The sequence below is a fragment of the Kitasatospora sp. NPDC048715 genome, from assembly GCF_043198905.1.
In the GTDB taxonomy this organism is placed as follows: domain Bacteria; phylum Actinomycetota; class Actinomycetes; order Streptomycetales; family Streptomycetaceae; genus Kitasatospora; species Kitasatospora lactacystinica.
Genome location: NZ_JBICVH010000027.1, coordinates 1 through 56,673, shown reverse-complemented (window position 1 = coordinate 56,673; position 56,673 = coordinate 1). Strand labels below are relative to the sequence as shown.

Annotated in this window: 50 protein-coding genes (1 of these 50 only partly in view); 34 read left to right on the top strand and 16 right to left on the bottom strand. The window is 73.1% G+C overall.

What is annotated here, in order from left to right; translation table 11 throughout:
- The 7 genes from ACGFSC_RS38875 to ACGFSC_RS38845 form a co-directional block, all read left to right on the top strand.
- A protein-coding gene (locus tag ACGFSC_RS38875; RefSeq protein ID WP_359912725.1) for an NUDIX domain-containing protein crosses the window boundary here: on the top strand, positions 1–200 show its end. 559 nt of this gene lie to the left of the window's left edge; the window shows 200 of its 759 coding nt (coding positions 560–759); its start codon lies off the left edge, out of view; the stop codon is at positions 198–200.
- Between the two features lie 193 nt (positions 201–393).
- Positions 394–672 (top strand): hypothetical protein, encoded by a 279-nt coding sequence (locus tag ACGFSC_RS38870; RefSeq protein ID WP_359912728.1) that lies wholly within the window; start codon positions 394–396, stop codon positions 670–672.
- Between the two features lie 354 nt (positions 673–1,026).
- Positions 1,027–2,730, top strand: coding sequence for an ATP-binding cassette domain-containing protein (locus tag ACGFSC_RS38865; protein WP_359912731.1), 1,704 nt, complete (start codon positions 1,027–1,029; stop codon positions 2,728–2,730).
- A gap of 3 nt (positions 2,731–2,733) precedes the next feature.
- Complete coding sequence (locus tag ACGFSC_RS38860; protein WP_359912734.1) at positions 2,734–3,639, top strand: hypothetical protein; 906 nt, start codon at positions 2,734–2,736, stop codon at positions 3,637–3,639.
- Positions 3,640–3,792: 153 nt separating this feature from the next.
- On the top strand, positions 3,793–4,725 hold the full coding sequence (locus ACGFSC_RS38855; RefSeq protein WP_359912737.1) for an FCD domain-containing protein: 933 nt from the start codon (positions 3,793–3,795) through the stop codon (positions 4,723–4,725).
- A 571-nt stretch (positions 4,726–5,296) separates the two neighbouring features.
- Positions 5,297–6,937 carry an RNA polymerase sigma factor gene (locus tag ACGFSC_RS38850; protein ID WP_359912740.1) on the top strand — a complete coding sequence of 547 codons (1,641 nt, stop codon included), beginning with the start codon at positions 5,297–5,299 and terminating at the stop codon, positions 6,935–6,937.
- A gap of 310 nt (positions 6,938–7,247) precedes the next feature.
- Positions 7,248–8,048: a S1 family peptidase gene (locus tag ACGFSC_RS38845; RefSeq protein WP_392864972.1), complete on the top strand. Its 801-nt coding sequence runs from the start codon at positions 7,248–7,250 to the stop codon at positions 8,046–8,048.
- Between the two features lie 251 nt (positions 8,049–8,299).
- Here ACGFSC_RS38845 and ACGFSC_RS38840 read toward each other — a convergent pair whose 3' ends face one another.
- Positions 8,300–8,530, bottom strand: coding sequence for a hypothetical protein (locus ACGFSC_RS38840; protein ID WP_359912625.1), 231 nt, complete (start codon positions 8,528–8,530; stop codon positions 8,300–8,302).
- A 538-nt stretch (positions 8,531–9,068) separates the two neighbouring features.
- Here ACGFSC_RS38840 and ACGFSC_RS38835 point away from each other — a divergent pair.
- The 6 genes from ACGFSC_RS38835 to ACGFSC_RS38810 all read left to right on the top strand — a co-directional run bounded on the left by ACGFSC_RS38835 (position 9,069) and on the right by ACGFSC_RS38810 (position 16,298).
- Complete coding sequence (locus ACGFSC_RS38835) at positions 9,069–11,180, top strand: DNA topoisomerase IV subunit B (protein WP_359912622.1); 2,112 nt, start codon at positions 9,069–9,071, stop codon at positions 11,178–11,180.
- 154 nt (positions 11,181–11,334) lie between these two features.
- Complete coding sequence (locus ACGFSC_RS38830; protein WP_359912619.1) at positions 11,335–11,820, top strand: DUF1453 domain-containing protein; 486 nt, start codon at positions 11,335–11,337, stop codon at positions 11,818–11,820.
- A 29-nt stretch (positions 11,821–11,849) separates the two neighbouring features.
- Complete coding sequence (locus ACGFSC_RS38825) at positions 11,850–13,025, top strand: histidine kinase (protein WP_359912616.1); 1,176 nt, start codon at positions 11,850–11,852, stop codon at positions 13,023–13,025.
- Positions 13,022–13,729 carry a response regulator transcription factor gene (locus tag ACGFSC_RS38820; RefSeq protein WP_359912613.1) on the top strand — a complete coding sequence of 236 codons (708 nt, stop codon included), beginning with the start codon at positions 13,022–13,024 and terminating at the stop codon, positions 13,727–13,729. Before ACGFSC_RS38825 ends, ACGFSC_RS38820 begins: the two co-directional genes overlap by 4 nt.
- 320 nt (positions 13,730–14,049) lie before the next feature.
- Positions 14,050–14,481 carry a DUF485 domain-containing protein gene (locus ACGFSC_RS38815; RefSeq protein ID WP_359912610.1) on the top strand — a complete coding sequence of 144 codons (432 nt, stop codon included), beginning with the start codon at positions 14,050–14,052 and terminating at the stop codon, positions 14,479–14,481.
- A complete protein-coding gene (locus ACGFSC_RS38810; RefSeq protein ID WP_359912607.1) occupies positions 14,478–16,298 on the top strand; it encodes a cation acetate symporter in 1,821 nt (606 codons plus the stop codon). Before ACGFSC_RS38815 ends, ACGFSC_RS38810 begins: the two co-directional genes overlap by 4 nt.
- A gap of 104 nt (positions 16,299–16,402) precedes the next feature.
- Here the strand turns inward: ACGFSC_RS38810 and ACGFSC_RS38805 are convergent, their stop codons facing one another.
- Together ACGFSC_RS38805 and ACGFSC_RS38800 are read right to left on the bottom strand one after the other, a co-directional pair.
- Positions 16,403–17,089: a response regulator gene (locus tag ACGFSC_RS38805; RefSeq protein ID WP_359912604.1), complete on the bottom strand. Its 687-nt coding sequence runs from the start codon at positions 17,087–17,089 to the stop codon at positions 16,403–16,405.
- Positions 17,089–18,684, bottom strand: a complete 1,596-nt coding sequence (locus ACGFSC_RS38800) for a sensor histidine kinase (RefSeq protein ID WP_359912601.1) — start codon at positions 18,682–18,684, stop codon at positions 17,089–17,091. The genes ACGFSC_RS38805 and ACGFSC_RS38800 overlap by 1 nt, the downstream gene beginning before the upstream one ends.
- A gap of 250 nt (positions 18,685–18,934) precedes the next feature.
- Here ACGFSC_RS38800 and ACGFSC_RS38795 point away from each other — a divergent pair, with 250 nt between their 5' ends.
- Genes ACGFSC_RS38795 through ACGFSC_RS38785 form a run of 3 tightly spaced genes read left to right on the top strand, consistent with a single transcriptional unit; the run spans position 18,935 to position 21,784 of the window.
- On the top strand, positions 18,935–19,759 hold the full coding sequence (locus tag ACGFSC_RS38795; RefSeq protein WP_359912598.1) for an ABC transporter ATP-binding protein: 825 nt from the start codon (positions 18,935–18,937) through the stop codon (positions 19,757–19,759).
- On the top strand, positions 19,749–20,684 hold the full coding sequence (locus ACGFSC_RS38790) for an ABC transporter permease (RefSeq protein ID WP_380350878.1): 936 nt from the start codon (positions 19,749–19,751) through the stop codon (positions 20,682–20,684). Before ACGFSC_RS38795 ends, ACGFSC_RS38790 begins: the two co-directional genes overlap by 11 nt.
- A 38-nt stretch (positions 20,685–20,722) precedes the next feature.
- Positions 20,723–21,784 (top strand): ABC transporter substrate-binding protein, encoded by a 1,062-nt coding sequence (locus ACGFSC_RS38785; protein WP_359912595.1) that lies wholly within the window; start codon positions 20,723–20,725, stop codon positions 21,782–21,784.
- A 54-nt stretch (positions 21,785–21,838) separates the two neighbouring features.
- On the opposite strand, the gene ACGFSC_RS38780 is transcribed toward ACGFSC_RS38785, so the two are convergent.
- The 6 genes from ACGFSC_RS38780 to ACGFSC_RS38755 all read right to left on the bottom strand — a co-directional run bounded on the left by ACGFSC_RS38780 (position 21,839) and on the right by ACGFSC_RS38755 (position 28,801).
- Complete coding sequence (locus ACGFSC_RS38780; protein ID WP_359912592.1) at positions 21,839–22,741, bottom strand: sucrase ferredoxin; 903 nt, start codon at positions 22,739–22,741, stop codon at positions 21,839–21,841.
- 39 nt (positions 22,742–22,780) lie between these two features.
- On the bottom strand, positions 22,781–23,503 hold the full coding sequence (locus ACGFSC_RS38775; RefSeq protein ID WP_359912589.1) for a hypothetical protein: 723 nt from the start codon (positions 23,501–23,503) through the stop codon (positions 22,781–22,783).
- A gap of 17 nt (positions 23,504–23,520) precedes the next feature.
- The gene (locus ACGFSC_RS38770) at positions 23,521–24,558 is read right to left on the bottom strand and encodes a hypothetical protein (protein ID WP_359912586.1); all 1,038 of its coding nucleotides are present in this window, start codon (positions 24,556–24,558) and stop codon (positions 23,521–23,523) included.
- Positions 24,559–24,570: 12 nt separating this feature from the next.
- Complete coding sequence (locus tag ACGFSC_RS38765; RefSeq protein WP_359912583.1) at positions 24,571–25,839, bottom strand: hypothetical protein; 1,269 nt, start codon at positions 25,837–25,839, stop codon at positions 24,571–24,573.
- A gap of 28 nt (positions 25,840–25,867) precedes the next feature.
- Complete coding sequence (locus tag ACGFSC_RS38760) at positions 25,868–26,161, bottom strand: hypothetical protein (RefSeq protein WP_359912580.1); 294 nt, start codon at positions 26,159–26,161, stop codon at positions 25,868–25,870.
- A 189-nt stretch (positions 26,162–26,350) separates the two neighbouring features.
- Entirely contained in the window at positions 26,351–28,801 is a 2,451-nt protein-coding gene (locus ACGFSC_RS38755) for a DNA topoisomerase IV subunit A (protein ID WP_359912578.1), read from the bottom strand.
- A gap of 307 nt (positions 28,802–29,108) precedes the next feature.
- Here ACGFSC_RS38755 and ACGFSC_RS38750 point away from each other — a divergent pair, with 307 nt between their 5' ends.
- The 3 genes from ACGFSC_RS38750 to ACGFSC_RS38740 all read left to right on the top strand — a co-directional run bounded on the left by ACGFSC_RS38750 (position 29,109) and on the right by ACGFSC_RS38740 (position 33,359).
- The gene (locus ACGFSC_RS38750) at positions 29,109–30,458 is read left to right on the top strand and encodes a pitrilysin family protein (protein WP_359912575.1); all 1,350 of its coding nucleotides are present in this window, start codon (positions 29,109–29,111) and stop codon (positions 30,456–30,458) included.
- A gap of 20 nt (positions 30,459–30,478) precedes the next feature.
- Positions 30,479–31,843, top strand: a complete 1,365-nt coding sequence (locus ACGFSC_RS38745; protein WP_359912630.1) for a pitrilysin family protein — start codon at positions 30,479–30,481, stop codon at positions 31,841–31,843.
- Between the two features lie 322 nt (positions 31,844–32,165).
- The gene (locus tag ACGFSC_RS38740) at positions 32,166–33,359 is read left to right on the top strand and encodes an RtcB family protein (RefSeq protein ID WP_359912572.1); all 1,194 of its coding nucleotides are present in this window, start codon (positions 32,166–32,168) and stop codon (positions 33,357–33,359) included.
- Positions 33,360–33,402: 43 nt separating this feature from the next.
- Here the strand turns inward: ACGFSC_RS38740 and ACGFSC_RS38735 are convergent, their stop codons facing one another.
- The gene (locus ACGFSC_RS38735; RefSeq protein WP_049653316.1) at positions 33,403–33,684 is read right to left on the bottom strand and encodes an HPr family phosphocarrier protein; all 282 of its coding nucleotides are present in this window, start codon (positions 33,682–33,684) and stop codon (positions 33,403–33,405) included.
- A 228-nt stretch (positions 33,685–33,912) separates the two neighbouring features.
- On the opposite strand from ACGFSC_RS38735, the gene ACGFSC_RS38730 reads away from it, so the two are divergent.
- The 4 genes from ACGFSC_RS38730 (at position 33,913) to ACGFSC_RS38715 (ending at position 39,379) form a co-directional block, all read left to right on the top strand.
- Entirely contained in the window at positions 33,913–36,729 is a 2,817-nt protein-coding gene (locus tag ACGFSC_RS38730; RefSeq protein ID WP_359913257.1) for a GNAT family N-acetyltransferase, read from the top strand.
- A gap of 91 nt (positions 36,730–36,820) precedes the next feature.
- Positions 36,821–37,420 (top strand): DUF5998 family protein, encoded by a 600-nt coding sequence (locus ACGFSC_RS38725; protein WP_359913254.1) that lies wholly within the window; start codon positions 36,821–36,823, stop codon positions 37,418–37,420.
- A 44-nt stretch (positions 37,421–37,464) separates the two neighbouring features.
- Entirely contained in the window at positions 37,465–38,652 is a 1,188-nt protein-coding gene (locus tag ACGFSC_RS38720) for a nucleotide pyrophosphatase/phosphodiesterase family protein (protein ID WP_359913253.1), read from the top strand.
- Between the two features lie 70 nt (positions 38,653–38,722).
- Positions 38,723–39,379: a thymidine kinase gene (locus ACGFSC_RS38715; protein WP_359913251.1), complete on the top strand. Its 657-nt coding sequence runs from the start codon at positions 38,723–38,725 to the stop codon at positions 39,377–39,379.
- Between the two features lie 103 nt (positions 39,380–39,482).
- Here ACGFSC_RS38715 and ACGFSC_RS38710 read toward each other — a convergent pair whose 3' ends face one another.
- Positions 39,483–40,226 carry a VOC family protein gene (locus tag ACGFSC_RS38710; protein ID WP_359913263.1) on the bottom strand — a complete coding sequence of 248 codons (744 nt, stop codon included), beginning with the start codon at positions 40,224–40,226 and terminating at the stop codon, positions 39,483–39,485.
- Between the two features lie 239 nt (positions 40,227–40,465).
- Here ACGFSC_RS38710 and ACGFSC_RS38705 point away from each other — a divergent pair, with 239 nt between their 5' ends.
- Positions 40,466–41,344 carry a sulfurtransferase gene (locus ACGFSC_RS38705; protein WP_359913248.1) on the top strand — a complete coding sequence of 293 codons (879 nt, stop codon included), beginning with the start codon at positions 40,466–40,468 and terminating at the stop codon, positions 41,342–41,344.
- Between the two features lie 97 nt (positions 41,345–41,441).
- Here ACGFSC_RS38705 and sepH read toward each other — a convergent pair whose 3' ends face one another.
- Complete coding sequence (sepH, locus tag ACGFSC_RS38700; RefSeq protein ID WP_359913245.1) at positions 41,442–42,521, bottom strand: septation protein SepH; 1,080 nt, start codon at positions 42,519–42,521, stop codon at positions 41,442–41,444.
- A gap of 517 nt (positions 42,522–43,038) precedes the next feature.
- Between sepH and ACGFSC_RS38695 the strand changes: the two genes are divergently transcribed.
- Complete coding sequence (locus ACGFSC_RS38695; RefSeq protein WP_359913242.1) at positions 43,039–43,932, top strand: hypothetical protein; 894 nt, start codon at positions 43,039–43,041, stop codon at positions 43,930–43,932.
- Positions 43,933–43,940: 8 nt separating this feature from the next.
- Here ACGFSC_RS38695 and ACGFSC_RS38690 read toward each other — a convergent pair whose 3' ends face one another.
- Entirely contained in the window at positions 43,941–45,263 is a 1,323-nt protein-coding gene (locus ACGFSC_RS38690; protein WP_359913239.1) for a D-arabinono-1,4-lactone oxidase, read from the bottom strand.
- A 105-nt stretch (positions 45,264–45,368) separates the two neighbouring features.
- Complete coding sequence (locus ACGFSC_RS38685; RefSeq protein WP_359913237.1) at positions 45,369–46,637, bottom strand: MFS transporter; 1,269 nt, start codon at positions 46,635–46,637, stop codon at positions 45,369–45,371.
- 132 nt (positions 46,638–46,769) lie between these two features.
- Here ACGFSC_RS38685 and ACGFSC_RS38680 point away from each other — a divergent pair, with 132 nt between their 5' ends.
- Both ACGFSC_RS38680 and ACGFSC_RS38675 read left to right on the top strand, forming a co-directional pair.
- Entirely contained in the window at positions 46,770–47,912 is a 1,143-nt protein-coding gene (locus tag ACGFSC_RS38680; protein ID WP_359913235.1) for a ferrochelatase, read from the top strand.
- A 103-nt stretch (positions 47,913–48,015) separates the two neighbouring features.
- Entirely contained in the window at positions 48,016–48,834 is an 819-nt protein-coding gene (locus tag ACGFSC_RS38675; protein ID WP_359913233.1) for an inositol monophosphatase family protein, read from the top strand.
- A gap of 164 nt (positions 48,835–48,998) precedes the next feature.
- Here ACGFSC_RS38675 and ACGFSC_RS38670 read toward each other — a convergent pair whose 3' ends face one another.
- Positions 48,999–49,184: a hypothetical protein gene (locus ACGFSC_RS38670; protein WP_030057688.1), complete on the bottom strand. Its 186-nt coding sequence runs from the start codon at positions 49,182–49,184 to the stop codon at positions 48,999–49,001.
- A gap of 444 nt (positions 49,185–49,628) precedes the next feature.
- Between ACGFSC_RS38670 and ACGFSC_RS38665 the strand changes: the two genes are divergently transcribed.
- The 4 genes from ACGFSC_RS38665 (at position 49,629) to ACGFSC_RS38650 (ending at position 53,645) form a co-directional block, all read left to right on the top strand.
- Positions 49,629–50,282: a response regulator transcription factor gene (locus ACGFSC_RS38665; protein WP_359913230.1), complete on the top strand. Its 654-nt coding sequence runs from the start codon at positions 49,629–49,631 to the stop codon at positions 50,280–50,282.
- Between the two features lie 73 nt (positions 50,283–50,355).
- The gene (locus ACGFSC_RS38660; protein WP_359913228.1) at positions 50,356–51,654 is read left to right on the top strand and encodes a HAMP domain-containing sensor histidine kinase; all 1,299 of its coding nucleotides are present in this window, start codon (positions 50,356–50,358) and stop codon (positions 51,652–51,654) included.
- 232 nt (positions 51,655–51,886) lie between these two features.
- On the top strand, positions 51,887–52,873 hold the full coding sequence (locus ACGFSC_RS38655; RefSeq protein WP_359913225.1) for an acyl-ACP desaturase: 987 nt from the start codon (positions 51,887–51,889) through the stop codon (positions 52,871–52,873).
- Positions 52,874–53,345: 472 nt separating this feature from the next.
- Positions 53,346–53,645 carry a DUF4193 domain-containing protein gene (locus ACGFSC_RS38650; protein ID WP_329924615.1) on the top strand — a complete coding sequence of 100 codons (300 nt, stop codon included), beginning with the start codon at positions 53,346–53,348 and terminating at the stop codon, positions 53,643–53,645.
- Between the two features lie 290 nt (positions 53,646–53,935).
- On the opposite strand, the gene ACGFSC_RS38645 is transcribed toward ACGFSC_RS38650, so the two are convergent.
- Positions 53,936–54,385, bottom strand: a complete 450-nt coding sequence (locus ACGFSC_RS38645) for a DUF3093 domain-containing protein (protein ID WP_380350893.1) — start codon at positions 54,383–54,385, stop codon at positions 53,936–53,938.
- A 135-nt stretch (positions 54,386–54,520) separates the two neighbouring features.
- Here ACGFSC_RS38645 and ACGFSC_RS38640 point away from each other — a divergent pair, with 135 nt between their 5' ends.
- From ACGFSC_RS38640 to ACGFSC_RS38630, 3 genes are all read left to right on the top strand, one after another.
- Complete coding sequence (locus ACGFSC_RS38640; RefSeq protein WP_359913260.1) at positions 54,521–55,099, top strand: PaaI family thioesterase; 579 nt, start codon at positions 54,521–54,523, stop codon at positions 55,097–55,099.
- Positions 55,096–55,563, top strand: a complete 468-nt coding sequence (dut, locus tag ACGFSC_RS38635) for a dUTP diphosphatase (RefSeq protein ID WP_359913220.1) — start codon at positions 55,096–55,098, stop codon at positions 55,561–55,563. The genes ACGFSC_RS38640 and dut overlap by 4 nt, the downstream gene beginning before the upstream one ends.
- 69 nt (positions 55,564–55,632) lie before the next feature.
- A complete protein-coding gene (locus ACGFSC_RS38630) occupies positions 55,633–56,436 on the top strand; it encodes a DUF3710 domain-containing protein (RefSeq protein ID WP_359913217.1) in 804 nt (267 codons plus the stop codon).
- The last annotated feature ends 237 nt before the right edge of the window (positions 56,437–56,673 follow it).

Sequence of the window (56,673 nt, the reverse complement as noted above, 5' to 3'; positions counted from 1 at the left end):
GCGAGCTGCGCCGGGTCTACGAGGCGGTCTGGGGCGTGGTGCTGGACCCGCGGAACTTCCACCGCAAGGTCACCGGCACCCCCGGCTTCCTGCTGCCCTCGGGCGGCACGACGACGCGTCAGGGCGGCCGTCCGGCCCAGCTGTTCACCGCCGGCGGGGCGACCGTCCTCAACCCGCCCATGCTCCGCCCGGAGTCCTGAGCGCCGCCGGACCCGTACCCGGCCCGTCCGTGCCCGCCCCGTCCCGATCCCGCTCGGCCAGTCCTGTCGCGGTGCGCGGCCCCGAGGCAGCCGAATGGCCTGGCCTGGCTGCGAACGCGGGGCCGGCGGCGCAGAGTGTCGGTGGACGCTCCGGCCGCCGGGCCGGAGGCCTTCCGGCCCAGGGAGCCCCGCGATGGCCATCGAGGACTGCGCCAACCAGCGAACCCTCATCGAGGGGCTGGCGGCGGACTACCGGAGCCTCGACGAGACCACCACCGCCACGGAGAAGGAACTGGCCGCACTGCAGGTCGAGCAGGCGGCGCCCGAGGCGGTCGCCGCCGTGGAGGAACGGCTGGCCGCCGAGCGGGAGCGACTGGGTGAGATCACGGTGGAGGGCCAGGCCGCCGTCGACGAGTTCCACGCGGTGTGCGGCGGCGAGCAGCTCCCACCCCCGCCCTGGCCTCCCCGCTAGCGGCCGCGCCCCGTCCTCGGGCACGGCGCTGCGCCCGGCCTGAGCTCCCGGGGCCACCGATGCCGGTGAAGCTCCCGAAGCCCCGGAGCCATCAGCGCTCCCGGAGCCGGCCGGAGCGGCCCGGGTCCGGAGCGTCCCGGGTCCGGAACGGACCGGTCCCCCGTGAATCGCAGGATCGGATTTTCCCCTGATCGGGTGAGGTGGGCAGTCGGCGGGCCCGTGCCGTTCCCGCAATGCCCGGAATAGCCGCCGTCGCCCCCTAATGTGCTGGCGCGGAGCCGCGCGGGTGCATGCCCGCCCCTCAGGGGCGCTCCGCGTCGAGCAGGTCGGCCGAGGGCATGGGAGCAGCCAGCGATGATCCAGATCACCGGACTGACCAAGGTCTATCGCAAGGGCGCTCCGCCCGCGGTACTCGATCTGACCTTCGACGCCCGGCCCGGCACGGTGACCGCGCTGCTCGGCGCCGAGGGGGCGGGCAAGTCCACCGCGCTGCGGCTGATGCTCGAACTCGAACGGGGCCAGGGCGTCACGTTCTTCGGCGACCGCCCGTACCGCCGGCTGCGCCACCCCGAACGCGTGGTCGGGGTGATGATGCCCGGCGCCGAGGAGTCCGCAGTGGCCGGTCACCCGGGCCGCAAGGCGCGCAGCCACCTGCGGATGCTCGCCGCTGCCGTCGGCGTCCCGGCCCGCCGGGCCGACGAACTGCTGGAGCAGACCAGGCTGGCCGCGGTCGCCGGGCAGCGGTTGCGCACCTTCTCGCCCGGCATGCACCGCCGCCTGGCGCTGGCCGCCGCCCTGCTCGGCGACCCCGGCGCGCTGCTGCTGGACGGGCCCGCCGACGGCCTGTCACCGCGCAACGTCGAGTGGTTCCACTCCTTCCTGCGCTCCTTCGGCGCCGCCGGCGGAACGGTCCTGGTGACCACCCGCAGCCCGCAGGAGGCCTCGCAGCTCGCGGACCGGGTGGTCACCCTGGACCGCGGCCGGCTGGTGGCCGACCAGCCCGTCGCGGAGTTCCGGCAGACCAGGCTCAGTCCCGAAGTGGCCGTCCGGGGGCCGCAGATGGCGCGACTGGCCGATCTGCTGGTCAGCCAGGGCGCGGACGTCCGCCGGGACGGCAGCGTCGGTCTCGCGGTGGCCGGGATCGACCGCACCGAGATCGGCGAACTCGCCTACCGCCACGGGATCCTGCTGCACGAGCTGGCCGACCGGGTGGTCGAGCAGCCGGCGCCGCGGGTCGTCCTTCCGGTCGGCTCGGGCCGCTCCGGCGAGCTCCGCCTCCACCCGGAACCCGAGACCGGTCCGAGCCAGGAGCCTGGCCGGCGGCCGAACCGGGAACCGGCCCGGGAGGCGGGTCCGAAGCCGGCCGCCCGGCGGGTCCCCGAGCCGGCCGCCGAGCCCGTTCCGGGCGAGGCCGTGAGGTCCCCGGCCGAGCCCGCGACGGCCCCGCCCCTGCCCCCGCCCCCGACCCTGACCCCGGCCGAACCGGCCACCGCCGCCGCGCCGGGAGGCGCCGCCGTCCCGAAGTGCGGGGCTCCCCGCCGCCCCCGGCAGGATGGTTCCCTGCCCGCCCGCGCCCTGCCCGCCGTGGCCGTCGCCGCCGCCCTCCCGGCCGCCGCGCTCCCCGTCCTCGGCTCGGCCGGCCGCCGACCCGAGCCGCCGGGCCGTCGCTCCGGGCCGTCCATGCGGACGGGGGTCGACGCCATGGACGAACCCGCGCCCATGGTGGCCGTCGACCGGCTCTTCCGCGACGACCCGGCCCCGCCGCTGGAGCCCGCCCGGGTCCGGCCCCTCGGCCGCCGGGCCAGCGCCGACGACCTGCTCACCGACGACACCGTGCGCCTCCGGCGCCCCGCCTCGGGCGCGACCGCCGTCCGAGCCTCCGCCGTCCGGGGCGCCGCCGCCCAGAGCCCCGTCAGGCGAGCCGCCCCGGCCACCCCGGGCACCCCGGCCACTCCGGGCACCCCGGCCACTCCGGGCACCCCGGCCACTCCGGGCACCCCGGCCGCCCCGGGGACCTCTGCAGCCCCCGCCATCCCCGACGACCACTGGAGCGAGTGAACCGTGCGTGTCCTGGCCTACGAGCTGCGCCGCCTGCGCGGCCTGCGTTCCACCTGGCTGCTGCTCGCCGCCGTACTGCTCGGCGACGCCGGGGTGGCCGCCGTCCTGGCGAGCCAGGCCCCGGACGGCCCGCTGACGGCCCCGGCGGGGGTGCGGCTGCTGACCGCCGCCGTCCCGCTGATCCCGCTGCCCTTCGCGGCGCTCGGCGCCGGGGTGCTGGGCGCGCTCTCGTACGGGCACGAGGTGCGCCACCCGGGGCTGGTGGCCTCGCAGGTGTCGTACCCGCGCCGGGTGCGGCTGCTGCTGGCCAAGCTGGTGGTGATCGGCCCGGTGGCGGCGCTGCTGGCGCTGGCCACCCTGCTGTTCGACACGGCGGCCGTGCACCTCGCGCTGCCGGACGGCGTCACGGTGGCGGCCTGGGCGGACCCGTCCGCACTGTCGGACCGGGCCTTCGAGGCGCTGACCGGTGCGGGGGTGTCCGGGCTGTCCGACCTGCCGGGTGTGGGCGCCCCGCTCGGGCTGGTGGCCGGCCACGGGGTGCCCGCCGCCCTGCTGGCCTTCGTCCTGCTCACCGTGGTGGCGGGCTGGACCGGGGTGCTGGCCGCCTCGCTGACCCGCAGTGCCGCGGCCGGGGTGCTGCTGCTGTGCGCGCTGCCGCCGCTGCTGGAGTCCGGCGTCGCCCTGCTGCTTCGCCGCACCGGCAGGCCGTGGCCGACCCGGGCGACCGAACTGCTGCCGTTCCAGTCCGGGATCGAGTGGGCCTACGGCTGGGTGTACGGCGGTGCGCACGAGGCGGTGGCCGGGAGCGCGGCGCTGACCGATCCGGCGCTGCTCGCCGCGGTCGCGACCCCTGCGGCGCTCCTGCTGCTGGCCGCCCTGCTGGCCCAGGCCCGCCGCCGCGCCCTGTAGCGCCGCGTCGCACGGGGCCGCCCGCCCGGGCCCGAGGCCGCGTCACGGGTGCGGTCCTGCCCGGGACTTCCAAGATCGACCAGCAGTGACCGTAATGCGCGGTTCTTCCTGATAAGAAGTCAATTATCCAGTCACGGTCGATCACCCTTTCGTGTGCTTTTCACGAGAATTCTCAAGCCACGCCTGCCGATCGCCGACAAAGGAGGCGTGAGTACCCTTGCGCACCCCACCATGACCCCCGCCCGTTCCGCCGATGGGCCCATCCACGGTCCCGGCGACCTGGACCGCTTCTCGTACGCCGACCGGCCGACCCCGCCGGTGCCCCGCTGGGAGGGCGCCGAGTCGGACATCGCCCGGGTCGGCCGCAAGACCACCAGCAGCCGGGGCCGCGGTCTGCACGGCCAGCTGGTCCAGCAGCTCGGCCAGATGATCGTCTCCGGCGACCTCGGTGCCGACCGCCCGCTGGTGCCCGAGGAGATCGGCCAGCGGTTCGAGGTCTCCCGCACCGTCGTCCGCGAGTCGCTGCGAGTGCTGGAGGCCAAGGGCCTGGTCAGCGCCCGGCCGAACGTCGGCACCCGGGTCCGTCCGGTCGGCGACTGGAACCTGCTGGACCCGGACATCATCGAGTGGCGCGCCTTCGGGCCGCAGCGGGACGAGCAGCGCCGGGAGCTGTTCGAGCTCCGCTGGGCGATCGAGCCGCTGGCCGCCCGGCTCGCCTCCGGCCACGGCCGGGAGGACGTCCAGCAGCGCCTGGTCGAGCTGGTCGAGATCATGAGCCACGCCGCCTCCCAGGCCGACCTCTCGACCTACACCCGGGCCGACGCCGAGCTGCACGGCCTGGTCCTCCAGATGGCGGGCAACCGGATGCTGGAGCACCTGTCCGGGATCGTCGCCTGCGCGCTGCAGGTCTCGGGCGGTCCGGCGATCTCCTGCGAGCGCCCCACGGAGTCCTCAGTCAGCCTGCACGCCCGGCTGGTGGAGGCGCTGGGTGCCGGCGACGGCGCCGCGGGCGAGGTCGCGATGCGGGCGCTGCTCACCGTCCATCCCGAGATCGAGCCGTCCGTTCCCGCGCCCAGGGAGCACTGAACGGGCTGTTTTCCACGAGCGGAGGCGCCGGACGGCGGCGGCCCGCTCCGCCCGGGCCCTCCGGCCGCACCGCGCGGCGCAGCCGGGGGGCTTCCGCATGCCGCCGTCCCACCGGGCGGAGCCGGCGGGGGCCGCGTGGCCCGAGGGGGCGGCGTCCCCAGGGGGCGAACCGCCGGGAGCGGCCCGGTGGGAGCGGCCCGGCGAATGCGGGCGGCGAAAACGGACGGCGAAAGCGGGCCCACGTCGGGCTTGTCCATGACAATAGTTTCACCGGCGAGTGCGCGATGATGGAAGCGGCTCCGGGTTGCGGGCGCCGGATGGTGTGACCCGCGACACGAAGGCCATGCGTAACACTTGACGAGTAGCAGCGATGTGTCCTGAGCGGAAGCAGCTCCGGAATACTCCAACATGTCAGAATGCTGTGTTGGTCCGCGGCGCTGCTGCCGTCCTGCAAACCCAGTCCTCAAGCCCGAGTCGGTCGGAATCGACACCGCGCGTCCGACGCGCGATCTCCTTCCCCGCCCGCTCGGGCGGCCGGTACGGGTTCGAGATCCACTCATCGTCCGAGAGGTTGTTCGTGTCGGCCAGCACATCCCGTTCGCTTCCCCCCGAGATCGCCGAGTCCGCGGCTCTGCTGGCTCTCATCGAGCGGGGCAAGGCCCAGGGGCAGATCGCCGGTGACGACGTGCGCCAGGCGTTCGAGGCGGACCAGATCCCGGTCACCAAGTGGAAGAACGTCATGCGCAGCCTCAATCAGGTGCTGATTGAGGAGGGCGTGGACCTCATGGTCAGCGCGGCCGAACCGGCCGGCGCCAAGCGCAAGAGCGTTGCTGCCAAGAGCCCCACCAAGCGCACCGCCACCAAGGCTGTCACCACCCGGACCCCGTCGGCCCCGACCAAGCCGCCCGTGCGGATCGCCCCCGGCGCTCCCGTCGCGGCTCCGGCCGTCGTCGCCGCCGCGGCCACGGCTCCCACCGTCTCCGCCGAGATCACCGTCGAGGAGACGACCGGCGTCGTCGCCGGGGTGAAGGCGGCTCCTGCCAAGAAGGCCGCGCCGGCCAAGAAGGCCGCCGCCAAGAAGGCCGCGCCGGCCAAGAAGGCCGCCGCCAAGAAGACCGCCGCCGGCAAGACCGCCAAGGGCGACGAGGAGCTGCTCGGCGAGGAGGAGCTGCTCGAGGACGTCGCGCTGCCCGGTGACAAGACCGAGGCCGAGGGCACCGGTCCGGAGGAGGAGTCGGAGGGCTTCGTCCTCTCCGACGACGACGAGGACGACGCGCCGGCCCAGCAGGTCGCCGTCGCCGGCGCCACCGCCGACCCGGTCAAGGACTACCTGAAGCAGATCGGCAAGGTCCCGCTGCTCAACGCCGAGCAGGAGGTCGAGCTCGCCAAGCGCATCGAGGCCGGTCTGTTCGCCGAGGACAAGCTCTCGGCCGCCGACAAGCTCGCCCCGAAGCTCAAGCGCGAGCTGGAGATCATCGCCGAGGACGGCCGCCGGGCCAAGAACCACCTGCTGGAGGCCAACCTCCGTCTGGTGGTCTCGCTGGCCAAGCGCTACACCGGTCGCGGCATGCTCTTCCTGGACCTGATCCAGGAGGGCAACCTCGGTCTGATCCGTGCGGTCGAGAAGTTCGACTACACCAAGGGCTACAAGTTCTCGACCTACGCCACCTGGTGGATCCGCCAGGCGATCACCCGCGCCATGGCCGACCAGGCGCGCACCATCCGCATCCCGGTGCACATGGTCGAGGTCATCAACAAGCTGGCCCGCGTCCAGCGCCAGATGCTCCAGGACCTGGGCCGCGAGCCCACCCCGGAGGAGCTGGCCAAGGAACTCGACATGACCCCCGAGAAGGTCATCGAGGTCCAGAAGTACGGCCGCGAGCCGATCTCGCTGCACACCCCGCTGGGCGAGGACGGCGACAGCGAGTTCGGTGACCTGATCGAGGACTCCGAGGCGGTCGTCCCGGCCGACGCGGTCTCCTTCACCCTGCTCCAGGAGCAGCTGCACTCGGTGCTGGACACCCTGTCCGAGCGCGAGGCGGGCGTGGTCTCGATGCGCTTCGGCCTGACCGACGGCCAGCCGAAGACGCTGGACGAGATCGGCAAGGTGTACGGGGTCACCCGTGAGCGCATCCGCCAGATCGAGTCGAAGACCATGTCGAAGCTGCGCCACCCGTCGCGCTCCCAGGTGCTGCGCGACTACCTGGACTGATCGACGGCAGTCGTTCCACGCGAAGGCCCGGAGCCGCACGGCTCCGGGCCTTCGCGGCTGTCCGGGCCCGGGCGTGTCAGCGTCCGGGTGGTGGTTGTCGCTCGTCCGGGTGGCGGCGCGGCGGGAAGCGGTCGCACGGTGCAGCCGGTCACCTACGCTGTGCCGGTTGCCTGCTTCCGAGCCTCCTGGAGTCACGGTGCCGACCGAGCCGGACCGCACTGACCTGCCGACGCCCATCCCGTTTCCGGCAGACCTCGCCGATCCGGTCGATCCGGCCGTCGGCCGGGCGGGCCGCCGCCGCAGGGCCGCCGTGCTGGCGCTGCTGGCCGCCGTGCCCGTCCCGCTGGTCGCCCTCGGCGGCGCGGCGCCGGCCGAGGCCCAGCGCCGGGTGGTCGGCGGTACGGCGGCGAGCACCGGGGACCACCCGTGGATCGTGGCGCTGTCCAGCCGCCAGCAGTTCGGCAGCGGCCGTTCCGGCCAGTTCTGCGGGGGAGCGCTGGTCACCCCGACCAAGGTGGTCACGGCCGCGCACTGCTTCTACGACGAGGGCAAGGGCCGGGTGGAGCGGCCGGGCCTCAAGGTGATCGTCGGCCGGGACGACATGCGCGGCACGACCGGCCGCGAGATTGCGGCGCGGTCGGTCTGGATCCACCCCGACTACTCCTTCGACGCGAACATGAACGACGTCGCGGTGATCACCCTGGCCGAGTCCCAGGGCGCCCGGCCGGTGGTCGAGCTGGTCGGCCAGGGCGAGACGGCGCCGTACCTGGCCGGGACCACGGCGCAGGTGTACGGCTGGGGCGACACCACCGGGCGGGGCGACTACTCGCCCACGCTGCGCGGGGTGTCCGTGCCGATCGTGCCGGACGGGGCCTGTGCGCAGGCGTACCCGGGCGGGCAGGACGGAAGGTTCGACGCCCGCGGCATGGTCTGCGTGGGCGAGGAGCGGGGCGGCAAGGACGCCTGCCAGGGCGACAGCGGCGGCCCGATGATCGTCGAGGGCCGGCTGGTGGGCCTGGTGTCCTGGGGGACCGGCTGCGCCGAGGCGGCGCACCCGGGCGTCTACACCAGGGTGTCCTCGGTCGCCGACGCGGTGCGCTCGGTCCTGTGAACGTCCGCGGACGCGGTGTGTCCGGTGAAGCGGACGTCGCGGTGGGTGTGCGCCCGGTCACGTGCTGACGCCGGGTTCTGACGCGGCGTCGGCAGTCGTGGCCGGACCGTCACCGGACCCGGGAGGGTGCCCGGGGGTACAGCAGAGCCGGGCGGCCGGCCCCCGAGGGGGTCAGCCGCCCGGCCCACCGGTCGCGCGCGGTGCACGACCGGACACAGCTCGACGCCGGCTGCTGGTTTTGGCGCCCGGGATCAGCGCTCGTCTTCGGTCGCCGTGGCGGTGGTCGTGGTGAGACGGCCGCTCTCGTCCTGTATCTCCACGGCGATCTTCTTGAGCTCGGGCTCGAACTTCCGGCCGTGGTGGGCGCAGAAGAGCAGCTCTCCGCCGCTGGCGAGTACGACGCGCAGGTAGGCCTGGGCGCCGCAGCGGTCGCAGCGGTCAGCCGCGGTCAGCGGGCTCGCAGGGGTCAGAACAGTAGTCACGTCGCCTCTTCTCTAGCTCGACGAGCTGTCGTACCAGGGTCAACATCCAACCAGGCCGAAAACGTTCCCGCTCGTGGCTTTTCTTCTCTGAGGATTCTGCTGTGTTGATGAGGACGTGCCCCGGGCGTCGGTGGTTCATGCGTGCCGATTCCCGGGATCCGCCCGTCGCTCGAACGCCCGATCGGGATCGGGTACGAGGTCCGCGTAGCATAATCCTCTGCCGGGTTGGAGCATAAGCCCCGCCCCGGGCCCCGGTAGCCTGCATAACGGCAGTTCCGGAGCCTGTGCCGGGTCCCACGATCCGCCAGGACCGGTGGTACCGGGAGGAGATGGCGCCCCCGGGGTCCGTACCCGGGTGCGGTGCTTGTTCGCGCAGCGCGTACAAGCTGCGCGGGGCCGGCCCGTCGTGCTGTGCACCCGGCGCAGGGGCTCGGGCACGCAGGGCGACGGGTGTCGGTGCGGCGTGCTGCACTGGCGTTTGGTCCGGATGCGTCCGGATGTGACCGATGAGACAGAACTTCACCGAGGAGAGTGCCGCGTGAGTGCCGAAACGACCGTGCCGTCCGCGCTGCTGGCCGGCGACGACGGTTCCAACTACACCGCGCGGCACCTGCTCGTCCTGGAGGGCCTGGAGGCGGTCCGCAAGCGCCCCGGCATGTACATCGGCTCGACCGACAGCCGCGGCCTGATGCACTGCCTCTGGGAGATCATCGACAACTCCGTCGACGAGGCGCTCGGCGGCTACTGCGACCGCATCGACGTCGTGCTGCACCCCGACTCCTCGGTCGAGGTCCGGGACAACGGGCGCGGCATCCCGGTCGACGTCGAACCCAAGACCGGGCTGTCCGGCGTCGAGGTCGTGATGACCAAGCTGCACGCCGGCGGCAAGTTCGGCGGCGGCTCCTACGCGGCCTCCGGCGGTCTGCACGGCGTCGGCGCCTCGGTCGTCAACGCGCTCTCCGCCCGCCTCGACGTCGAGGTCGACCGCGGCGGGCACACCCACGCGATCAGCTTCCGCCGCGGCACCCCCGGCCTCTTCACCGAGGCCAGCCCGGACGCGCCCTTCGAGCCCGGCAACGGCCTGACCAGGGCCCGCAAGGTGCCGAAGACCCGCACCGGCACCCGGATCCGCTACTGGGCCGACCGGCAGATCTTCCTCAAGGACGCCAAGCTCTCCCTGGAGAACCTGCACAGCCGCGCCCGGCAGACCGCCTTCCTGGTCCCCGGCCTCACCATCGTGGTGCGTGACGAGCGGCTCACCGAGAGCGAGAAGGTCGAGGAGAGCACCTTCCGCTTCGACGGCGGCATCGCCGAGTTCTGCGAGTTCCTGGCCCCCGACAAGCCGGTCTGCGACGTGGTGCGGCTGCACGGCGAGGGCACCTTCAAGGAGACCGTGCCGGTCCTGGACGACCTCGGGCACATGACCCCCACCGAGGTCACCCGGCACCTCGGTGTGGACATCGCGCTGCGCTGGGGGACCGGCTACGACACCACGCTGCGCTCCTTCGTCAACATCATCGCCACCCCCAAGGGCGGCACCCACGTCACCGGGTTCGAGCGCTCGCTGGCCAAGACGGTCAACGAGGCGCTGCGCGCGGGCAAGCTGCTGCGGGTCGCCGAGGACGACATCACCAAGGACGACGCCACCGAGGGCCTCACCGCGGTGGTCACCGTCCGGCTCGCCGAGCCGCAGTTCGAGGGCCAGACCAAGGAGGTGCTCGGCACCTCGGCGGCCAACCGGATCGTCGCGGCCGTCGTCGCCAAGGAGCTCAAGGCCTTCCTGACCTCGGCCAAGAAGGACCAGAAGCTCCAGGCCCGGGCCGTGCTCGACAAGGTCGTCGCGGCCGCCCGCACCCGGGTCGCCGCCCGGCAGCACAAGGAGGCCCAGCGCCGCAAGACCGCGCTGGAGACCAGCTCGCTGCCCGCCAAGCTGGCCGACTGCCGCAGCGACGACGTCGACCGCAGCGAACTGTTCATCGTCGAGGGGGACTCCGCGCTCGGCACCGCCAAGCTCGCCCGCAACTCCGAGTTCCAGGCGCTGCTGCCGATCCGCGGCAAGATCCTCAACGTGCAGAAGGCCTCGGTGAGCGACATGCTCAAGAACGCCGAGTGCGCCGCGATCATCCAGGTGATAGGGGCCGGCTCGGGCCGCACCTTCGACATCGACCAGGCCCGCTACGGCCGGGTCATCTTCATGGCCGACGCCGATGTCGACGGTTCGCACATCCGCACCCTGCTGCTCACCCTCTTCCACCGCTACATGCGGCCGATGGTGGAGCAGGGCCGGGTCTTCGCCGCCGTGCCGCCGCTGCACCGGATCGAGCTCACCAGCCCCAAGCGCGGCCAGGAGAAGTACCACTACACCTACTCCGACGCCGAACTGCGCTCCACGCTGCTGGAGTTCCAGCGCAAGAACCAGCGCTGGAAGGAGCCGGTGCAGCGCTACAAGGGCCTGGGCGAGATGGACGCCGACCAGCTGGCCGAGACCACCATGGACCCGCGCCACCGCACGCTGCGCCGGATCAACCTGGGCGACCTGGAGCAGGCCGAGAGGATCTTCGACCTGCTGATGGGCAACGACGTCGCCCCCCGCAAGGAGTTCATCGTGGACTCGGCGGCCACCCTGGACCGCTCCCGCATCGACGCCTGATCCCGGCCGTGCGCGAGGGCCCTCCACCCACGGGTGGAGGGCCCTCGCGCTGCCGGTTCCACCCGTGCTCCACCCCGGCTCCGATCAGCGGGAAGCGCCGGATCCGTAGCGTCGGAGAGGTCAGCAACAAGCCTTTCGCGGGACGGAGAATTCGATGGGTTCCATCGCCGACATCCTCGTGGCCCTCGCGGTGGTGGTCCTGGTGGTCCAGCGCCAGATGCGCGTCCAGCGCCTGGACACCGAGCGCCGTTTCTGGCTGCTGCCGCTGATCCTGGGCGCGCTCGCGCTGCGCGACCCGCAGCTCCTCGACCACCAGCACACCGCGCTCTCCGCCGGGCTGCTGGCCGCCGGACTGGTCGCCGTGCTCGCGATGGGCACGGCCTGGGGCTGGACCGTCCGGATCTGGCGGGCCTCCGACGGCAGCGTCCTGGTCAAGGGCACCAGGGCCACCGTGGCCGCCTGGTGCGGGATGATCGCCGTCCGGATCGGCCTGTACGCGGTCGGTGCGGCCCTGCACGTCCACCAGGCGGGCAGTTCGCTGATGCTGGGCATGGCGGTCCTGCTGCTGGTCCGCTCCTTCGTGGTGAACTGGAGGGCCCGGTCGCTGGAGCCCTCGCGGCCCGCCGCCGCACTGCACTGACCCGCCGCCGTGAGCATCGAGGAGGCCCCGTGGCCGGGTGGTACTGGACCCGCTGGCCGTCCCGGGAGGGGATCGGCCACGAGGACGAGAGCCGGCCTCGGCGGGTCCTGTCCGTGTTCGGCCGGAGCGTCCTGCTGGTCGCCGTCGGCTGGGGGACCTTCTCCGGCGGCAGGTACACCGGCTGGACGGTGGCGGCCGCGGCGGCCGGGCTGGCCGCGGCCGTCGCCCTCTGCACGGCGTACCTGCGGGTCACCCGGGAGCAGCGCCCGGCGCTCTCGTACCTGCTGGCCGCCGGCCTGGTCGGCGGCGGCTGGCTCGCCGACCTGGGGCTGGCCCACACGCTGGCCGACTTCCTGTGGATCGGGTTGGCCGTGACGGCTCTGATCCGGCTGCCGCCCGCGCCCGCGCTGGTCGTCGCGGCGGCCGCGCTGGGTTCGTACACGGCGGCCTCCCCGGCGGGCTGGCTCGGCAACGCCGCCACCGTCGGGGGCTCCGTCCTGGTCGGCTGCCTGCTGCGGCTGGACATCGAGGCGCGCGGCACCGCCCGCCGGCTGCTCGCCCAGGAGCGGGCCGCCCAGGCCGCCCAGGCGGAGAGCGCGGCGCTCGCCGAACGGGCCAGGATCGCGCGGGAGATCCACGACGTGCTCGCCCACAGCCTCTCCGCGCAGCTCGTCCACCTGGAGGCGGCCCGGCTGATGCTGGACGCCGGGACGGACCGCGAGCAGATCCGCGAACGGGTCGTCGCCGCCCGGCGGATGGCGCAGGACGGACTGGCCGAGACCCGCCAGGCACTGTCCGCGCTGCGCGGGGAGCTCACCCCGGTCGGGGAGTTCCTGGTCGAGCTGACCGGTCGGGAGCGGGCCGCCCTCACCGTCACCGGCACGCCCCGCCCGCTCGCCGCCGAGGTCGCCCTCGCGGTGCGGCGCACCGCGCAGGAGGCGATGACCAACGTCCGCAAGCACGCGTCCGGGGCCCGCGGCTCCGTCGAACTGCGCTACCTGGACGGCGCGGTGGAGCTGGAGGTGTGCAACACCCGGCCGCCGCGCGGCCGATCCGCGGGTGGGCCCCCGTCGGAGGAGCTGGCCGCCAGCGGCAGCGGGTACGGTCTGCTGGGAATGCGCGAACGCGCGGAACTGCTCGGGGGCACGCTGCTGGCGGGCCCGCAGGACGGAGGGTGGCGCGTGCTGCTGCGGGTGCCGGCATGAGTGAGCACATGGGTGGTGCGGGGGCGATCAGGGTGGTGGTCGCGGACGACCAGACCGTGGTGCGCGAGGGCATCGTGATGCTGCTGGGGCTGCTGCCCGGCATCGAGGTGGTCGGTGCGGCCGGGGACGGGGAGGAGGCCGTCGCCCTGGTGGAGCGTCATCACCCGGACGTGGTGCTGATGGATCTGCGGATGCCGCGCTGCGACGGGGTCGAGGCGACGAGGCGGATCCGCTCGGCGCACCCGGAGACCGAGGTCGTGGTGCTCACCACCTACGCCGACGACGACTCGCTGTTCCCCGCGCTCCGGGCCGGGGCGCGCGGCTACCTCACCAAGGACGCCGGCGCCGAGGAGATCGCCCGGGCCGTCGCGGACGTCCGCTCGGGTGCCGCCGGGCTCTCCCCGCAGGTCCAACTCCGGCTGCTGGAAAGGCTTTCGGAGCAGCACGACGACTCCGGGCCGGCCGCCGGGAGGCCCGGAACCCGGTCGGGGGAGCTGCCCGACGGGCTGACCGTCCGGGAGGCCGAGGTGCTGGCGCTGATCGCCGAGGGGCTGTCCAACGCCGAGATCGCCCAGCGGCTGTTCGTCAGCCAGGCGACCGTGAAGACCCACATCAACAATCTGTTCGCCAAGACCGCGGTGCGGGACCGGGCTCAGGCGGTCGCGTACGCGTTCCGACACGGAATCACTGGGACGCAGCAGTAGTCCGATGAGTGTCTGTCGGATGATCGATCACCTCATCGAGTGAACGTATCTGCGATGGTCAGGGGCGCTCTCCTAGGGCCGCCATCATGGTTCGGGTCAGAACATCCGGCCGTCCAGGAGCAGCAGTGCCACAGCAGCAGACGAGCAGTCCCGGCCCGGGACAGCAATTCGACTGGTGGGCCGCTGCGGCCGCCGGTACCCCCGTTGAGTCCGCCGAGCCATCGGCTGCGCACCGCCGGACGGCGGTACCGGCGCAGTCGGGCCCCGCCCCCACGGACCACGTTCCTACGGCCCGGTCGGCAGAGGCCGCCGTCGGGTCAGTGGCCGTCGGCGCACCGGTCCACGGGGCCGCCGTCGAGCCGTTCGCCCAGAGCATCCCAGCCGATCCGGCGGCCCCGGCCGCACCGCACGCACCACTCGACGAGGAACCGGTCGCCGACCGCACCGAGGTCTACCGGACGGTTCAGGCCAGCGAGACGTTCCTGCAGATCCGCCGCAGCTACCGGACCTTCGTCTTCCCGATCACCGGTGCCTTCCTCGCCTGGTACCTGCTGTACGTCGCCGCCCAGGCGGGTGCCCCGGACCTGATGCGCAGGACGGTGGCCGGCCCGCTCAACGTGGCCTGGCTGCTGGGGCTGCTGCAGTTCGCCTCGACCTTCCTGCTCACCTGGCTCTACGCCCGCAACTCCCGGACCAAGCGCGACCGCGCCGCCCTGGGCCTGCGCTGGGACACCCAGGACCAGCTGCGATGACGCCCCTGCTGGCCACCGTGCCCACCGATGCGGCCAAGGCCGCGGTGCAGACCGCCGTCCGGACCGTGGTGTCGACCGCCACCCCGCCGCCGGTCGCCCCCACCGGCGACCACCACTCGCTCGCCATCGCGCTGTTCGCCGTCGTCGTCCTGGTCACCCTGGGGGTCACCCTCTGGGTCGGCCGCCAGGGCAACGCCGCCGAGGACTTCTTCGCCGGCGGCCGCGACTTCACCCCGCTGCAGAACGGCTTCGCGCTCTCCGGGGACTACCTCTCCGCCGCGTCCTTCCTGGGCGTCGCCGGGCTGATCGCGCTGTACGGCTACGACGGCGTGCTCTACAGCATCGGCTTCCTGGTCGCCTGGCTGGTCGTGCTGATGCTGGTCGCCGAACTCGTCCGCAACGCGGGCCGGTACACCCTCGCCGACGTCCTCGCGCTGCGGCTGCGCCGTCGCAAGGTGCGCGCCGCGGCCGGTGGCGCCAGCGTCGTGGTCACCCTGCTCTACCTGGTGGCCCAGATGGTCGGCGCCGGTTCGCTGGTCGCCCTCCTGCTCGGCACCGGCAGCCCGCACGCCCGCACCTGGACCATCATCGCGGTCGGCGCCCTGATGATCGTCTACGTCACCATCGGCGGGATGCGGGCCACCACCTGGATCCAGATCATCAAGGCCTTCCTGCTGACCGGCGGTTCGGTGCTGCTCACGGTGCTGCTGGTGGTCCGCTTCCACGGGGACCTCGGCGAGCTGATGCGCGAGGCCGCCCAGCACAGCGGCGCCGGGCAGCGCTACCTGGAGCCCGGGCTCAAGTACGGCGGCAGCATCACCAGCCGGCTGGACTTCGTCAGCCTCGGCCTCGGCCTGGTGCTCGGCACCGCGGGCCTGCCGCACATCCTGTCCCGCTTCTACACGGTGCCCACCGCGCGGGCCGCCCGCCGCTCCACGATGTGGGCGATCGGCCTGGTCGGCAGCTTCTACCTGATGGCCATCGTGCTCGGCCTCGGCGCCACCGCGCTGATCGGCTCGGCCGAGGTGCGGCACGCCAACTCGGCCGGGAACACCGCCGTTCCGCTGCTCGCCCTGGTGCTCGGCGGCGGCAACGGCAGTACCGGCGGGGTGGTGCTGTTCGCCCTGATCTCGGCGATCGCCTTCGCCACCATCCTCGCGGTGGTCGCCGGGCTGACCCTGGCCTCCTCGGCGGCCTTCGCCCACGACATCTGGGCCGGCGCCTGGCGCGCCCGGCCGAGCCGCGAACAGGTGAAGAGCCGCGAACAGCTGAAGAGCCGTGAGCAGTCGAAGAACGGCCGCGGGCGGCGCCGCCGGGGCGAGACCGTCCCGGCCTCCCGGGCGGCGGAGGAACCGGTCTCCGAGCTCAGTGAGCAGCAGGAGGTGGTGGTCGCCCGGTTCGCCGCCGCCGGGATCGGTGCGACGGCGATCGTGATCAGCCTCTTCGCCCAGCAGCTGAACGTCGCCTTCCTGGTGGGCCTGGCCTTCGCCGTCGCCGCGTCCTCCAACCTGCCGGTGCTGCTGTACAGCCTGTTCTGGTCGCGGTTCACCGCTCGCGGCGCGGTCTGGGCGGTGTACGGCGGGCTGGTCCCGGCGATCGTGCTGGTGTTCTTCTCTCCGGTGGTGTCCGGCTCCCCCGAGGCGCTCTTCCCGGGACTCGACTTCCACTGGTTCCCGCTGGAGAACCCGGGCATCGTCTCCATCCCGCTGGGCTTCCTGGCCGGCTGGGTGGGGACGGTCACCTCGTCCGAGCCCGCCGATCCGGACCGGTTCGCCGAGCTGGAGGTACGTGCCCTCACCGGTGCGGGCGCGGCCTGAGCCGTCGCGCCCGGGGAACCCCGGCGGGCCTGGGGCCGCCGGGGTTCCCCCCTGTCCGGCCCCAGGTCCGAGACCAGGCCCGGCCCCTGTCCGGAGACCGTGCCCTAGGCGCGGGCCGCCAGCCCGTAGCGGTGCTCCGGCCGGCCGGTGTCGCCGTACCGCAGGGTCAGCCGCAGCCGGCTGTCCCGCTCCAACTGCTTGAGGTAGCGCTGCGCGGTGGAGCGGCTCAGCCCGGTGGCGTCGGCGACCTCCTGGGCGGACAGCGGCCGGCCGGCCCGGCGCAGCACCCCCATCACCAGGTCCGTGGTGGGCGCCGAGTGGCCCTTGGGGAGCGTTCCGGCCGGGGCGGCGGCGCTGCGCAGGGTCGCGAACAGCCGGTCCACCTCGTCCTGGCCGGCCTCCCGGGCCGGCGCGGCGAGCGCGTGGCGCAGCTGCGCGTACGCCACCAGCTTCTCCCGCAGCCCGGCGAAGGTGAACGGCTTGACCAGGTACTGGAGTGCGCCGTGCTGCATCGCGGCGTGCACCGTCGACACGTCCCGGGCGGCCGTCACCATCATCACGTCGCAGGCGACCTGGCGTTCCCGCAGCCGGCGCACCAGGGCCAGGCCGGTCTCGTCGGGCAGGTGGTGGTCGAGCAGCAGCAGGTCCACCGGGCGGCGCTCCAGGGCGGCCAGCGCCTCCCCGGCCGAGTGCGCGGTGCCGGTCACCCGGAAGCCCGGAACCTTGGCCACGTAGGCGGCGTGCACGTCCGCGACCCGGAAGTCGTCGTCCACCACGAGTACGTCGATCATCACGCCTCCACGAGCCGACTGGTGAGCAGGGCCTCGGGCAGCTCGACGGTGAACCGGGCGCCGCCGAGCGGCCCGGTGTCGAGCACGATCCGGCCGCCGGTCCGCTCGACCAGCCGCCGCACCATCGCCAGCCCCAGCCCGCGCGGACGGTGCGCGGGCGCGTCCTTGCTGGTCCACCCCTCTTCGAAGACCTGCTCGCGCAGCTCCTCCGGCACGCCCGGGCCGCTGTCCGCGACCTGCAGCAGCAGGGTCGCTCCGGCCGCCGCCAGGCTGACCTCCACCCGGCCCCCGCCGCCCGCGGCCAGGGCGTCCACCGCGTTGTCGATCAGGTTGCCGAGCACCGTCACCAGTGCCCGGGCGTCCACCACCGCGTCCGGCAGGTGCGCCGCCGCGGCCAGCGCCAGCAGCACCCCGCGCTCGCCCGCCACCGAGGTCTTGCCCGCCAGCAGTGCCGCCACGTGCGGGTCCTGCACCTGCTCGGCGATCCGCGCGGCGACCACGGCGTGCGAGCCGGACTGCTCCGAGATGAACGCCACCGCCTGCTCGTGGCGGCCCAGTTCCAGCAGGCCCAGCAGGGTGTGCATCCGGTTGGCGTGCTCGTGGTCCTGGGCCCGCAGCGCCTCGGTCAGGCTGCGGGTGGTGTCCAGCTCGCGGACCAGCGACTCCAGCTCGGTGCGGTCCCGCAGGGTGACCACCGCGCCGCCCTCGGGCGTGGTCGTGCGGTTCACCACGAGCACCCGGTCGTCCCGGACGGCCGGCAGGTCGGCGCCGGCGATCCGCCCGGAGAGCACGTCCGCCAGCCGGCCCGGTGGCAGCACCGCGCCGATCGGCCGGCCGGTGCAGTCCTCGGGCAGGCCGAGCAGCCGCAGGGCCTCGTCGTTGGCCAGCCGGATCCGGCCGCGTTCGTCCAGCGCCACCAGGCCCTCGCGGATTCCGTGCAGCATCGCCTCCCGCTCGACCAGCAGCGCCGAGATGTCGGCCAGCGCGATGTTGTGGGTGCGGCGCTTGAGCCGGCGGGCCAGGAGGAGGGTGGCGAGCGTGCCGGCGGCCAGGCCGGCGCCCGCGCACAGCAGGATGCCGGTGAGCATCGTCAGCAGCCGGCGGCGGATCGAGTCGTCGCTGATGCCGACCGAGACCTCGCCGACGATCCGGCCGTCCGCCATCCGCAGCGGCACCTTGCCGCGGGCGGTGCGGCCCAGGGTGCCCTGCTGGATGGCGGTGACGCTGCGGCCGCTGAGGGCCGGCTCCGGATCGGTGCTGACCCGCTGGCCGATCCGGCCCGGGTCGGTGTGCGAGAGCCGGATGCCGTCCAGGTCGGTGACCACCACGAAACTGGCGCCGGTGGCCAGCCGGATCTGCTCGGCGTTGCGCTGGGCGGCCACCACGTCGCGGCCGGCGGCGGCCCGGGCGATGTTCTCGTCGGTGGCGGTGGCCTGGGCGATCGACAGCGCCCGCTGCATCGCGTCGTGGTCCAGCTCGCTGCTGACCGGGGCCAGGAACAGCCCGGCGGTCACGGCGGTGACACCGACGGTGACGACGGTCTGGCTCAGCAGCAGCTGGGCGAAGACCCGGCGGGGTCCGCGGGGGAGCTTCATCCGGACCTCCTCTCGGCGGCTGCGGGGGATCGGGCGTCCTCGGGGGGCGGTCGGGGCGCCGATGGGTGGGGTCGGGACACCCTATGTTTCCGGGGTGTTTCTGTCAGCCGCGTCCCCGCAGTTGTAGCGGAAGCAAAACGAGCAGAACACCCCTCTATGCGGAGAAGTCGCACTACGCGAAGAAGGCTCCCGCCGGGGCCGGGCCCGCTCCTACCTTTCCGGGGCAGGCAACAGACCCGGGAGGATCGACATGAGCAAGACCCCGGCGATCGAGCTGACCGGCGCGACCAAACGGTTCCGCACCCCCTCCGGGGCGCTGCACACCGCCGTCCGCGATCTCGATCTGACCGTCGCCCAAGGCGAGTTCGTCGCCGTCGTCGGCCCCACCGGCTGCGGCAAGTCCACCACGCTGACGCTGGTCAGCGGCTTGGAGGAGCCCACCGAGGGCGAGGTCCGGGTGTACGGCGAGCCCGTGCGCGGGATCGACCCCAAGGTCGGGTTCGTCTTCCAGCAGGACGCCGTCTTCCCCTGGCGCACCGTCCTGTCCAACGTGATGGCCGGCCCGCGCTTCCGCGGCGTGCCCGCCGCCGAGGCCCGGGAGCGGGCCCGGGACTGGCTCGGCCGGGTCGGCCTGGCCGCCTTCGAGGACCGCTACCCGCACCAGCTGTCCGGCGGCATGCGCAAACGCGTCGCGCTCGCCCAGACCTTCGTCAACGACCCGGCGATCCTGCTGATGGACGAGCCGTTCTCGGCACTGGACGTGCAGACCCGGGCGCTGATGTCGGACCAGCTGCTGGAGCTGTGGGCGGGGACCGGTTCCTCCAGGGACGCGGCGTCGGTCGTCTTCGTCACCCACGACCTGGACGAGGCCATCGCGCTCGCCGACCGGGTCGTCGTCATGACGGCCGGACCGGCCACCGTCAAGGAGATCTTCACCGTCGACCTGCCGCGCCCGCGCAGCGTGGAGGCCGTCCGACTGGAACCGAGGTTCGTCGAGCTGTACCGCGAGATCTGGGCCTCGCTCGGCGAAGAGGTGCGCATCACCCGGGAGAGAGGAGCGGGTCGTGCCGCTTGAGACCGCATCCGAGTCCGCGTCCGAGCCCGGGGCGGAGTCCGTGTCCGGGTCCGGGGCGGCGCCGGCGTCCGCGCCGGCCGCCGCCGGGAAGCCCCCGGCCGTCACGACGAGGACCGAGGCCCGTGAACGGGCCGCCCGCAACCGGAGGCTGGGTGTCTTCGGCGCCCGGGTCGCGGTGCTGGTCGCCTTCCTCGGACTGTGGGAGGTCTGCGCCCGGACGGACGTCATCGACCCGTTCAACTTCTCCCAGCCGTCGAGGATCTGGGACCAGATCTGGCAGTGGACCACCCACGGAACCGCGCAGGGCTCGCTCGGCGAGCAGATCGGCTACACCCTCTACGAGGCCCTCACCGGCTGGGTGATCGGCGTCATCGGCGGTGTGCTGCTGGGCATCGCGCTCGGCCGGGTCCGCTTCCTGGCCGACGTCCTCGGGCCGTACATCAAGGTGCTCAACGCCATCCCGCGGATCGTGCTCGCGCCGATCTTCCTGATCTGGTTCGGCCTGGGCCCGGCCTCCAAGGTCGCCTCCGCGGTGGTGCTGGTGTTCTTCCCGGTGTTCTTCAACGCCTTCCAGGGCGCCCGCGAGGTGGACCGCAACCTCGTCGCCAACGCCCGCATCCTGGGCGCCGACAACCGCAGGGTCACCCTCCAGGTGGTCATCCCCGCCGCCACCACCTGGATCTTCACCAGCCTGCACGTCAGCTTCGGCTTCGCGCTGATCGGCGCCATCGTCGGCGAGTACATCGGCGCCACCAAGGGCCTCGGCCTGCTCGTCGCGGCCGCCCAGGGCACCTTCAACGCGGCCGGCGTCTACGCGGCCATGACCATCCTCGCCGTCGTCGCGCTGCTCACCGAGGGACTGCTGACCTTCGCCGAGAAGAAGCTGTTCCGCTGGAAGCCCGCCGACGCGGGCGACGGCCGCTGAACTCCCCCCGTCGTCAGAAGAGAGAGGCACCCCCACCCATGCGCAGACCAGTCGCCGCCGCCCTCGCCGCCGCCCTGCTCCTCCCGCTCTCCGCCTGTGCCAACGACGCCGCCACCGCCGGCCACGGCGCCGTCGCCGCCCCCGCCGGGCAGCAGGTCGACGGACCCAAGGTCAAGATCATGGTCGGTGGCCTGGACAAGGTCATCTACCTGCCCGCGATGCTCACCCAGCGGCTCGGCTACTTCGCCGACGCCGGCGTCAACGTCGAGCTGATGACCGAGCCGGCCGGCGTCAACGCCACCACCGCGCTGCTCGCCGGGGACGTCCAGGGCGCCGTCGGCTTCTACGACCACACCATCGACCTCCAGGCCAAGGGCAAGAAGGTCGAGTCCGTCGTGCAGTTCGCCCAGGCGCCCGGCGAGGTCGAGGTGGTCTCCACCAAGCAGGCCGACGCCATCAGGTCCGGCGCCGACTTCAAGGGGAAGAAGCTCGGCGTCACCAGCATCGGCTCCTCGACCGACTTCCTCACCAAGTACCTCGCGGTCAAGAACGGCACCGCCGTCAGCGAGTTCAGCCCGATCGCGGTCGGCGCCGGCCAGACCTTCATCGCCGCGCTCCAGCAGGGCAGCATCGACGCCGGGATGACCACCGACCCGACCGTCGCGAACATCCTGGACAAGGGCCTCGGCAAGGTCCTGTACGACATGCGCACCCCCGAGGGCTCGCGCGAGGCCCTCGGCGGGCTGTACCCGTCCTCGTCGCTGTACATGAACACCGACTGGGTGGAGAAGAACAAGGACACCACCCAGAAGCTCGCCAACGCCTTCGTGAAGACCCTCAAGTGGATGTCCGGCCACACCCCCGAGGAGATCGCCGCGAAGATGCCCGCCGACTACGCGCAGGGCGGCGCCGAGCAATACGCGGCGGCGATCAAGGCGACGCTGCCGATGTTCACCACGGACGGCGTGATGCCGGCCGACGGGCCGAAGACGGTGCTCTCGGTGCTCGCCGCCTTCCACCCGGACGTCAAGGGCAAGGAGGGGACGATCGACCTGGCGAAGACGTACACCACGGAGTTCGTCGCCAAGGCGGCCGGCTGACGCTCCGCCCCGGCGGTCCCGCGCTCACCCCCACGGGCGCGGGGCCGCCGCGTTTCAGACCCCCCGTACGGACAGCACGTCCATCCGCGAGGGCGTCCCCGCCGCCTTGCCGCAGCTCTCCGGGCGGGCCGGCTCGCTGGCCGCCTCGATCACGTCCACCTCCCAGGACCGCCCGTCCCGGTGCAGCACCGTCACCAGCCAGCGGCCCCCGCCGTCCGGCCGCTGGGTGAGCGTCAGCACGTCCACCCCGGTCTCGCCGGTGGCCAGCCGCACCGCGTGCTCGGCCGCCTGGCCCGGACGCTCCCAACCCGAGCAGCCCCGCGACCACTCCGGCACCACGTGCCCGGCCGCCGTCGCCGCCAGCACCTCCTTGGCCGTCTCCGGCGTCAGCCGCCCGTACGCGTAGCCGTACGGCAGCACCAGCATCGTGGGGGAGAAGCGGTGCCCGCCCAGGTGGGTCACCTCCCACACCTCGCTGTGCCCGGCCGCCGCCAGCTCCGCCGCGAGCGGACGGCCCAGCAGCGCGCAGCAGCGGTCCCGCCGCCCGTTGGTGCACACCAGGGCCACCGGCCCGCCGACGTGCTCCGTTCCGAAGCCGGTGTGGTCACCGGCGCCCAGCGCCGCGAAGTCCAGCTCCAGCAGCTCCGCCGGATCCGCCACCCCCGCCCGGCGCACCCAGCCGCGGCCGGGCACCGTGTGCGCCACGAGCACCTCGTGGCGTGCGGTCGGCAGGCAGTCGGCGTGCCGCCCGGGCCGCCGGATCAGGGCCACCCGCACGCCCGTCCCCGCCGCGGCCGCCTCAAGCGCCCGCCCGACCGCCGCGTCCAGGTGGCTCTCACCCAGCGCCTTCGCGCCCCACGGTCCGTTCTGCTCCACCAGCAGCCAGGTGGTCGCCACCGCCGCCGTCGCTGCCAGCGGCTCCGAAAGTTCACGCGACACGGTCGCACAGGTGCTCACCCCGGCAAGGCTACCCTCACCTGATCACCCTCACCCGGCTCACCCGAACGCGGCCCTCACCCGCTGCGCCACCTCCTCGTCCACCGCGTCGTACATCGGCTCGGAGACGGTCGGGAGGTCGGCGAACTCCAGGTGGATGCTGCGGACGACATCGGCGAACAGCTCCGAGTAGAGCACCCAGTCCTCGGGGCACGGGGTGCTCAACTCCAGCGAGAGCAGCTGGGACTCGTTCGGCAGCGGCAGGTGCACCTGGATCACCGAGGTGGTCAGCACCCCGTCGACGAGCGGGACCGCCAGGCCGTCCAGCGGGGTCGACCCGTCGTCGACCGGGGTCGCCACGGCGTCGATCACCGCCACCGCCCGCCCGGCCGGCAGCTCGACCGCCGTCACCTCCGCCTCCGGACGGGACAGGGCCAGACGGGTGAGCAGGAAGTCCACCGCGCCCGGGTAGTCGGTCCCGACCAGGGGGCACACCGAGGCCACGATCGACGCCGTGCTGGGGCGGCCGTCCACGTCCACCAGGCACATCCCGGCGTGGACCACCCCGGCCTCGGCCATCGGCGGGATCAGCTCGGCCAGCGCCACGGCCCAGCGCACCCGCATCTCCTCGGGATGGGAGGCCAGCACCTCGCAGACCAGCTCCCAGAGCTCCTCGGCCACCTCGTCGTCGGTGCCCAGCACCGGGACCTCGTGGAAGGCGGGCGGGACGACGAAGCGGATCTGGAGCCGGGTGTCCTCGGTGGCCGTCGGAATGTCGGACATCGGGCCTTCCACGGAGGTCATGAGGGCTTGCGGATCCGGTTGCGGACGTCCAGCCAGGACGGCGGGACGGGGACCGGGACGCCGTACGCGCGGGCCTCGATCAGCAGGTCGAGGTAGGCGGCGGCCCGGTCGCGCAGGCCGGAGCGGTGCCAGGTCCAGAGTTCCTTCAGCGCGGGGAAGGCGGCGAGCACGCCGATGCCGATCAGCCCCATGCCGAGGGAGGTGAGCTGCCGACGGTGCTCGGCACCGGCGGGGTCCATGCCCAGGGGGGCGACGATCATGCCGACGACCACGGTGAGGATGAAGATCCTGCCCCACGTGCTGATCTGCTGGCGGGAGCGCTTCACGGCGGTGAGCAGCCCCCTGGCGGCCTGCTCGTCCAGGAAGTCGAGGCCGTGCGGAGCACCGATCTCACGGGCCCGGGCGGCCAGCGCCGGATGGAGGGTGAGCGCGCCGACCGGCAGCACCGGGAACTTCGGGTCGATTACGGCGTCGGTCGGCCACCATGAGCCGTGCAGCGCGGGGGCGGAGGACGGGGGAGCGGCGGAGGGGTGCGCGGTCGGAGCGGCGGGGTACGGCGCCGGGGCGGCAGGCGGCTGTGGAGCGGTTGCGGCGCTCTCTTCCCAGGAGGCCCGATCGGCATCGACTCCCCACTCGGCGGGAATCCGGACCGTCAGTCCCGCGCGCCTGGCGTGGTTCAGCAGACCGATGTACGTGGTGAAGTGCACTGAGGCGGCGTCCTTCTCCGAAGCGCGGTGCGCACCCCATGCCCAGAGTGCGATGCCGGCCGGAATCCCCAGGATCACTGCTGCCCAGTTGCCAGTGATCGAGGTGGCCGCGATCGCCATGATGATGAGCAGCCACGCCAGCTCGGAGTAGGAACCCACTCGGTTCCGTAGCCTCAGATGTCTGGTCACCACCTCGCGTGCCACGTGGTCGTGCAACAGGTTGATCCCATAGAGGGTTTCGGCCCGCCGCGCGGCCTCGGCCACCTCGGGCACCGCGGCGATCCTCCCGCCTTCGACGGGGAGCGTCGCATGGAAATCGTTGGCCATGGGTCTCTCCTCTCAGCCGACGGCGTTCAGGAACGGTGTGGACGGCAGACGGTAGGCGGGCTTGGGCACTCCGGGGGCGACGATGTGGGACTCCCTCTCCTTCTCCTCTTGGTCCTTCTCGTAGTTCCGGTAGAGGCTGTGGGAGAGCCCGCCCGCCTTGTTCGAGATCGTGATCATGCCGGGGTCCACCTCGACGCCGGTTTTCTTGAGCCCGCCGACGATGGCCCTGGTCGACAGGGGGTTGCGGGTCATCTCGTACAGGGACGTGCCGGCACCACGGGTCCGCGCGGCGACACCGGATCCCTTCGCGAGCTGCATCGACTCCCTGAGGTTGCCGACGTGGGCCTTGACCTTGTTGACGACGCCCGGGACCTTGGCCGCCTTGGCTGCCTTCCCAGCGGTGGCGAAGCCCTTGATGGCGCCGACACCGGGGATCACCCCGAGCCCGTCCAGCCCGATCTTCAACCAGGAGACGTCCTGTCCACGGGACTTGGCGATGCCGTGACCGGCCATCGCGGCCGCGCTGGTCAGCATGGCCGCAGCGCCCAGCACCGGGCCCGCGACGGGGATCGCCAGCGCCGCGATCGCCAGCCCGGCGGAGATCTGGGACAGGAGGTCCGCGTGCTCGGCCAGGAAGTCCAGCGACTTCTGCCAGGCGTGCTCCACCTTGTCCAGCATCTTCTTGAGGAAGTTCGGGTCCGGCGGGTGGTGCCGGGACGCCTCCATGATGGCCTTGGCGGCCACCTCGGCCTTGTTCTTGTGGTCCGCGAGCTGCTTGCGGCCGTTGGCGATCACCTCGTCGAGCTGGTGCACGAGCTGCTGCTGGGCCTGGAGTTTGGCCTCGAAGTCGGCCTTGGCCTTGGTCCGGGCGGCCGCGTCGGTGGACTGCGCGGAGGCGTCGAGGGCCTTTCCCGCGGTGTCGCACTGGACGTTCATGTCGCCCAGTCGGGAGCGCAGTTCGACGGCTTGGGCCTCCATGGTCCGGCCGGTGGAGAGCAGTCCGGTGAGCTGGGTGTGCCAGGTCTTGAGGGCCCGTGAGCAGGTGGCCATCGATTCGTGGCCCTGGGTGAGGTACTTGGGCAGTTCGCCCAGTTTGCCGGCGAAGTTGCGGGCCGCCTCGCCCTGCCAGGCGCTGCCCTCGGAGCCGAGGTCGGCGAGCGCGTGGCGCAGTTCCTCCAGTTCGCGGGCGACGGCGTCGACGTCCGCGTACATCTTGGCGATGGCCGGGAGGTCCCCCGGGGCCGGGCAGAAGCCGAGGCCCGGCCAGTTCTTGTCACTCATGGTGGAAGTCAGTCCCCTGGGTGTTGGCTCAGGTCGCGCCGAGGCCCTTGGCGGTGCCCTGCTCGTTGTCCCCGTAGTTCTTGAGCGAGGCGTCGAGGCCTTCGCGCAGGCCGTGGGCGAGCTTGGCCATCCGGCCGATGCCGCCGTGCCAGTGGTCCTCGAAGCCCTTGCAGGCCGAGTCGAGCCGCTCGGTGCCCAACTGCTTGCCCTTTCCGAGGTTTTCGAGGCTCTTGGCGACCGCCCCCATGCGGTTGCCGCACTCGTCGAGCTGCTTGGACACGGTTCTCATCCGGCCCATGTCGATCTTGAATTCTTCGGCCAACTCCCCGTCCCCCCAATGCATGTGGCGCGATATGGAGCACCTGTTCGGTGAACCTAACCCATGGGTGGGCAAAGTTCGGGCCATGCCCGGGAATTGGAGATCGCCCTTCCGCATTCCCGGTCGGACGGGCACGAAAAAGCGGAGGGGCACCGGATGATCTCCGGTGCCCCTCCGCTCGTACGGGTGTCTTTACGCCGGGCCGGCGACCACCGCGATCGGGGTGGTGACCGGGGTGCCGGAGCCGTCGCGGCGCGGGTCGCGCTCGGGCAGGTCGACCGGGGCGCCCTTGGCGGTGGCGGCGCGGGCCGGGGCGGCGCCGGCCCAGGCGAAGGTCAGGGCCTCCTCGCCGCGCAGGAATCGCTGGCAGCGCACGCCGCCGGTGGCACGGCCCTTGCGCGGGTACTGCTCGAACGGGGTGACCTTCCAGCTCGTCTGCTCGCCGTCGGAGAGCGTGCCCGTGGCCGTGGCCACCGAGACCACCACCGCGTCCGCCGCCGGGTCCACCGCCGTGAAGGACAGCACCCGCGCGCCGTCCGACAGCTTGATGCCCGCCATGCCGCCCGCCGGGCGGCCCTGCGGACGCACCTGGCCCGCCGGGTAGCGCAGCAGCTGGGCGTCCGAGGCGATGAAGACCAGGTCCTCCTCGCCGGTGCGCAGTTCGACCGCGCCCACCAGCTCGTCACCCTCCTTGAGGGCGATCACCTCGAACTCGTCCTTGTTCGCCGGCCACTCCGGCACCACCCGCTTCACCACGCCCTGCAGCGTGCCCAGCGCCAGCCCCGGCGAGGACTCGTCGAGGGTGGTCAGCGCCAGCGCCCGCTCCCCGTCCTCCAGCCGCAGGAACTCGCCCACCGCGGCCCCGCCCGCCAGCGTCGGCGACGGTGTCGGCGGCAGTGCCGGAAGGTCGATCACCGGCAGCCGCAGCACCCGGCCCGCGGACGTCACCACGCCCACGTCCGCCCGTGCCGTCGCGTGCACCGCCGACACGATCACATCGTGCTTCGCCCGCTTCTCCGACACCTCGAACGGCTCGCCGTCCGCCGTCCGCGCCAGCAGGCCCGTCGACGACAGCAGCACCCGGCACGGGTCGTCCGCGACCTCCAGCGGCACCGCCAGCGCCGCCGAGGGCACCGCCCCCGCCTCCAGCAGCACCGTGCGCCGCTCGGTGCCGAACTGCTTCGACACCGCGCCCAGTTCGGACGACACCACGCTGCGCAGCTTGGTGTCCGACTCCAGGATCTCGGTCAGGTCCGCGATCTCGGAGGTCAGCTTCGCCTTCTCCTGCTCCAGCTCGACCCGGTCGAAGCGGGTCAGCCGGCGCAGCGGGGTGTCCAGGATGTACGCGGTCTGCGTCTCCGACAGCGAGAAGCGCTCCATCAGGCGCTCCTTCGCCTGCTGGGCGTTGTCACTCGACCGGATGATCGCGATGACCTCGTCGATGTCGACCAGGGCCACCAGCAGGCCCTCGACCAGGTGCAGCCGCTCCTCGCGCTTGCGGCGGCGGAAGTCGCTGCGCCGGCGCACCACGGTGAAGCGGTGGTCGACGTAGACCTCCAGCAGCTCCTTCAGCCCCAGCGTCAGCGGCTGGCCGTCGACCAGCGCCACGTTGTTGATGCCGAAGGTCTCCTCCATCGGCGTCAGCTTGTACAGCTGCTCCAGCAGCGCCTCCGGCACGAAGCCGTTCTTCACCTCGATGACCAGCCGCAGCCCGTGCTCGCGGTCGGTCAGGTCCTTGACGTCCGCGATGCCCTGGAGCTTCTTCGCGTTGACCAGGTCCTTGATCTTCGAGATGACCTTCTCCGGGCCGACGTTGTACGGCAGCTCGGTGACCACGATGCCCTTGCGGCGGGCCGTCACCGCCTCCACCGTCGTCGTCGCCCGGATCTTGAACGTGCCGCGGCCCGACTCGTACGCGTCCCGGATGCCCGACAGGCCCACGATCCGCCCGCCCGTCGGCAGGTCCGGACCGGGCACGAACCGCATCAGCGTGTCCAGGTCGGCGTTCGGGTGCTTGATCAGGTGCCGGGCCGCGGCCACCACCTCGGAGAGGTTGTGCGGCGGCATGTTCGTCGCCATGCCGACCGCGATGCCCGTCGCGCCGTTCACCAGCAGGTTCGGGAACGCGGCCGGCAGCGCCAGCGGCTCCTGCTCGCTGCCGTCGTAGTTCGGGCCGAAGTCGACGGTGTCCTCGTGGATCGACTCCACCATCGCCATCGAGGCGGCCGTCAGCCGCGACTCGGTGTAGCGCATCGCGGCCGGCGGGTCGTCGTTGCCCAGCGAACCGAAGTTGCCGTGGCCGTCGATCAGCGGCAGCCGCATCGAGAACGGCTGCGCCATGCGCACCACGGAGTCGTAGATGGACGCGTCACCGTGCGGGTGCAGCCGGCCCATCACCTCGCCCACCACGCGCGCGCACTTCACGTGCGCGCGCTCGGGGCGCAGGCCCATCTCGTTGGCCTGGTACAGGATCCGGCGGTGCACCGGCTTCAGGCCGTCCCGTGCGTCGGGCAGCGCACGCGAGTAGATCACCGAGTAGGCGTACTCCAGGAAGGAGCCCTGCATCTCGTCCACGACGTCGACGTCGAGGATCCGCTCCTCGAAGTCTCCGGGCGGCGGGGTCTGCGAACTGCGGCGGGCCATCGCGGCGGGGCTCCCTTACGTGTCGCTGGCTGTGTCTCGGTAGGTCGTCGGTCGGTCGCCGAACGCCCGGGGGCGGTCGTCGGCCGTCTCCGCACCGTCCCGCCGCCGGACCCGTCAACCGGGTGCCGCCGACAGGGCGCGGCGCCCCCATTGTGGACCCTCTCGCCGACACTCCCGGTCAGCGGCCCTCTTCCGCCCCTGGCGAACGGCCCCGTCCGCGCGGACACGAACACGGCTCCCGCACGTTGCACCACAATGGGGGACGCCACACGAACCCCGACATCGACGACGGGAAGGACCCGAGCGCATGGCCAACCCGGCCCCCGCCTCCAGCCGAGGCATCGCCATCACCGAGCACCGCCTGGCCAACGGCCTGCGCGTCGTCCTCTCCGAGGACCACCTGACCCCGGTCGCCGCCGTCTGCCTCTGGTACGACGTGGGCTCCCGCCACGAGGTCAAGGGCCGCACCGGCCTCGCCCATCTCTTCGAGCACCTGATGTTCCAGGGCTCGGCCAACGTCTCCAACAACGGGCACTTCGAGCTCGTCCAGGGCGCCGGCGGCTCGCTCAACGGCACCACCAGCTTCGAGCGCACCAACTACTTCGAGACCATGCCCGCCCACCAGCTGGAGCTCGCCCTCTGGCTGGAGGCCGACCGGATGGGCTCGCTGCTCGCCGCGCTCGACGAGACGTCCATGGAGAACCAGCGCGACGTCGTCAAGAACGAGCGCCGCCAGCGCTACGACAACGTCCCGTACGGCACCGCCTTCGAGAAGCTCACCGCGCTCTCGTTCCCGGACGGCCACCCGTACCACCACACGCCGATCGGCTCCATGGCCGACCTCGACGCGGCCACCCTGGAGGACGCCCGCACGTTCTTCCGGACGTACTACGCGCCCAACAACGCCGTCCTGTCCATCGTCGGCGACATCGACCCCGAGCAGACCGTCGCCTGGGTCGAGAAGTACTTCGGCTCCATCCCCGCGCACGACGGCAAGCAGCCCCCGCGTTCGGGCGAACTCCCCGAGACCATCGGGCGGGAGATCCGCGAGGAGATCCACGAGGACGTCCCCTCGCGCGCCCTGATGGCCGCCTACCGCCTCCCGCACGACGGCACCCGCGAGGCCGACGCCGCCGACCTCGCCCTCACCATCCTCGGCAGCGGCGAGTCCAGCCGCCTCTACAACCGGCTGGTCCGCCGCGACCGCACCGCCGTCGCCGCCGGCTTCGGCCTGCTGCGGCTGGCCGGCGCCCCCAGCCTCGGCTGGCTCGACGTCAAGACCTCCGGCGACGCCACCGTCGAGCGGATCGGCACCGCCGTCGACGAGGAGCTCGCCCGCTTCGCCGCCGAGGGCCCCACCGCCGAGGAACTCGAACGCGCCCAGGCCCAGATCGAGCGCGAGTGGCTCGACCGGCTCACCACCGTCGCCGGCCGGGCCGACGAACTGTGCCGCTACGCCGTCCTGTTCGGCGACCCCAAGCTGCTCAACGACGCCCTCCCCAAGGTCCTCGACGTCACCGCCGAAGAGGTCCAGGCCGTCGCCAAGGCCCGGCTCCACCCCGACAACCGGGCCGTCCTCGCTTACGAGCCGACCGCCGCCGCCGAGACCGACGCCGACTCCGACGCCGCTTCCGAAGAGGAGGGTGCCGCCGTATGAGCACCGACTTCGTTCCCGCCATGACCTTCCACCCGCAGCCCCGGCCGGGCACGCCCAGCCCCTGGGACTTCCCCGCCCCCGAGCGGGCCGCCCTCGGCAACGGCATCACCGTCCTGCACTGCCACCGGCCCGGCCAGCAGCTGGTCGCCGTCGAGGTCCTGCTCGACGTCCCGCTCGCGGCCGAGCCCGAGGGCCTCGACGGCATCGCCGGGATCCTCGCCCGCGCCTTCAGCGAGGGCACCGACAGCCTCAGCGCCGAGGAGTTCGCCGCCGAGCTGGAGCGCGCCGGCGCCACCCTGGACGCGCACGCCGACCACCCGTGCATCCGGATCTCGCTGGAGGTCCCCGCCTCCCGGCTCCAGCGCGGCCTGTCCCTGCTGGCCGACGCCCTGCGCGCCCCCGCGCTGCCCGAGGCGGAGATCGAGCGGCTGGTCGCCAACCGCCTGGACGAGATCGTCCACGAGCAGGCCAACCCCGCCCGGCGTGCCGCCAAGGCCCTGTACGCCGAGCTCTTCGACGCCGCCGACCGGCTCTCCCGGCCCCGCGCCGGCACCGCCGACACCGTCAAGTCGATCGACCGCGCCGCCGTCAAGGCCTTCTACGACGCCCACGTGCGCCCCGCGACCGGCACCGTCGTGGTGGTCGGCGACCTCACCGGGGTGGACCTGCCGGCGCTGCTGGAGAGCACCCTCGGCACCTGGACCGGGACGGCCGCCGAGCCGTCCGTCCACGCCCCGGTCACCGGCGACGACCGCGGCCGCGTCGTCATCGTGGACCGCCCCGGCTCCGTCCAGACCCAGCTGCTCATCGGCCGGATCGGGCCCGACCGCCACGACCCGGTCTGGGCCGCCCAGACCCTCGGCACCTACTGCCTCGGCGGCACCCTCACCTCCCGCCTCGACCGCGTCCTGCGCGAGGAGAAGGGCTACACCTACGGCGTGCGCGCCTTCGCCCAGCCGCTGCGCTCGGCCGCCGACGGCAGCGGGCGCGCGATGCTCGCCATCAGCGGCTCGGTGGACACCGCCTCCACCGCCCCCGCGCTGGCCGACACCTGGACCATCCTGCGCACCCTCGCCGCCGAGGGCCTCACCGACGCCGAGCGCGACGAGGCCGTGCAGTTCCTGGTCGGCGTCGCCCCGCTGAAGTACGAGACCGCGGGCTCGGTCGCCGGCACGCTGGCCGACCAGGTCGAGCAGTACCTGCCGGACGACTACCAGGCCGAGGTGTACCGGCAGCTCGCCGAGCTGCGCACCGCCGCCGCCACCGAGGCGGTCGTCGCGGCCTTCCCGCCGGACCGGCTGGTCACCGTCCTGGTCGGCGACGCCGCCGTGATCGCCGACGACGTGCGGGCGCTCGGCATCGGCGAGGTCACCGTCGTCAGCTGACGCCTCTCGCCGTTCCGTCCGGCCCGGTGGAGCACCCGCTCCGCCGGGCCGGACGCGTTTTTAAATCCATTGCGGGCCGCACCCGTTCCGTGGATAGATGTTCCCCGGCGCACAGCACGTGCGCACTGCGACGAGGGAAGGGAGGCGGTCACCATGCGGGTCGAGCAAGCCATACGACGACGCTCCCCAAGGCCGTACTCCCCCCGTACCGCGACCCTGGGCGTCTGAGCCCAGCCCTGAACTTCCCCGAGCCGCGCCGGGATCCTTTCGCGCGGCACCCCACCCTTCTGCGAACCACCCGACCTCTGGAGGTCGTTCAACCATGACGTACACCGAGGTGCCCGGCGTCCGGGTCCCGATCCGGATGTGGACCGACCCGGCGACGGTCGAGGGCCAGGCCCTCCAGCAGCTGCGCAACATCAGCTCCCTGCCGTGGCTGCACGGCCTCGCCGTGATGCCCGACGTCCACCTGGGCAAGGGCGCGACGGTCGGCTCCGTCATCGCCATGAAGGACGCGGTCTGCCCGGCGGCGGTCGGCGTCGACATCGGCTGCGGGATGAGCGCGGTGAAGACCTCGCTCACCGCCGAGGACCTCCCGGACGACCTCTCCGTCCTGCGCCGCGAGATCGAGCGGGCCATCCCGGTCGGCCGAGGCCTGCACACCGACCCGGTCGACCCGACCAAGCTGAACGACTTCCGCGCGGCGGGCTGGGACGACTTCTGGCAGCGCTTCGACGGCATCGCGGAGGACGTCAAGTGGCGCCGCGAGCGGGCGATGCAGCAGATGGCGACGCTCGGCGGAGGAAATCACTTCATAGAACTGTGCGTTGATACGACCGGTGCGGTCTGGCTGATGCTGCACTCCGGATCGCGCAACGTCGGCAAGGAACTGGCCGAGCACCACATGGGCGTCGCCCGCGCGCTGCCGCACAACCAGGGCCTGATCGACCGGGACCTGGCCGTCTTCCTGGCGAAGACCCCGGAGATGGCCGCCTACCGCCAGGACCTGTTCTGGGCGCAGGAGTACGCCAAGAACAACCGCGCGCTGATGATGGCGCTCTTCCAGGGCGTCGTCCGGCGCGAGTTCACCAAGGCGGAGGTCACCTTCGACGAGGTCATCAGCTGCCACCACAACTACGTGGCGGAGGAGCGGTACGACGGCGTCGACGTGCTGGTGACCCGCAAGGGCGCGATCCGGGCCGGCTCCGGCGACCTCGGGATCATCCCCGGCTCGATGGGGACGGGTTCCTACATCGTCCGCGGTCTGGGCAACGCGTCGTCGTTCAACTCCGCCTCGCACGGCGCCGGCCGCAAGATGAGCCGCACCGCGGCGAAGAAGCGGTTCACCGCCCGGGACCTGGTCGAGCAGACCAAGGGCGTGGAGTGCCGCAAGGACGGCGGCGTGGTGGACGAGATCCCGGGCGCCTACAAGAACATCGAGAAGGTCATCGAGCAGCAGAAGGACCTCGTCGAGGTGGTCGCGCACCTCAAGCAGGTCGTCTGCGTCAAGGGCTGACCGAAAGCCGATCGGGGTGCCGCCACGGTGTGTGCTGCGAGGCTCAGGCCGCGGCCGGGAGCTCGTCGAGGCCTTCGGAGACGAGCTTGGCGAGGCGGTCGAGGGCGTCGTCGGCGTTCTCGGCGTCGGAGGCGAGGATGACCTCGTCGCCGCCCTGGGCGCCCAGGCCGAGGAGGCCGAGCATGGAGGCGGCGTTGACCGGGTTGCCGCCGGGCTTGGCGATGGTGATCGGCACGCCGGTGGCCGTGACGGCCCGGACGAAGACGGAGGCGGGACGGGCGTGCAGGCCCTCGGCCCAACCGATGGTGACGCGGCGCTCAGCCATGAGACGTGCCTTTCCGGTGAAGCTGGTCACGGCCGTGCTCAGGGGGAGCGGGGGAAGCGGCCATGTTGTCTAGACCAGTGTTGCACGCAGGCGGCCCCTGGAAACCGCCGCGTTCAGGAGTTGTGATTGTTTCTTTTCGGGGCATAAAACCCGGTCGATGGCGCTGTCCACCCTGCCGTGAGCACGCGCCCGGCGCCATTCGGCCCGCCGCCGGATAACCTGACGAATGTGGAAGACCCCGCGGTGGCGAACCCCGAGCAACCCGACTATCCGCAGCACTGGGAAGCGGACATCCTGCTGCGTGACGGCGGCACGGCCCGGATCCGGCCGATCACCCCCGCCGACGCCGGCCGGCTCGTGGAGTTCTACGAGCAGGTGTCGGACCAGTCCAAGTACTTCCGCTTCTTCGCCCCCTATCCGCGGCTCTCCGACAAGGACGTCCGCCGCTTCACCCACCACGACTTCGTGAACCGGGTGGGCCTCGCGGTGGTGGTCCGGGACCGCTTCATCGCCACCGTCCGGTACGACCGGATCGACGCCGAGGGCCGCCCCTGCGACACCGGCACCGACGCCGAGGTGGCCTTCCTGGTGCAGGACGCCCACCAGGGCCGCGGCGTGGCCTCCGCCCTGCTGGAGCACATCGCGGCGGTCGCGCAGGAGCGCGGCATCCGCCGCTTCCAGGCCGAAGTGCTGCCGGAGAACCGGAAAATGGTGAAGGTCTTCACCGACGCCGGGTACACCCAGCACCGCAGCTTCGCCGACGGCGTGGTGCACCTGGAGTTCGACCTCGAACAGACCGACCGCTCGCTCGCCGTGATGCGCGCCCGCGAGCACCGCGCCGAGGCGCGCTCGGTGCAGCGGCTGCTCACCCCGCGCTCGGTGGCGGTGATCGGGGTCTCCCGCACCCCGCAGACCGTCGGCCGGGCCATCCTGCGCGACCTGCTGGGGGACGACGCCCCGGCCGACCGCGCGGTGTACGCGGTGAACCGCAACGCCGCGCCCGGCACCGAGCTGGACGGCGTCCCGGTCCACCGTTCGATTCTGGACATTCCCGGACCGGTGGACCTCGCCGTGATCGCCGTCCCCGAGGGCGCCGTCCCGGCCGCCGTCGCCGAGTGCGGCGCCCACGGGGTGCAGGGCCTGGTGGTGGTCACCGCCGGCTACGCGGAGACCGGCCCGGAGGGCCGGGACCGCCAGCGCGCGCTGGTCCGCCAGGCCCGCGCGGCCGGCATGCGGGTGATCGGCCCGAACGCCTTCGGCCTGATCAACACCGACCCGCAGCACCCGCTGAACGCCTCGCTCGCCCCGCGCCTGCCCGGTAGCGGCGGCTTCGGGATCTTCTGCCAGTCCGGCGCGATCGGCGTGGCCCTGCTGGAGGCCGCCCACAAGCGCGGCCTCGGCGTCTCCTCCTTCGCCTCGGTCGGCAACCGCTCCGACGTCTCCGGCAACGACTTCCTCCAGTACTGGGCCGAGGACGACGCCACCCAGGTGGTGCTGCTGTACCTGGAGTCCTTCGGCAACCCGCGCAAGTTCACCCGGATCGCCCGCCGGCTGGCCGCCGTCAAGCCGGTCGTGGTGGTCAAGGGCGCCCGGCACACCGGCAGCCTGCCGCCCGGCCACGCCGTCCCCGCCACCGCCACCGGCCTGCGCGACGCCACCGTGGACGCGCTGTTCGAACAGGCGGGCGTCACCCGGGTGGCGACGATCACCGAGCTGTACGACACCGGCGAGCTGCTGGCCCAGCAGCCGCTGCCACCGGGGGACCGGGTCGCGGTGGTCGGCAACTCCGACTCGCTCGGCCTGCTCACCTACGACGCCCTGCTGAGCGCCGGCCTGCGCCCGTGCACTCCCGTCGACCTCACCACCGCCGCGACCGGCGAGAACTTCCGGATCGCGCTGGACGTCGCGCTCGCCGACCCGGCCGTGGACGCGGTGATCGCCGTCGCCATCCCGCCGATCGGCACCTCCGCCCACGCCTTCATGGGCGGCCGGCTGACCGGCGAGGACGACCCGGCGATGGGCTCGGACGACCCGGAGATCGCCGCCGCCCTGCTCGAAGCGGCCCTGCGCGCCCGGGAGCTGGGCAAGCCGCTGCTGCTCACCCACCTGGCGCTGACCGACCTGCCGACCCGGCTGCGCCCCGGCGGCATCCCCGCCTACGCGGCGCCCGAGCGGGCCGTGAACGCCCTCACCCACGCCGTGCACTACGCGCAGTGGCGCCGCCGCACGGCCGAGGCCGAGGAGACGGCGCGCGTCCCCGAGCTGGACCGGATCGACGAGCCCGGCGCCCGCCGGCTGGTGGAGGCGGCGCTGAGCACCCGGGCCGCGGTGGCCGCGCGCACCCAGCCCGGCGGCGCCCGGATCACCCTGCCCGAGGCCGGGGCCCAGGAGCTGCTGGCCCGCTACGGGATCGACGTCTCCCCGGTGCGGCCGGCCCCGGACGAGGAGACGGCCGTACGGGCCGCGGGGACGCTCGGCTACCCGGTGGCCCTCAAGGCGACCGCCCCGCACCTGCGCCACCGCCCCGACCTGGGCAGCGTCCGGCTGGACCTGACCGACGAGGCGGTCCTGCGCCGCGCCCACCGCGAACTGGACGCGCTGCTCGGCGGCGCCGCGCAGGCCGAGCTGGTGGTCCAGCGGATGGCGCCGCGCGGCGTGGACACCGTGATCGCCGCCACGGTGGACCCGGCGGTCGGCGCGATCCTCTCCTTCGGCCTGGCCGGTGCGCCGGCCGAACTGCTGGGCGACACGGCGCACCGGCTGGTTCCGGCCACCGACCAGGACGTCGCCGGGCTGATCCGGGAGGTCCGGGCGGCGCCGCTGCTGTTCGGCTGGCGCGGCGCCGAGGCGGTGGACACCGGCGCGCTGGAGGAACTGCTGCTGCGGGTCTCGCAGCTGGTGGACGACGTTCCGGAGATCGCCTCGGTGGATCTCGAACCGGTGGTCGTGGCCCCGCACGGACTGGCGATCCTGGGGGCGCGGGTACGGGTCGCACCCCTGCCGGTCCGCAGCGATCTGGGCCCGCGCGCGATGAGCACGCTGTAACCTTCCTTGGTTGCGCCCTGCCCGGGCGCTGTTGTCCGAAGCTCGGCGCCGTGCCGCCCGCTTCGTCGGCGGACCATGCCAGGATGGAGATATGGCGAAGACCGGTACCACCACCACTCAGGACCTGCGCTCGGCTATCGAGCGCAGCGGCTACTACCCGGCCCTGGTGTCCGAGGCGGTCGAGTCCGCGGTGGGCCCGGAGCCGATCAGCTCCTACCTGGTGCACCAGGAGACGACGTTCGACGCCAACGAGGTGCGCCGGCACGTGACGGTGCTGGTGCTCACCCCGACCCGGTTCGTGGTGAGTCACACCGACGAGCAGTCCGGGGCCGAGGGCAGCCCGGCGGTGCCGTTCGCGACGACGTCGACGGAGAGCGTCCGGCTGGACCGGATCGGTTCGGTCGTGCTGAGCCGGATGGTGGCGAACCCCGAGACGTACACCCCGGGCACCCTGCCGCGCGAGGTGGTGCTGACGATCGGCTGGGGCGCGGTGCAGCGCCTGGACCTGGAGCCGGCCGGCTGCTCGGACCCGAACTGCGAGGCCGACCACGGCTACACCGGCTCGGCCACGGCCGACGACCTCTCCCTGCGGGTGAGCGAGGCCGGCGACGGCCCGGAGACGGTGGCCCAGGCGCTGGTGTTCGCCCGGGCGCTGTCCGACGCGACGATCAGCACCAGCCCGCGGGTCTGAGCTCCGCCGCATCCGACCGACCGCACCGCTACGAATCCGGTTCCATGTCCTTCGTTCCTGCCGACGGCTACGACGCCTTCGAGATCCTTGACCCGGCTACGGCCCCCGCGCCCCCGTACGGCAGCGGCTCGCTGTGCGACCTGCTGCCCTCGGTGGCGGCGGGGCTGGGCGTCCCCGGGTTCACCGCGACGCTCCCGATCGCCCCGGCGGACCGGGTGGTGGTGTTCCTGGTGGACGGCCTGGGCTGGGAGCTGCTGCTGCGCCACCCCGAGTACGCGCCGTTCCTGTCCTCGCTCGTCGGGAGTTCGCTGGGCGGCAGCGGCCGTCCGCTGACCGCGGGCTTCCCGTCGACCACGGCGACCTCGCTGGCCTCGGTCGGCACCGGCACGCCGCCGGGCCTGCACGGCCTGGCCGGGTACACGGTGGCGGTGCCGGGCGCCGGCTACCTGATGAACCAGCTGCGCTGGCAGCCGCCGACCGACCCGCACGCCTGGCAGCCGTACCCGACGGTCTTCGAGCGGACCCACCAGGCCGGGGTGGCGACCGCGCAGGTCTCGTCCCCGCTGTTCGCCCAGACCCCGCTGACCAGGGTGGCGCTGTCCGGCGGCACCTTCCTCGGCCGCACCACGGGCGAGGAGCGGATGGACCTGGCGGCCTCCTGGCTGGCCGAGCACGACCGGGCGCTGGTGTACACCTACGTCAGCGAGCTGGACGGTGCGGGCCACCGCTTCGGGGTGGACTCGGACGAGTGGCGGATGACGCTGGACGCGGTGGACCGGCTGGCCCGCCGGCTGGCCGCGCAGCTGCCGCCGCGCTCGGCGATGTACGTGACGGCCGACCACGGCATGATCGACATCGCGCCGGAGGACCGGATCGACTTCGACGAGGACTGGGAGCTGGGCGCCGGCGTCGCCCTGCTCGGCGGCGAGGGCCGGGCCCGGCACGTGTACGCGGTGCCCGGTGCGGCGGCCGATGTGCACGCGGTCTGGAGCGAGGTGCTGGGCGACCGGATGTGGGTGGCCACCCGGGACCGGGCGATCGAGGCGGGCTGGTTCGGTCCGACGGTGGACGAGCGGGTGTACGCCCGGATCGGCGACGTGGTGGCCGCGGCGCGCGACGACATCGCGATCGTCGCCTCCCGCAACGAGCCCGGCGAGTCCGCGATGATCGGTCTGCACGGTTCGATGACCCCGGTCGAGCAGTTCGTGCCGCTGCTCGAAGTCCGCGGTTAGCCGGGCCGCGCCGCCCACTTGACTTATCTGTGCCCGAACTCCCTTGATTTGAAAGGCCTTTGCTCCACCCATGGCTGAACTGGTGTTCTTCTCGGGCACGATGGACTGCGGCAAGTCGACGCTGGCGCTGCAGATGGACCACAACCACACCGCGCGCGGCCGGCAGGGCGTGATCCTCACCCGCAACGACCGGGCGGGCGCGGCGACGATCTCCAGCCGGCTGGGCCTGCGCGCCGACGCGGTCGAGGTGACGGACGACTTCGACTTCCACGCGCACGTGGTGCAGCGGATCTCGGCCGGCGGGCGGGTGGACTACCTGATCTGCGACGAGGCGCAGTTCTTCGCCGCCGAACAGGTCGACCAGCTGGCCCGGGTGGTGGACGAGATGGGCATCGACGTCTACACCTTCGGCATCACCACCGACTTCCGCACCCGGCTGTTCCCGGGCTCGCAGCGGCTGATCGAGCTGGCCGACCGGGTGGAGGTGCTCCAGGTCGAGGCGCTGTGCTGGTGCGGCGCCCGGGCCACCCACAACGCCCGGACGGTCGGCGGCGTGATGGTGGTCGAGGGCGCGCAGGTGGTGATCGGCGACATCTCGGTGGACCGGGACGAGGTCGGCTACGAGGTGCTGTGCCGCCGCCACCACCGCCGCCGGCTGACCGCCGCGACGGCGCGCGCCTCGGTGCTCTCCCCGGACGTTCTGCCCTTCGAGGAGCAGCAGGCCTGAGGGGAACGGCAGGCCCGAGGGGACTGGCAGGCCGGAGCGGAGCAGCAGGCCCGGGAGGGCCGGCGGCCCGCAGGCACCGGCGCCCCCCGGACGGCCGCGGCCGCTACGGAATCACTTCCAGCACGGAGAAGTGCCCGCCCTGCGGGTCGGCGAGCCGGGCGGCGCGGCCGCGGGCGGTGTCGTGCGGTTCGACCAGGACCCGGCCGCCGAGCTCCACGGCGTGACGGGCGGCCAGCCCGGCGTCGCGGACCACGAAGTGGGTGCGCCAGCGCGGCGGGTGGCCGCGCAGCTCGGCGCGGTGCCGGATGCCGGCGACCGGCCGCTCGTTCACCAGCAGTGCGGTCTCGTCCGCGGTGGAGCGGACCGGGCGGCCGAACACGGTGGAGTAGAAGGCGGCGGCGCCCTGTGCGTCGGGGGTGAGCAGTTCGGCCCAGGCCGGGGCGCCCGGTTCGCGGCCGGCCTCCCGGCCGAGGTGCTCCTCGCCCTGCCAGAGGCCGAAGACCGCACCGGAGACGTCGGCGGCGATGGCCATCCGCCCGGCGCGTTCGGCCTGGAGCGGTCCGACGGCGACGGTCCCGCTGCACTCGCGGACCAGCTGGGCGGTGCGGTCGGCGTCGTCCACGGCGAAGTAGGTGGTCCACTGCACCGGGAAGCCGGTGGCGGTGGAGACGCCGAGGCCGGCCACCGGCGCTCCGTCGAGCTCGGCCCGGACGTAGTCGCCGAGCTGCCCGGGCCCGGGCGTGTACGTCCAGCCGAGCAGGGCGCCGTAGAAGGCGCGGGCGCCGGGCAGGTCGTCGGTCAGCAGGCTGACCCAGCAGGGCGTGCCCTGGGCCAGTCGGAGTTCCACGGCGGGCAATGCGGGCCTCCTCGTGGGTGGTTGGCGCACGGAAATCCACGCGCGCGAGGGTGATGCTTCCACCCTGGCGGGCGCCCAACCCTCGGGCCGCGCGGAGAATCCGGCAAAGACCCCACAAAGAGCGGCGGTTCGGGCGTGTCCCGACGGATTCCATCGGATTTCGCGGGTCGGACTACGGCAAGGAGCCGGATGCCCCGTCGCTGGCGCCGCGCTGCGCGACAATGGCCGCCATGACCACCACCTACAACGACGGTTCCCCGCTGATCTCCGCGGCCGAGCTGCGGGAGGCGCTGGCCTCCGCGCTGCCGCCGGTGCTGCTGGACGTGCGCTACCAGCTGGTCGGCGCCGCGCCGGGCGGCCCGACCGCGGCCGAGGAGTACCGGGCCGGTCACCTGCCCGGCGCCCACTTCGTCGAGCTGGACCGGGACCTGGCCGCCCCGCCCGGCGCCCCCGGCCGGGGCGGCCGCCACCCGCTGCCGGACCCGGAGGAGTTCGGCGCGGCGATGCGCCGCTTCGGGGTGAGTGCGCTGCGCCCGGTCGTGGTGTACGACGGCGCGGCCTCGATGGCGGCGGCCCGGGCCTGGTGGCTGCTGCGCTGGGCCGGGCACCGGGACGTCCGGGTGCTGGACGGCGGGTTCGCGGCCTGGCAGGGGGCCGGGCTGCCGGTGTCGACCGAGCCGCCGGAGCCGGGGGAGGGCGACTTCAAGCCGGTGCCGGGGCAGCTGCCGACGGTGGACGGGGACGGCGCCGCGGCCCTGGCGCGCGGCGGCCTGCTGCTGGACGCCCGGTCCGGGGAGCGCTACCGGGGCGAGAGCGAGCCGGTGGACCCGCGGGCCGGGCACATCCCGGGCGCGGTCTCGGCGCCGACCGCCGGGAACGTGGGCCCGGACGGCCGGTTCCGGCCGGCCGCCGAGCTGGCCGCCCGGTTCCGGGCGCTGGGCGCGGGGGAGCGGGAGACCGCGGTGTACTGCGGTTCGGGCGTGACGGCGGCGCACCAGATCCTGGCGCTGGAGGTGGCGGGTCTGTCGGCCGTGCTGTACCCGGGCTCGTGGAGCGAGTGGTCGAGCGACCAGTCGCGTCCGGTGGCGGTCACCGAGCAGCCGGGCTGAGCCTGCGCACCCTGCGGCGGAATCCCCCGACGGGTGCGCAGCGGTAGGGGGCGCCGGCTCGGCCGACGCCCCCTACCAGCGTGCTGCTGCTGCGCTACTACTCCTGCTTCTTGCGCCGGCTGCCGAAGACGATCTCGTCCCAGCTGGGCACGGTGGCCCGGCGGCCGGGCCGGACGCCGTCCGCCTCGGCCTGCCGGTCGGTGGTGCCGACCAGGCGCTCACGGTGCGGGGCGACGGCGCGCGGCATCAGGATGTCGGCGTAGGCCGAGCCCGCGCCGACGGCCGGGGCGGCCGCCGCAGCGGCCTCCTCGCTCTCCTCGGCGACCTCGGCGGGCACCGGTTCGATCGGGGCGGGGGCGCCGACGGCGAGGTCGCCGCGGAAGGCGGGGACCACGTCGAGCAGGCTGGTCAGCGAGTCCCGGGCCTCGGCGGTGGCCTCCCGCGACTCGCGGACCTCGCGGGCCGACATGATGCGGTCGGCCGAGGGCCGGTCGATCATCGGGCGGGGCGGCCGCTCGTGGGGGAGCCGGGCGATCCGCGGGATGAACGGGAAGACCGACTCCTCCTCGCGCTCGACGTTCTCGCCGATCAGCGCGCGGGCCTCGTCGTCGTTGGGCTGGACCAGGCGCCGGGGCGGGTCGTACGTCCAGGAGGCGCTGCGGCCCTCGCCGTCGGCCCGGTAGGAGAGGATGACCTCCCAGGTGCCGTCGTCGCGCCGCCAGGAGTCCCAGCGCTCGGTCTCCTTCTCGGCGCCGCGCAGCGCGAGCCGCTCGGCGACGGCCTCGCCGAGCTGCGGACCGGGGGACTCGCCGTTGCGGCGGATCGCGGTCTTGCGGGCGCGCTCGGCCATGAAGGCGCGCTCGGCGAGCACCGGGCCCTCGAAGCGGCGGACGCGGTCGACGGAGATGCCGGCCGCCTGGGCGACCTCCTCGGCGGAGGCACCGGCTCGTATCCGGGCCTGGATGTCCCGGGGCCGCAGATGGCTCTCGACCTCGATCTCGATCTGGCCGAGGCGCGGCCGGTCCCCGCGGATGGCGGCACGCAGCCGCTCATCGATGGGAAGGGTGTACTCCGTGCTGTCGGCAGCCTTGAGCACCAGCCGTGTGCCGTCGTTGCTGACGGCCACAACCCGCAGTTCGGGCACGGTTACCTCCCGGGTGGTGCCTGCCGACGTCACCTGCGTCGCTGCTCCCGTACTGAGTGTGGCCTGCCCACTGGCGACTGGCCACAACCTTGCTGAGTTCCCCGGCGTGTCGGGCTTACGCCCGCGCGCGCCGCTGTGGCACGGTTGCCTTTTTGCCACGCCGTCCGTCGGCGTCGCGCCTGGGTGTCCCGGCCGTCCTCGCACGCGGAGTGTTCGCGACGATCCGGGACCGGCGTCGCCGTGCGTGCCCGTTCAGTGGCTCCTCGTCAAGCTACCGGTGTAGACGTAGTCGACAAGTCGACCCAAGGCTCGGGCTTTACGAACAGTACTCCATTCGTGGCATCCAGCGGGGCGGCTCGCCGCTCAAGTCTCCCGCGATTCACGGGAATCTCAAGAGCGCGCTCCCCCAATGGCGGACCACCGTCGGATGAACGGTGATCATCTTCACACAATCCGGGCGCGGAGAACCGCATTTTCGTCCCTTGTGTCCTTCTTTGTGCAAGATGGAGAGCCTTGTTCGAGGAACAGTCGTACGGACCGAGGGATGTTGATGCCGGAGCGGAGCCCCGCCGAGGAGGGCGGAAAGGTCAAGGAGGAGCGCAGGCGCATCGATCTGAGTGTGGCTCAGGTCGCGGCGAGTGCGCTGGCCACGGTGGTGGGCGCGCTGCTGGCCTCCGAGCTGGGGGTGTACGGCACGATCCTGGGCGCCGCCGTGGTGAGCATCGGGGCCACCACTGGTGGCGCGGTGTTCCAGCACATCTTCAAGCGGACCGGTGAGCAGCTGCGCGAGGCGGTGGACCGGGGGCCGAACCAGGCCGTCAACACCCTGCGGCAGGCGCCGGTGGAGACCGGGCCGTCCGGGACGCGGGCGCAGCCGCCGGTGATCACCTCGGAGTGGAACGAGCCGCAGGTGGTGCGGGCGCGCCGGCGGTGGGGCTGGAAGACGTACGCGGCGGTGTCCGGGCTGGTCTTCGTGCTGGCGATGGCGCCGATCGTGGCGTTCGAACTGGCCACCGGGCAGCCGGTGTCGGCGACGGTCAAGGGCGAGTCCGGCAACGGCACGTCCTTCGGCGGGGCGCTGACGTCCAAGTCCGACAAGTCCGACCGGCCGCAGGACGCCCCGACGGACCGGCCCGCCCCGGGCGGCCGCCCGGGCCAGGACACCGCGCCGTCCGGCGGGGCCTCGGCCCCGGCGACCACCAGGCCGAGCCGGGAGCCGGGCGACACGCCGAGCACCGGCGCGGGGACGGCCTCGCCCTCGGCGGGCCCGGGCGCGACCCCGTCGGCCGGCGCCTCCCCGTCGGCGGGCGGCGGGAAGCCCGGCGGCGGCACGACCCCGCAGCCGCCGGCGCCGAGCGAGGCCCCGGCGAGGGAGCCGCTGAAGGAGCCGGCGAAGGCGCCGGTGGCCCCGCCGTCGGCCGGCGGGACCGCCGCGACCTCCTAGGAGACGGTCTAGGCGCCCAGCACCCGGCGCAGGTAGTCGTTGCCGAACACCCGCTGCGGGTCGACCTCGTCGCGCAGCGCGGTGAAGTCGCCGAAGCGCGGGTAGACGCCGGCCAGGTACTCGGCGTCGCGGGTGTGCAGCTTGCCCCAGTGCGGCCGGCCCTGATGGGCGGTCATCAGCTGTTCGACGCCGGTGAAGTAGCCCTGGTCGGCGGTGCCCCGGTAGAGGTGGACGGCGATGTAGGCGCTGTCCCGGCCGGAGGCGGTGGAGAGCCAGAGGTCGTCGGCGGGGGCGAAGCGCACCTCGACCGGGAAGCTGACCTTCCAGTCGGAGCGCTCGACCAGGGCCTTCAGTTCGCGCAGCACCTCGCCGACGGCCGCGCGCGGCACCGCGTACTCCATCTCCACGAAGCGGACCTTGCGCGGGCTGGTGAACACCTTGTACGCGGTGTCGGTGAAGCTGCGCTCGGACCAGGCCCGGCTGGCCATCGAGGCGATGGAGGGGATCGAGCCGGGGAAGCGCCGGCCGACCCGGCAGGCGCCCTCCCAGACGGTGTTGGAGAGGAAGTCGTCCTCCAGCCACTCCTTGAACCGGGGCAGCGGGGCGGCCGGGCCCTGACTGCGGTTGTTGCGCTTGGTGGCGCAGCGGTCGGTGTGCGGGAACCAGTAGAACTCGAAGTGCTCGTTGACGGCGGTGAGGTCGTCCAGGCGCTCCAGCACCTCGTCGAAGCCCATCGGCTGTTCGTGCGCGGTGAGCAGGAAGGCCGGCTCGACGCCGAAGGTGAGCGCGGTGATCACGCCGAGGGCGCCGAGGCCGAGCCGGGCGCCCTGGAAGAGCCGGGGGTTCTCGGTGGGGGAGCAGCGCCGGACGGTGCCGTCGGCGAGGACGATCTCCAGGGCGCGGATCTGGGCGGCCAGCGAGCCGGAGTCGCGGCCGGTGCCGTGGGTGCCGGTGCTGGTGGCGCCGGCCACGGTCTGGACCTCGATGTCGCCCATGTTGGTCAGCGAGAGGCCCTCGGCGGCGAGGACCCGGTTGAGCCGGTGCAGCGGGAGGCCGGACTCGACGGTGATGGTGCCGGCCTCGCGGTCGATCCCGCGGACGGCGGTGAGCGCGTGCGGGCGGATCTGGACGCCGTCGCCGGCGGAGGCGATGGAGGTGAAGGAGTGGCCGGAGCCGACGGCCTTGACGGTGCGGCCCTGTTCGGCGGCCCGCAGGATCTCCTTGGCCAGTTCCTCCGCGGTGCCGGGGGCGGCGGCCCGGGCGGGCCGGGCGCTCTGGTTGCCGGCCCAGTTGGTCCACCGGGCGGGGGTCGCGGTACTGGCCTGGGGCATTGCGCTGCCTCCTGCTCCGTGGCCGAACGGGTCGGCGCGGTCCGGGGCGGCGCTACCGCCCTACCCGCCGGTACGGCCCGCGGGTAGGGCGAGAGACTAGTCAGTTCACCGGTCGGCGTCTACGGGTCGTCCGGCCCCGTCGGCCGCAGCCTCGGCGGTGGGTTCGGTGGCCAGTCCGGCGCGCAGCCGGGCGAGGCCGGCGAGGGCGGCGACCACGCCGAGCAGGCCCGCGGCCAGCGGCACCCAGTAGCCCGCGGCGGCTCCGGAGGCGTCGACCACCCAGCCGCCGGCCGAGGACCCGACCGCGACGCCGAGGGCCAGGCCGGTGGTGGTCCAGGTCATGCCCTCGGTCAGCTGGGAGGCCGGGACGAGCCGTTCGACCAGGGCCATCGCGGTGATCAGGGTGGGGGAGATGGCGATGCCGGCGATCAGCAGCGCGGCGCCGACCGCGACCAGCCCGCCGACGCCGTGCACCGCGTGGGCGACCAGCAGCAGCGGAACCATGCTGACCGCCATGAACAGGACGCCGACGAGGAAGCGCACCGCCATCGAGCCGGTGAGCTTGAGGGTCCCGAAGACCACCCCGGCCAGGCAGGAGCCGAGCGCCCACAGGGCGAGGATCACGCTGGAGATCGACTTGTGGCCCTGGGCCTCGGCGTAGGCGACGGTGACCACCTCGACCGAGCCGAAGATCGCGCCGGTGGCGACGAAGGTCACGATCAGCACCTGGAGGCCGCGGTTGAGGATGACCGAGCCGCCCGCGTGCCGGGCGGCCGGGTGGACCGGCGGCTCGGTGGAGCGCTGCCCGGCGAACAGCAGCACGCCGACGGCGAGGAAGATCCCGGCGAGCAGCACGCCGGCCTCGGGGAAGACGGAGGTGGCCAGGCCGATGGAGAGGATCGGGCCGACGATGAAGCAGACCTCGTCGACCACGGCCTCGAAGGAGTAGGCGGTGTGCAGCTTGCCGGTGTCCTCGCGGTAGAGGTGGGCCCAGCGGGCGCGGACCATCGCACCGGTGCTGGGCATCACTCCCATGCCGGCGGCGAAGAGGAACAGCGTCCAGTCCGGGGCCTCCAGCCGGGCGCAGAGCAGCAGGCCGGTGACGGCGACGATGGTGATCGCCATGGCGGGGACGATGATCCTCCGCTGGCCGTGCCGGTCCACCAGCCGGGAGACCTGGGGGCCGAGGATCGCGGCGGAGACCGCGAGGCAGGCGGAGACCAGGCCGGCCACTCCGTAGGAGCCTCTGAGCTGGGACAGCATGGTCACGATGCCGATCCCGGTCATGGAGATCGGCAGCCGGGAGACGAAGCCGGTGGAGGAGAAGGCCAGAGTGCCGGGGGAGGCGAATATCTGGCGGTAGCTGGACAGCACGGGAGCTCCGGGCAGGGGGAGTAAGGAACAAGGCTGGCAAACACAGCTTACGTACGTTGGCAAACGGTATTTTCCGGACACCCGCGCGGCCCCCGCGACGGCACCCGGCCCCTCAGTGGCAGGATCGGTGCCATGTCCGACGCGCGCAAACCCTCCCCCTCCGGCGCCGCCCCGTACGACGCCCTGCTGCTGCTCTCCTTCGGCGGGCCCGAGGGCCCCGAGGACGTCGTCCCGTTCCTGGAGAACGTCACCCGCGGCCGCGGCATCCCCAAGGAGCGGCTGAAGGAGGTGGGCAAGCACTACTTCATGTTCGGCGGGGTCAGTCCGATCAACGGGCAGAACCGCGAGCTGCTCGCCGCGCTGCGCAAGGACTTCGCCGAGCACGGGCTGGACCTGCCGGTGTACTGGGGCAACCGGAACTGGGCGCCCTACCTGGTCGACACCCTGCGGGAGCTGGCCGCCGACGGCCACCGCCGGATCGCGGTGCTCGCCACCAGCGCCTACGCCGGCTACTCGGGCTGCCGCCAGTACCGGGAGAACCTGGCCGACGCGCTGGCCGCGCTCGCCGAGGAGGGCGTGCCCGCTCTGCGGGTCGACAAGCTGCGGCACTTCTACAACCACCCGGGCTTCGTCGAACCGATGACCGACGCCGTCCTGGCCGCCCTGGAGGAGCTGCCCGAGGCCGTCCGTCCCGGCGCCCGGCTGGCGTTCACCACCCACTCCGTCCCGGACTCGATGGCCGAGACCTCCGGCGCCCCGGACGACCCGGCCCGCGGCGAGCCCGGCGGCGCGTACGTCGCCCAGCACCTGGACGTGGCCCGGCTGATCGCCGCCGCGGTGGCCGACCGCACCGGCGTGGCCGAGCGGCCGTGGGAGCTGGTGTACCAGAGCCGCAGCGGGGCCCCGCACACCCCGTGGCTGGAACCCGACGTCTGCGACCACCTGGAGGCCCAGCACGCCGACGGCGCGCCCGCCGTGGTCATGGTCCCGATCGGCTTCGTCTCCGACCACATGGAGGTCAAGTACGACCTCGACACCGAGGCCGTGGCCAAGGCCGCCGAGCTCGGCCTGCCGGTGGCCCGGGCCGCCACCGTCGGCGCCGACCCCCGGTTCACCGCCGCGGTGCGCGAGCTCGTCCTGGAGCGGGCCGCCGTCGAGCGCGGCGAGCGGGTGACCCGCTGCGCCCTCGGCACCCTCGGCCCCAGCCACGACGTGTGCGCGGTGGCCTGCTGCCCGAACCCGCGCGCCCCGCGTCCGGCGGTCGCCGAGCACTGACCGCCCGTCCCGCGCGCCCGGTCCGTCCCGCGCGTCCTGGCCACCCCGCGCGCCCCGTCCGTCCTGCCGTCCCGTCCGTCCCGTCGCTCCGGAGGAGAACCCCGTGCCCACCCCCGCCCTGTCCGACGACCGGCTCCTCGACGACCTGCTGGAGGTCGCCCTGGACGCGGCCCGGCAGGCCGGCGCGCTGCTGCGCGACGGCCGCCCCGCCGACCTCGGCGTGGCCGGCACCAAGAGCAGCCCGGTCGACGTGGTCACCGAGATGGACCTCGCCTCCGAGAAGCTCGTCCTGGAGCTGATCACCGACCGCCGCCCGGAGGACGGCTACCTCGGCGAGGAGGGCGCCGAGCGGCCGGGCACCAGCGGGGTCCGCTGGGTCGTGGACCCGCTCGACGGGACGGTCAACTACCTGTACGGGCTGCCCTCCTGGGCGGTCAGCGTGGCCGCCGAGGTGGACGGCCGCGCGGTCGTCGGCGTGGTGTACGCCCCGGCCCGCGGCGAGCTGTTCCACGCCGTCCTGGGCCGCGGTGCCCGCCTCGACGGCCGGCCGGTCTCGGCCCGCCCGGCCCCGCCCTGGGGCCAGGCGCTGATCGCCACCGGTTTCAACTACGTCCAGTCGGTGCGGGTCCGGCAGGCCGAGGTGCTGCTGGCGCTGATGCCGCAGGTGCGCGACATCCGCCGGGGCGGGGCGGCCGCGGTGGACCTGTGCGACGTCGCCGCCGGGCGGCTGGACGGCTACTACGAGCGCGGCCTCGCCCCCTGGGACCGGGCGGCCGGCTGCCTGATCGCCGCCGAGGCCGGGGCCCTGGTCGGCGGCCGTCCCGGGCACGGCCCCGACGGCGAGCTGACCGTGGCCGCCGCCCCCGGGGTGTACGAGCCGCTCCAGGAGCGGCTGGCCGCGCTGCGCGCCTGGGCGGACTGACCGGTTCCGGCCGCCCCGCCCGCGGAACCCGCGGGTCCGGGCGGGGCGGCCCCGGACATGCGAAGAGCCCTGGCATACGGGGAATGCCAGGGCCTGGGTTTCGCACGGCCCCCGCAGGGCCGCTGGTGCCGGAGATCCGGCGACTGGTCGGTGTGCCGGACGGGTCAGGCAGCGGTGCGGTGGCGCTCCAGCACCGTGTCCACGCCGTGCTCGGCGGCGAGTCGGCGGAGGTCGTCCAGCTCGGACTGCTCCACCTCGGCGAGGAACTCGTCCCCGGCCTCGATCGCGCGGTGCAGATCCTGCTCGGCGTTGGCTATGCGCTGCAGGATTCCGGCCTTGAAGGCGTCCATACGGGCCCCCTTACTGTGTCGGACGTGCACGGTCGTGCGCTCTCCGCCCCGAGGAGGTCCAGCCGGTGAAAGCACCGAGCCCGGATGGTGGTGAAGGTCCGGATAGGTGCGGAGACGGCCCTTCGGCCGCTCCCGGTGATGTCCCAGCCCCAGGGCCGGCGCGGATGAACGCACGGCGGGTGGGTGCGACCGGCCGTCAGCCAGATCGCGGGTGTGCAGCTGTCCTCCCCGCCCCGGAGGGCGGGAAACCTCCCGGCGGAAGAAAGTTGCCTGTGTCACAGTCCAAGCGGAGTGCTGCGGGTGCGAACGGTGACGGCCGGGGGCTCCGGCTCCGTGCCCGAGGGGCAGCTTATCGCTGCTTTACCGCTGGACCAGGCAGGATGGAGGCACCGTCGGAGCCGCGCGTCCGCTTTCCGGGGCCGGCCTGGAGAAGGGACAACGACCGTGCGGGTTCTCGTCGTCGAGGACGAGCAGCTGCTTGCCGAGGCCGTCGCGACCGGCCTGCGCCGCGAGGCGATGGCCGTCGACGTGGTGTACGACGGGGAGGCCGCGCTCCAGCGCATCGCGGTCAACGACTACGACGTCGTCGTCCTGGACCGCGATCTTCCGCTGGTGCACGGGGACGACGTCTGCCGCAAGGTGGTCGAGCAGGGCCTGGCCACCCGGGTGATCATGCTGACCGCCTCCGGCGACATCAGCGACCGGGTCGAGGGCCTGGAGATCGGCGCGGACGACTACCTTCCGAAGCCGTTCGCCTTCAGCGAACTCGTCGCCCGGGTAAGGGCGCTGGGCCGCCGTGCGACCGTTCCGCTGCCCCCGGTGCTGGAACGCGCCGGCATCTCGGTCGACCCCGGCCGGCGCGAGGTGATCCGCGACGGACGCACCGTCCAGCTCGCCCCCAAGGAGTTCGCCGTCCTGGAGGTGCTGATGCGGGCCGGCGGCGCCGTCGTCTCGGCCGAGCAGCTCCTGGAGAAGGCCTGGGACGAGCACACCGACCCGTTCACCAACGTCGTGCGCGTCACCGTGATGACGCTGCGCCGCAAGCTCGGCGACCCGCCGGTGATCGTCACCGTGCCGGGCTCCGGCTACCGGATCTGACGACCGGAGTCCGCCCGACCCCGGACTCCCCGCCGTACGCGCCCGCCCCGGCGGACGCCCCGAGAGGACCATCATGACCACCCCGCCCCCGGCCGGCGGGGCCTCCGGCGCGCCCGCCGGCGGCCCGCGTGCCGTCCCGCCGAAGCCCCTGACCCCGCCGCGCGTCCACCGCCCCGGGCACTACACCCCCGGCGACGGCATGCTCGCCTGGCTGCCCTTCCGCCCCACCATCCGGATGCGGCTCACCCTGCTCTACGGCGGGATGTTCCTGATGGCCGGCGTGGTGCTGCTGCTCCTGATGTACGTGTTCTTCCAGGACGCCGTCTCGTACCTGGCGCCGCGCAAGCTGGTCTTCGACGGCAGCCTCCGGGTCACCAGTCCCGACGGCGTCAGCACCACCATGAACAGCGCGGACTACAACCAGTGGCAGGCCGCCGACTACCTGGCGCGCTCCAACTCCGCGCTCAACACCCTGCTGCGCAAGTCGCTGACCATGCTGGTCTGCCTCGCCGTGATCGCCTTCGCGGCGGGCTACGCGATGGCCGGCCGGGTGCTGCGCCCGCTCGGCCGGATCACCCGCACCGCCCGCGACGTGGCCTCCTCCGACCTGCACCGCCGGATCGAGCTGGACGGCCCGGACGACGAGCTCAAGGAGCTCGCCGACACCTTCGACGGCATGCTGGACCGGCTGGACCGCTCCTTCGACTCCCAGCGGCGCTTCGTCGCCAACGCCTCGCACGAGCTGCGCACCCCGCTGGCGATCAACCGCACCCTGCTGGAGGTCCAGCTCTCCGACCCGGCGGCCTCGTCCGACCTCCAGCAGTTGGGGAGGACCCTGCTGGCCACCAACGAGCGCAGCGAGCAGCTGGTCGAGGGCCTGCTGCTGCTCGCCCGCAGCGAGAACGAGCTGACCGACCGGCGCCCGGTGGAGCTGTCCGAGGTGGCCACCCGGGCGCTGGAGCAGACCCGCGGCGAGGCCGACAAGCGCGAGGTCGAGCTGCGCGCGAAGCTCGATCCGGCCATGGCCGCCGGCAACGGCGTGCTGCTGGAGCGCCTCGCGCTCAACCTGCTGCAGAACGCCGTGCGCTACAACACCCCGGGAGGCTGGGTCGAGCTGGCCACCACGGCGGTGCCCGGCGGCGGCGAGCTGGTGGTCTCCAACACCGGCCCGATGGTGCCCGGGTACGAGCTGGAGCACATCTTCGAGCCGTTCCGCCGGATCAAGGGTGCCGACCGCACCCGCAGCGACAAGGGGGTCGGGCTCGGCCTGTCCATCGTCCGCTCGGTGGTGCGCGCCCACGGCGGCACCATCGAGGCCACGCCGCGCGCCGGTGGCGGACTCACCATGAGGGTCCGCATCCCCTCTCCGTAAGGGTCGAACGACCCTTCCGTAGGCGACCGTTCCCAGCCGCCCCCGCCAGGCCCGTCAAGACGACATAAGGCCTGGCGGGGGCGGCTTGTCTTTTCCGGCCCGAGCAACTTACGGTGTCGTAACCTACGCAACCGTAGGTGAATCCGTCGGCGGCCCGTCGGCGGGTCCGCACGAAGTGTCCCCGTCTCAACGCGCCCGTCCCAGCGCGTGCCGTCCCCTCAGGAGCAAGACCGTGACCATCGCCCCTGTGCAGAGCAGCAGCTCCCCGCTCGTCGCGAGCGGCTGGACCGACGCGCGGCTGATCCTCGCCCTCGAAGAGGTCGTCGAGAAGGAGCTCAACCGCCACCTGGCCGTGGCGAAGGAGTGGATGCCCCACGAGTTCGTCCCGTGGAGCCAGGGCCGCGACTTCGACGGCGTGCTGGGCGGCGAGGCCTGGTCGCTGGAGCAGTCCCGGGTGACCGCGGTGGGCCGGGTGTCGCTGGTGGTGAACCTGCTGACCGAGGACAACCTGCCCAGCTACCACCACGAGATCGCGACCATGTTCGGCCGCGAGGGCGCCTGGGGCACCTGGGTGCACCGCTGGACGGCCGAGGAGGGGCGCCACGGGATAGCGATCCGCGACTACCTGCTCGCCACCCGGGCGGTCGACCCGGTGGAGCTGGAGCGGGCCCGGATGAGCCACATGTCCGAGGGCTTCGAGTCCGACAACGCGCACAGCATGCTGCACTCGGTCGCGTACGTGGCCTTCCAGGAGCTCGCCACCCGCATCGCGCACCGCAACACCGGCAAGTACGCCGGCGACCCGCTCTGCGAGCAGCTGCTGGCGAAGATCGCCAACGACGAGAACCTCCACATGGTCTTCTACCGGAACCTGCTGAAGGCCGCCCTGGAGATCGCCCCGGACCAGGCCATGCGGGCCGTCGCCGACGTCGTCACCGACTTCCGGATGCCCGGCCACGGAATCCCCGGCTTCGAGCGCGCCGCCGCGCAGATCGCCATCGGCGGGGTGTACAACCTGCGTATCCACCACGACGACGTGCTCCAGCCGGTGCTGCGCCACCTCAAGGTCATGGAGATCGGCGGGCTCGGCCCGGAGGGCCTGCTGGCGCAGAACGAGCTGGGCGTCTTCCTGGACGGGCTGGACGATCAGGCCCGGAAGTTCGAGGAGCGCCAGGCCGCCCTGCTGGCCCGCCGCGCGGCCCGGAGGACCGCCGGCTGAGGCCCGGCACCGGGCGGTCGGAGTGGGTGGATTTTCCGTGATTTGACCAGGAAGATTCTTAACGTGACCAAGCTCACATCGTGTCGCTCCGCGATTCCGGGCAACCCCGGAGAGTGATCACCGGCCCAGGGGTGCCGATCGCCGTCCGTGACCGGATTTCGGCCCCCGGCCGGTCCGCGGGATCGGTCGGTCTCCCTGGTGGGCACGGGATTTCTCAGGCGCCCGCACCGGTCTTGCTCACTGTCCGTGTCTGGTTTATCGGGTCCGACAGGGGTCGGCGATGGCCCAGCGTGAGGCCTTCCGCAGGCCCGGGGATCACCCCGATGGAGCCCGGGCTGAGTGTCGATTGAGTAACAGGGCTTGAAGTAAGGCAAAATCTCCGCCTCGGGTCGGGCACAAGACCGACCCCCCATGCGTTACGTGCGCTGGAGATACCGCACACACCGCACAACCCGGAGGGGGAGAGCGACAAATGGCAACCGACTACGACACCCCACGCAAGACCGACGATGACGTCAACGAGGACAGCATCGAAGAGCTCAAGGCTCGGCGGAACGACAAGGGCGGCAGCTCTGTCGACGTCGACGAGTTCGACGCCGCGGAGGGCATGGAGCTTCCCGGCGCCGACCTCTCGAACGAGGAGCTCGCCGTCCGTGTCCTGCCGAAGCAGGCCGACGAGTTCACCTGCATGAGCTGCTTCCTGGTTCACCACCGCAGCCAGCTCTACAGCGAGAAGAACGGCAACCCGATCTGCCGGGACTGCGGCGCCTGAGCACCGCGGCGGACAGGGCCCGGTGCCCGCGGCTGCGCCCGCGGGACCGGCACACCGCTCCTTCCGGCCCCGGGCAGCGGGGCCGGACGGCAGGTCCGGGTACCGTCCGGCAGGACGGGCCCGGCAGGACGGAGTCGGCCGGGAACCCGGTCAGGACAAAGTCGTAGGGACGGTCCCGCAGCAGCGGAACCGTCCCTCTCCGTTTGTCCGGCCTCTTCGGTCCGTCCGGCCGGCGTCTTCGTCCGGCCCGGGTCCTGGCCCGGCCGGCTCACGGCCGGCTCGGGCCCGCCTCAGGTGCGGGCGCCGCGCCGGGCGTCCTCCAGGGCCTCCGCCAGCTTCATCGGCGAGCGGGTCGACAGGTACAGGTACGGCGTCGGGTCGGCCGGGTCGGTCACCTCGACCCGCAGTGCCGTCGGGACGTAGCTGCGCAGCAGCATGAAGGCGCGCGGATCGGCCTTCGGGCCGCGCCAGGCCGCCGCCTCGGCGGGGCTCAGGGCCTGAGCGTCGCCGAGCGCGTCCACCGGGATCCGGGCCGGGCCGGCCACCAGTGAGCCCTGGACCACGCGGATGCGGGCCGAGCCGTAACTGCTGATCGCGACCGCGCCGGCGGCGATGCCGACCACCAGCCCGATCAGCGCGGCCGGACCGCTGACCCGGATCAGGATCAGCGCGAGCGTGAGACCCACCGCGATCGGGAGCAGCCACCAGGAACGCGGCACCGTGAGGCGTTCGTCGTACATGCCCCCCATTGTGGTCGCCCTGACGTCCGGCGCGGGACGCCACCCCCACCGGAGGCCCCCTACCCCTGGGTAGGGTTGGCCCCCGTGACCGGTACGACAGCCCCCAGCACCCCCACCGACCGGCCGGCGCCCGTCATGCCGCCGACCCCGACCACCCCGCCGCCGGACGCCGTCCTGCCGGAGCGCCACCCCCGGGCGCCCGCCCCCGGCACCCGGCTCGGTTCCCACTACGAGCACTGCTTCGGCTGCGGCCCGCAGCACCCCGGCGGCCTGCGGATCGACGCGGTCGCCGGCGAGGGACTCGACGTCACCGCAGAGTTCGCCGTCCGCGACGCCCACCAGGGCGGCCCGGGCCTGGCCCACGGCGGGCTGCTGACCACCGCCATGGACGAGACCCTCGGCACGCTCAACTGGCTGCTGCACGCCCCCGCCGTGACCGGCCGGCTGGAGACCGACTTCCTCAGCCCGGTACCCGTCGACTCGGTGCTGCACCTGCGCGCCTGGATCACCGGTGTGCACGGCCGCAAGATCTACAGCGCCGCCGAGGCGCGGATCGGCGGCCCGGACGGACCGCTCGCCGTCCGCGCGCAGGCCCTCTTCATCCAGGTGAAGCTGGAACACTTCACCACGCACGGTCGTCCCGAGGACATCGAGAAGGTCCTCGACGACCCGGATCTGATGAAGCGCGCACGAGCCTTTGAGGTGAACCCTTGAGTGATACCCCCCGCCCGCAGCTGGACGTCCTGATCAAGCGCATCGACCCCGAGCTGCCGCTGCCCGCCTACGCGCAGCCCGGGGACGCCGGTGCCGATCTGCGCACCACCGTCGACGCCGAGCTGGCGCCCGGCGAGCGGGCCGTCCTGCCCACCGGCATCGCCGTCGCCCTGCCGGACAGCTACGCGGCCTTCGTCCACCCCCGGTCCGGGCTCGCAGCTCGTTGCGGCGTTGCCCTCGTGAACGCCCCGGGGACGGTCGATGCCGGGTACCGTGGAGAGATCAAGGTGATCGTCGTCAATCTGGACCCGCGCGAGGGGGTCAGCTTCCGCCGAGGGGACCGGATCGCCCAGCTGGTGATCCAGCAGGTCGAGAAGGCCCGTTTCCACGAGGTGGAGGAGCTGCCTGGGTCGGCACGTGCCGAGGGCGGGTTCGGGTCGACCGGCGGCCACGCCGCGGTCTAGCATGCCCGCGGCCTCGCAGGAAGCCGAGCAGGTATTCGCATCGGTCTTGGACCGGGAAGGACAGTGACCGTGTTCCGTCGTCGCCAGAAGAGCGAGGACGCTGTCGAGCAGCTCGCCGACGACGCCATCAGCGCCGACGAGACGGCCGATGACGTCGAAGGTTCCGCCGAGAGCGAGAACGTGACCGAGCTGGACCCGGCCGACAGGGTCGGCCTGCCGCCGGCCCCCCGGCCGGACGGTCCGTGGGACCACTCCGAGCTCGAGAACCCCGAGGAGGGGCGAGTCGACCTCGGGGGTCTGCTGGTCCCCGGTGTCGAGGGCATGGAGCTGCGCGTCGAGGTCGCCGGTGACGCGATCGTGGCCGCCACCCTCGTGCTCGGCAACAGCGCCATCCAGCTCCAGGCCTTCGCGGCCCCGAAGTCCGAGGGCATCTGGGGGGAGGTCCGGGAGGAGATCGCCAACGGCATCACCTCGCAGGGCGGCCTCATCGAGGAGGAGGAGGGCCCGCTCGGCTGGCACCTCCGCGCCCAGGTCCCGGTGCAGCTGCCGGACGGCACCCAGGGTGTGCAGCTGGTGCGGTTCGTCGGCTGCGACGGCCCGCGCTGGTTCCTGCGCGGTGTGATCTCGGGCCAGGCCGCGGTGCAGCCGGAGATGGCCGGGATCCTGGAGCAGGTCTTCCGGCAGACGGTCGTCGTGCGCGGCGAGTCCCCGATGGCTCCCCGTGACCCGATCGTCCTGAAGCTTCCCGAGGACGCCCAGATGGTCGCCGACGGTGGCGGGGCCGCCGCCGCCGGCGGCGAGGGCGACAACCGCTTCGGCGGCACCTCGCTCGACCCGTTCGCACGCGGTCCGGAGATCACCGAGGTCCGCTGACCCGGCTCCGACCGGCCTCGACCGGCACCGATCGCCCCTGCCCGGACCCCCGGGCAGGGGCGATTTGCATGTGACGGGCCGGTCCCCGTACAGTTCCGGAGTCGCCGCGGGAGACCGGGGCGGCAAAGCGGAAAGCAAATCCGATGAATGAAACTCCGGAAAACGGAGCGGAAAACATCTGATAAGCTGGAAACACGAAAGAACGAAGCCCGGAGGGTCCGCTGGAAGGCGGTCCGA

What these genes read in the sequence shown, in the direction of transcription:
- ACGFSC_RS38735 (WP_049653316.1), bottom strand. Translation starts at nt 33,684, where the DNA reads ATGGCTGAGCGCCGCGTCACCATCGGTTGGGCCGAGGGCCTGCACGCC.
- ACGFSC_RS38705 (WP_359913248.1), top strand. Translation starts at nt 40,466, where the DNA reads ATGACCACCACCTACAACGACGGTTCCCCGCTGATCTCCGCGGCCGAG.
- ACGFSC_RS38725 (WP_359913254.1), top strand. Translation starts at nt 36,821, where the DNA reads ATGGCGAAGACCGGTACCACCACCACTCAGGACCTGCGCTCGGCTATC.
- ACGFSC_RS38870 (WP_359912728.1), top strand. Translation starts at nt 394, where the DNA reads ATGGCCATCGAGGACTGCGCCAACCAGCGAACCCTCATCGAGGGGCTG.
- ACGFSC_RS38645 (WP_380350893.1), bottom strand. Translation starts at nt 54,385, where the DNA reads ATGTACGACGAACGCCTCACGGTGCCGCGTTCCTGGTGGCTGCTCCCG.
- ACGFSC_RS38740 (WP_359912572.1), top strand. Translation starts at nt 32,166, where the DNA reads ATGACGTACACCGAGGTGCCCGGCGTCCGGGTCCCGATCCGGATGTGG.
- ACGFSC_RS38830 (WP_359912619.1), top strand. Translation starts at nt 11,335, where the DNA reads ATGGGTTCCATCGCCGACATCCTCGTGGCCCTCGCGGTGGTGGTCCTG.
- ACGFSC_RS38660 (WP_359913228.1), top strand. Translation starts at nt 50,356, where the DNA reads ATGACCACCCCGCCCCCGGCCGGCGGGGCCTCCGGCGCGCCCGCCGGC.
- ACGFSC_RS38690 (WP_359913239.1), bottom strand. Translation starts at nt 45,263, where the DNA reads ATGCCCCAGGCCAGTACCGCGACCCCCGCCCGGTGGACCAACTGGGCC.
- ACGFSC_RS38805 (WP_359912604.1), bottom strand. Translation starts at nt 17,089, where the DNA reads ATGATCGACGTACTCGTGGTGGACGACGACTTCCGGGTCGCGGACGTG.
- ACGFSC_RS38650 (WP_329924615.1), top strand. Translation starts at nt 53,346, where the DNA reads ATGGCAACCGACTACGACACCCCACGCAAGACCGACGATGACGTCAAC.
- ACGFSC_RS38785 (WP_359912595.1), top strand. Translation starts at nt 20,723, where the DNA reads ATGCGCAGACCAGTCGCCGCCGCCCTCGCCGCCGCCCTGCTCCTCCCG.
- ACGFSC_RS38750 (WP_359912575.1), top strand. Translation starts at nt 29,109, where the DNA reads ATGGCCAACCCGGCCCCCGCCTCCAGCCGAGGCATCGCCATCACCGAG.
- ACGFSC_RS38695 (WP_359913242.1), top strand. Translation starts at nt 43,039, where the DNA reads ATGCCGGAGCGGAGCCCCGCCGAGGAGGGCGGAAAGGTCAAGGAGGAG.
- ACGFSC_RS38770 (WP_359912586.1), bottom strand. Translation starts at nt 24,558, where the DNA reads ATGGCCAACGATTTCCATGCGACGCTCCCCGTCGAAGGCGGGAGGATC.
- ACGFSC_RS38755 (WP_359912578.1), bottom strand. Translation starts at nt 28,801, where the DNA reads ATGGCCCGCCGCAGTTCGCAGACCCCGCCGCCCGGAGACTTCGAGGAG.
- ACGFSC_RS38670 (WP_030057688.1), bottom strand. Translation starts at nt 49,184, where the DNA reads ATGGACGCCTTCAAGGCCGGAATCCTGCAGCGCATAGCCAACGCCGAG.
- ACGFSC_RS38745 (WP_359912630.1), top strand. Translation starts at nt 30,479, where the DNA reads ATGACCTTCCACCCGCAGCCCCGGCCGGGCACGCCCAGCCCCTGGGAC.
- ACGFSC_RS38715 (WP_359913251.1), top strand. Translation starts at nt 38,723, where the DNA reads ATGGCTGAACTGGTGTTCTTCTCGGGCACGATGGACTGCGGCAAGTCG.
- ACGFSC_RS38820 (WP_359912613.1), top strand. Translation starts at nt 13,022, where the DNA reads ATGAGTGAGCACATGGGTGGTGCGGGGGCGATCAGGGTGGTGGTCGCG.
- ACGFSC_RS38765 (WP_359912583.1), bottom strand. Translation starts at nt 25,839, where the DNA reads ATGAGTGACAAGAACTGGCCGGGCCTCGGCTTCTGCCCGGCCCCGGGG.
- ACGFSC_RS38810 (WP_359912607.1), top strand. Translation starts at nt 14,478, where the DNA reads ATGACGCCCCTGCTGGCCACCGTGCCCACCGATGCGGCCAAGGCCGCG.
- ACGFSC_RS38800 (WP_359912601.1), bottom strand. Translation starts at nt 18,684, where the DNA reads ATGAAGCTCCCCCGCGGACCCCGCCGGGTCTTCGCCCAGCTGCTGCTG.
- ACGFSC_RS38640 (WP_359913260.1), top strand. Translation starts at nt 54,521, where the DNA reads ATGCCGCCGACCCCGACCACCCCGCCGCCGGACGCCGTCCTGCCGGAG.
- ACGFSC_RS38865 (WP_359912731.1), top strand. Translation starts at nt 1,027, where the DNA reads ATGATCCAGATCACCGGACTGACCAAGGTCTATCGCAAGGGCGCTCCG.
- ACGFSC_RS38680 (WP_359913235.1), top strand. Translation starts at nt 46,770, where the DNA reads ATGTCCGACGCGCGCAAACCCTCCCCCTCCGGCGCCGCCCCGTACGAC.
- ACGFSC_RS38775 (WP_359912589.1), bottom strand. Translation starts at nt 23,503, where the DNA reads ATGTCCGACATTCCGACGGCCACCGAGGACACCCGGCTCCAGATCCGC.
- ACGFSC_RS38795 (WP_359912598.1), top strand. Translation starts at nt 18,935, where the DNA reads ATGAGCAAGACCCCGGCGATCGAGCTGACCGGCGCGACCAAACGGTTC.
- ACGFSC_RS38720 (WP_359913253.1), top strand. Translation starts at nt 37,465, where the DNA reads ATGTCCTTCGTTCCTGCCGACGGCTACGACGCCTTCGAGATCCTTGAC.